Genomic DNA, 57,671 nt, shown 5'->3' with positions numbered 1-57,671 from the left:
CAATCTCATACTGGACCGTGAAAGAATCCGAGAAACGCCGTTTCTGGATATTGAGGTAACTTTGAATTTGGGTGAGTTCATCCCGAATTTTTAGTTGGTTAAGTCCGTTGTTGAGCGAATACCGTAGCATCTGCGACAGATCCGTAACCATCTGCTCAATATCATCCGCACCGTAACGAGCCGCCATCCAATGGATGGAATCCAGCGTATTGTACAGAAAATGGGGGTTGATCTGCGCCTGCAAAGCGCGCAGCTCAGCCTCTTTTTCCCGAACCTGTGCGCCATAGATTTCTTCGATCAGACTTTGACGCATTTGCAGCATACTGCGGAAGTTGTTGTACAGAATGGCCACCTCGCCCCGCCCACGCAGGGTGGGGATCTGCACGGCAAAATTGCCCCGCTCAACTTCCTTCATCTTCTCAGCCAGTTCCAGAATCGGGGTGGAAATGCGGTAGGTGATGGCTAGTGCCGCCAGCGCTGCCAGCGACAGTACACCGGCTGCAAACAGCAGGATCATCCGCCGCTGGGTCTCGATCTGCTGCAAGGCTTCCAGATTCCGCGCTGCTCCAATGATCTGAAAATCATTGGTCTGCAATGTACGGCTCAAGAAAACCGAGTCTTGTTGTACCCCACCCAGAATCATTCCCTCCTCGGGGAGTTCCTCCGGAAAAGAAGCTCCTTCCTCAAAGGGGAACAAAAGATTCCCGTTTTCGTCCAGCAGATAAACGATGCCTGAATTCCCCAGCCAGATAGAGTTTAGGGTATAGCGCAGATAGTCACTGTTGATACTTACGCTGACAACACCCAGCAACTGGTCCCAGTTTTCTTCATCCCGCACCACATGGGAAACACGGACGCTGGAGCCATAATCGGTATAATAGTAATCCCATACAAAGGAACCGTTTGCCGTTTCCAATCGTGCAAGCCAACCATCGGGGATCGGGGTATCCTCTGCGTTGCGCAGTTGTCCGTTTGCGTCCAACAACCAGACCGATGGGTTGAAAGCCGGGAACATCCGTCCCATCTCCGCCGCATAGTCCCGCAGCTCTTCCTGCACGGCATCTGCGGGCTGTTCCTCCAGATAAGCGCTGCGCAGCGCCTGCTGTACCGGCTGCGCCGCACACAGTTCCAACGTCAGGTCTCGGGCATTTTCAAAGATATTTTCCAGATCCGAAGCACCGCCATCCATAGCGGATTGAAAAGAGTCGTATACCTCTTCCTCTACAATCTTCTGGGTGCTTTTCAGATTGAAAAAGACGAACACGGCCGTCAACAAAAAGAGGATGGTCGTGTTCAGGATGACAAGACGTTTGAACAGCATGGGCAGGACCTGCTTTCGGTATCAGGATATTGGGCGGGCAGCCTCCCACTCAGCCCGAGCGCGGTGCAGCAGCTCCGGTTCGGTGTAAAGTTCACAGGCAAAGCAGCCCAGTGTACGTGCAGCGGCCATCATACCGCGCATGCCTAACGGCGCACCGGAACAGGCTGTAACCCCCCAATGATGGCCGGGCAATCCCCGTACCTGACAGACCGTATTCAAGGTGACCGTAGGCACCCTATGGCTAACCTCGGACACATCGGTGGAACCGGCCACATAGCACGGCTGCCCGGTCAAGGGCAAAATCTCAGTGTTCAATGCAGGTCCGGGCAATTCCATGGTCTGCCGCAGCTGATCGGCAAACGCCTGTTCCTCCGGCGAAAATACCGGAGCACCGGCTTCGACAAAGCAGCGGTACAGGGCTTCACTCAGCACATGGTTCAACAGGGTCTGTGGCGAAGCCGTCAATTCCTCTGTCTCCATGCGGGTTTCCGTAGCGTGGGCGGCGCCTTCGGCAGCCAGAATGACCCGCCGCTCCGCATCGCGCATGACAGACGCACGATAAGCACGAATATAATACCATATTTCTGCATAATCGGGAACCACATTCGGTTTTTCCCCCGAGCTGGTATAAACATAATGCATACGCACGTCATCCGGCACATGTTCCCGCAGATAGTTTACTGCCACATTGGTCAGTTCAGCGGCATCCAATGCACTGCGCCCCTGTTCCGGGCTGGCAGCCGCATGGGCGCTCCGACCGTAAAAGCGGAATTTACGGGAAACCATGGCCTGAAAGACCTCTTCACTGACCTGATTGCGGTCCGCAGGATGCCAGGAAAGCGCCGCATCTACTGCGTCAAAACAACCCGCCTGGGCCATCACAATCTTGCCACGGCAAATTTCTTCTTCTGGACAGCCGAATACCACAACCCTACCGGGCGTACCGCTTTGGCCCAGAGCCGCAGCGGCGGCACAAGCCGCCCCCACAATACCTGCCCCCAACAGGTTGTGGCCACAACCGTGGCCGTTGCCGGGCAGAGCATCCTGCCGGGGGACCGGGCGCTGCCCCAGTTGGGGCAGCGCATCGTACTCCGCCAAAAAAGCAATCACCGGACCCTCGCTGCCCCAGTGGGCGGTAAAGGCGGTTTCTAACCCAGCAGTCCCCCGCTCCACATAGAATCCCTGTGTTTCCAGATATTCGCTCAAGGTGCGGGCAGCGGTATATTCCTCGCCTGCCGTTTCGGGATGGGCAAACAGAGTCTGCGCCAAACCGCAAATTTCCGCTTCATGGCCGTCCAACCATTGATCGACAGCACGTTTCATGGCAGCCTCCGATCACACTTTCGTAAAGTCCGTGCCGCGCAGAGCCAAAATTGCATCGGTAAACTCGCTGCCGAACCGCCGGGTGAAGGCAAACAAAGCAGCGTCGGCCACATCAGCGCCCTCTTCCGCACCTAGCTGCTCCATCAGAACACGGCGGCAGGTAAACCACAGATGTGCACTGTGATAGTTGAAATCCTTTTGGGCGCTGGTGCCAAGGCGGGCACGGATAGCGGCCAGTTCTTCCCGCAGGGCAGGGGTCATGGCAAAGCCGTAATCAAAGGTACACACAGGATCCCCTGCGCTCATCAAGGACTCCACGCCCAAATCAAAGTCCGGGTCATATCCGTGGGCGATACATTTGTCTACATTCTGGCAATAAGCCTTGCCATAGTCCAGCAGACCATTTTTGCTCCAGCAGCGGCACCACTCACATTTTTTCACCTGCGTAACATGGGTCACCGTACCGGGTACATCTACCACTTCCATTTGACCGGGTTCCGGGCTCCATTCGCCATAGGCAAGGTAGGTAAACGCATTGGCTGCATCTCCATTGGCCAGCGCACGAGCCCGCATACGGCCGCCGCGCTCACTTCCGTAAGCAGCGGTAGCTTCCGTCATGGCTCTACGGCCTGCTTCACCGTACTGTTCCACCGCTTCCTTTTCCAGCAAAGCATACAGCACTGCGTGATGCTCAATGACGCACTGACCGGGTTGACGGCTTCGCGCCAGATTTCCCAGATGATCGTACACGTCTTGAGACATCTGCACAAAACCCTCTTCCAAAGCCTCGGCCCAAGGAGCATCGGGGGTTCGCTCCGGGAACTGCCCAAAAAGGGCGTTGACCGTACCCTGCCAGTGGCGGGTATAGGAAATGCACGCACATTCCAACACGCCGCCGCGGGTAGCATGCTGGCGGGTGGCCCGACGCAGTACCTGACGGGGCAGCAGTTGCACCTTGCGCAGGTTCAGGTCGTAGTTCATCCGTTGGATGCAGCCAGCTTTCTCGGCATCAAACCCTTTTTCCAGCATAAAGCGCAGCGTCCCCTGAAAAGCGTGGTAGGTCACTTTTTTGACAGCTTCCAACAACGCGGGCGATACCACATCACTCCGGCTTTCCACCGGCTGAAGCGGCTTGTAATCCAACTTTTCCAACAGGTACGCTCTGGCCGCTTGCGCCAGATCAGCGGCAGGAACCCGGTAAGGCTGCGGCAGCGCGGTTTCCATATCCAGCAAGATTTCCGAGAGCATCTGGTTAGAACAGGAAACAGCCAGTGCGACACGCACCTCGGCAGGGCTCAGAAAAACGACCTGCCCCAACGGTGCCCAAAACCGCCGCAAAAAGTCCAGCTCTTCCTCCTGCCAAGCATGCCGTTCCGGTAGGGTAACCATCGTAAATCCGGCTTCGGCACAGGGCAGTCCGCCAATTTCCCGAATCATGTTGGGCAGAATATTGGCTACACGCACATCCTCGCCCAATTCCTGCTGGTAAAAGGCGCCTTCCGGATTAGGCGGAAATGCAAACAGCAGCGGCAGCGTTCTGCCAGCCCCACGGCGCTGAGCGAAATAGGGTTTCAGCACACTGCGGGTCAAGTCAGCCGCCAGACTGGGCGGCGGCGCAAAAAGAATAACATCCGGATCATTGCGTTCCAATGCGCCGGCGTTGTCGTTCAACAGGACGGGCACACCGGTTGCCTGCTGCTTGCTCTGCACGGCATCGGCATCGGCCGTAACGCCTACCGCCTGTTCTGCCAGCCGGTCTCCCAGCAAGCGGCGGTAGCACGGGGCAATGTACTCCATCAGATACCCCATGCCAATGATGGAAAGATGCAATTCCTTGTCTGTTTTCATTGTAACATGCCCTCCTTACATACCCAGATAGACCCGTTTGACTTCTTCACTGTTCAGCAGTTCCTGCCCTGTTCCCGCAAGGCTAATCCGGCCCAATTCCATGGCGTAAGCATAGTCGGAAATCTGCAGCGCGATAGAAGCATTCTGCTCGATCAACAATACGGTGGTTCCCTGACTGCGCACCTGTTCAATCATCGTGAAGATTTCCTCCACAATAATGGGGGCCAAGCCCAGACTGGGCTCATCCAACATCAGCAATTTGGGGGCAGACATCAAGCCTCGAGAGATCGCCAGCATCTGCTGCTCACCGCCCGACATGGTGCCCGCCATCTGAGCGCGGCGCTCTTTCAGTCGGGGGAAGAGGTCGAATTGCTGGGCGATGCGGTCATTCAGCTCCCCTTTGGGCAGGCCTTTGCAAGAGATCGCCCCTGCCACTAAGTTTTCATATACCGAAAGGTCGGGGAATACATGGCGTCCTTCCGGCACATGGCAGATCCCCAGACCAACAATGGCGTCAGGCCGACAGTCGGTAATGTCCATATCATCCAGAACAATGCTGCCCGAAACCGGGTCCACCAAACCGGAAATGGTCATCAGCGTGGTGGTCTTACCCGCACCATTGGCGCCGATCAGCGCCACGATGCTTTTATCGGGCACTTCAAACGAGATGCCGTTCAGGGCGCGGATCTGCCCGTAGTGCACTACCAGATCGCTCACTTTCAGCATGACTTATTCCTCCTTGCCGCCCAGTCCGGCCCGCTTGCCAAAGTAGGCCTCCTGCACCTGTTTATTGTTTTGGATTTCTTGGGCGCTTCCTTCGCACAGTTTCTGGCCGTAGTTCAAAACCATGATATGGTCGCACACATTCATGATAAATTTCAGATCGTGCTCAATGACAACGACGGTCAGACCTTCTGCGTTAAGTTTTTTGACAAAGACCAGCAGCTCCTGCGTTTCCATAGGATTCATACCGGCCGCCGGCTCGTCCAACAGCAGAATCTTGGGGGAGATTGCCAATGCGCGGGCAATTTCAACTTTGCGCTGGATACCATACGGCAGGTTTTTGGCCAAGGTATCCTTGTACTGGCTCAATTCCAGACGTTCCAGCAACGCTTCTCCTTTTTCGTAGATCTCCCGCTCGGTCTTTTTTTGACGAGCCGAACCCAGCACAGCGTCCAGCATGTTGGTACTGGTATGGATGTGGAAACCTACCACTACATTTTCAAGTACGGTGGTGTTTTGGAACAACTGGATGTTCTGGAATGTCCGGGCAATTCCCGCCTGCGCCGCCATGTGCGGGCGACAGCCGGTAATGTTTTTTCCATCAAACCAGATTTCGCCCGCCGTGGGGGCAAAGGTACCGGCACACAGGTTGAAAAACGTGGTCTTTCCGGCACCGTTGGGACCGATAATGCCGAACACCTGTCCCTCCGGGACTTCCATATCCACCTGATTGACCGCCTTTAGGCCACCAAAGTATTTGCACAGGCCTACCGTTTTTAAAAGTGCCATAATTCACCCCTCCTTGGTGGACGCCGTAACCGGCGCAACCGGCTTGGGCCGGGCAGTGCGGCGGCGCTTTTTGTTGTGTCGGCCGCCGCCCGATACCAGCACGCTGTCGCTGCTACCTGCAATGCCCTGAGGACGCAGCCACATCATGCCGATAATCAGCAATGCGTAGATGACCATGCGATACTCGGACAGGAAGCGGAACGCCTCGGTGATGATGTTGATCACCACGGCCCCCACCAACGGTCCGGCAATGGTGCCCATGCCGCCCACAATAGCCATAGACAGGATGTTGAAGCTTTCATCGGTAACGAACATCGACGAATCCACAAAATGGTAGTAGGTAGCCATAAAGGCACCGGCGCACCCTTCCCAGAAGGTGGCGTACATGATATTCATGGTCTTGTACCGAGCGGTATTGATGCCGATGGAGGCTGCCGCTGCGCTGTTTTCTCGAATGGAGATCCACGCGCGGCCCGTGCGGGATTTCAGAATGCGGCTGGTACAGAACACCATGGCCACCAACAGCACCAAAATCACATAATAGTAGCCATTCGAGGACTGCAACGAAAATCCAAACAGGCTGGGGCCGGGAATGGCCTTAATTCCCATGGGGCCGCCCGTGACCGGCGTCCAGTTCAGGCAGATGATTCGCACGATTTCAGAGAATCCCAGAGTCACGAAGCCCAGATAAATGCCGGACAGTTTGCCGATGGGAAAGGACACCAGCATACCGAACAGGGCAGTGACGATCCCTGCCAGCGGCAGCGCACCAAAAAAAGGCATTCCTAAGCGGGACATCAGGATCGCAGCGGTATAAGAACCCACACACATGAAGCCCGCATGGCCGATTGCAAACTGACCGCTGTAACCATTGATAACGTTGACCGCACTTGCCAGCAGCATGTACATCAGGATCTTGGTGGCAATACCGATCAGATAGCTGTTGTTCAAAACAATCGGCAGCAGCACTGCCAGCAATACGACCGTCAGGGCTGTCAGTTTGCGATGCCGGCGCAGGACAGCGCGTACCGTATCAAGTTTTTTCATTTGGCTTTCCTCCTTATTTTCAAGCGCAGTCCTTTGGGGAAGAAAATCAGAATTACAATCAGGAAGACAAAGGCGATCATATCTCGCAGGCTAGACGAGAACAGTGCAATGCCGAAGTTTTCCAGCACGCCGATCAGCAGACCACCCACTGCCGAAGCAGGAGCATCCACCAAGCCGCCCAGCACCGAGGCACTGAATGCCTTCATCGTCGCCATACCGCCCATCGAAGCAGAAAGCGAACCGTAGTACAGCGCATACAACATGCCGGCCACACCACCAATGCCGCAGCCGATCACGTTGCCCAGCAGCGTGGCACGGCTGACATCGATGCCCACCATAGCCGCCGCCTTGCGGTCCTGACTGACTGCACGCAGGATGACGCCCTGCTTGGTCTTGTTCAGGAACAGCGACAGCGTAATGCACAGTACCACCACTACCAGAACGACTGCACACTGCACATAGGTGATCAGATAGCCACCAATATGAATACCACCGAGAGCGATAACCTCCGGCATAGCTTTGGTCTCACTGCCGCAGACGATTTGTACCATGTTCTTGATGAACATACTCATGCCAATGGTGCAAATCAGCGGAATATAACGGGCCGCGCCGAAGAATTTTTCATAACAGACTTTATGGATCACAATTCCCGTCAGACCTGCGACCGAAAAACTGCACACAATCGTCAGCAGGATGTTTCCTCCGGTCAATGTGGCCGTATACAAGGCAGCAAACGCGCCGATCATGATCACTTCGCCGAAGGTGAAAGAAACCAACCCCACCACGCCTACAATGATCGTATACCCGATGGCGAACAGCGCATAAATGGCACCCTGACAGAGGCCGTTGATTAATTGTTCTACCAAATAGGTCATAATGCACTTCCTCTCACTGAAAAATGGCAGAAAAAGGGCCCGCGCTTTCCAAAATCAGAGGGCGCGGGCAGGAAGATCCGCAGACGTTACTCGTCGTGGGCGAGCATGTAGTCAGATACGGAGGTCAACACGCCGTCCTGATACTGAACGACCTTGTAACCACGGTGTACGGCACCTTCTTCGGTAAATTCAATGGGGCCCATCAGGCCTTCAAACCCTTCATAGGCTTCCAGCGCATCGCGCAGGGTATCCCGGGTCAGGTTGTCGCCACAGGTGCGGGCAGCTTCACAAACCAGCATGACGGTGTCGTAGGTGCTGACGCTGTGGAAAGACGGCGGCATGGAGGCACGCTCGGTAAATTCCGCCGTAAATTCCTTCGTTGCTTCATCATCGTCGCTGGGCACAAACGCAATGTTGGAGTAGATGCCGTTCACATCATCGCCCAACAGCTCTACCAACTGGTCGGTCAGCGCAGAGCCGGAGATCACGATGGGAACATCCCAACCGACCTGACGGATCTGCTTGACACAGTTGGCCACTTCGTTGTAGTTGGCGACAATGACGACCACCTCAGGTTCGGTCTGACGCATCTTGGAAACGATGGCCGTGTAGTCCTTTTCTCCGGCCGCTACGGCCTCTGTATCCGTGACGGTAATGCCCAAAGATTCGGCTTCCTCATTCATATACTTCAACATGTTCAGGCCATAGTCGTTGTTGGTATATACCATCGCGTAGGAGGCTGCTCCCAGCTCTTCATGGATGACACGGTTGATCAGGAAGGGACCATCGTCCTCCTGCACGCCGGTGGTGGCAAAGTTGTAGGAGCCAACCCGGGGGAAGTCGATCAGACCCGCAGAGGGAGAAACCTGCACCAGCTTGTTTTCTTCATAAATCGGTGCCGTTGCCATACAGCAAGTGCTAGAGAAATCACCGATGGTCGCCAGAATCTGTTCATTCTGACCGATCAGGCGAGCCACCTCAGCTGCTTCCTTGGCATCGTTTTTAGAGTCATAGCTTTCCAACACTACCGTACGGCCATTGATGCCGCCTTCGGCGTTGATTTTTTCCACCGCCATCTCGGCACCTACATTGAAGTGAATGCCGTACTCTGCACTATCACCGGTAACCGGGCTGGCCACCGCCAGATGAACTTCATTGCTAGTCTCAGCAGCAGAGGCGCCGTCCGAACTGCTCGACGAAGCCGACGTGCCGCAGCCCGCCAGCAGACTCGACATCAACGCGGCGGCAAGCAGGACACCAATTTGCTTTTTCATAATCCTTTTCTCCTTTTTTACGTTTTCTTTTTTGTGCGTTGCGTCTGGCAAACGGCGCCTGTATGCCAAAACTCCTGTGCACATCTTCTAGTTTTATTATACAACCGCGCGATATTTTGTAAACATACACAATTCTCACATTAAGAGCACAAAACACATCTTTCCCCGCAAAAGCACTTCTTCGTCTATTTTTTCCCACACGCGCCAGACTGCCAATAAACGTCTGCGCTGCCACTGCTGCCAAACGGTGAATGGGACAGCCTTTTCCAAACACAAATCTCTCTCCCTGCAATCCACCTCTTTTGACAAAGGCCTTTATCCTACGGCGCAGAGCATTTCTTGACAAAAAGCCCTTTTGGGGGTAAACTATTATCAATTACTGGTAGTCGTCTGACAAGAAGCAGCGGACAAAAGGTTGTCCGCTGCTTCTTTATTTTTTTGCCCAGTAATGCGAGTTTTATAAAGGAGAAGAGAAAGTATGCCCCAAACCAAATTGCAAAATGTCGTGTATACCATCATCATGGCGCTGATCATGGTATATGGTATGATCTGCTACAACGTCGCCCTGAACACCGGCGGCGTGACCAACGCCACCTTTGGCATGGCCTTGCACGAACTGCCCATCATGGCCCCCATCGCGGCCCTGCTGGAATTCTTCCTTGTGGAAAAGCTGGCCACCAAGCTGGCTTTCACGGTGGTGCGGCCCACCGACCGTCCCCAGATCATCACCTATGCTATCTCGACGATGATCGTCTGCCTGATGTGCCCTACCATGAGCTTGATCGCCACGCTGCTCTTCAAAGAGCCCAGCTTCGGCACTTGGATCCAGACTTGGGGCCTTAACATGCCCATGGCGCTGATCTGGCAACTGTTGTTTGCCGGTCCGCTGACCCGCCTGATTTTCCGCAATTTGTTCCGCAGCCAGTTGGCCCAGAACACCGCCCAACACTGATCCCTAATGAAAAAAGGCTGTCTTTCGACAGCCTTTTTCTTTTTCGCATTCTTTCGCGATCCCCCTTGACAATCGCCGCAAGATTTGTACAATAGGAATGGCAAATAATAAGTAGGCTTACAATAAGGAGGCCTATTATGGAATCTCTCCATTACTTATTGATGAAATCTCATTCACTGTTTTCCAAACGGGTATTGACCGAGGTAAGCCGCATCGGATTGACGCCGGGACAGCCCAAGGTGTTGGAATGTCTTTTGCAACAAGGGGAAGTGGACCAAAAGACCATCGCCGCCCACTGCGAAATCGAGCCCGCCACCGTGGGCAGCATTCTGCTGCGGATGGAGGATGCCGGACTGATCCAACGTCGGCAGAAAGACGGCAACCGCCGTTCGCTCTATGTTTCGCTAACCGAAACCGGTCGGGACGCCGCCCAACAGTTGGAAGGAATCTTTGGGCAGGTAGAAAGCGATGCCACGCACTGCTTTACTCCCGAGGAGGTGGCGACGCTCCAGCATCTGCTGAGCAAACTGTACGATTCTTTGCAAACTCGTCTGCAAACAAACCCGAATACAAAGGAGTGATTCCAACGGAACCCGTACAAGCCAACCGTTTTTCTTTGGTAAAACGGATTGTATTTTTATGCTTGGGCCTTATTACCATGGCATTTGGCGTGGCCTTTTCCATCCAAGCGGATCTGGGGACCTCCCCTATTTCCAGTGTGCCCTATGTGACAAGCACCATCTCGGGGTTGAGCGTGGGCACCACCACCATCCTTATGAATACCTTGTTTGTGCTGATCCAGATTGCTATTCTGCGCCGCCAATATGAATGGTTCCAACTGCTGCAGCTTCCGGCGGCGGTGCTGTTCGGCACAACCATCGATGCCGCCTCTCTGCTTGTAGGCAACATCACCCCCACCGCTTACTGGCAGCAATGGCTGCTCTGCCTGCTGGGCATCTTTTTGGTCGCGCTGGGCGTCAGTATGGAAGTTGCCGCCCATTTGATCACCACCGCCGGGGAAGGCATCGTACTGGCCATCTGCAAAGTAACCCCCGTCAAGTTCGGCAACATGAAGATGACGTTCGACTTAACGCTGGTGGCCTTATCTGTGGTGTTGTCTTTTACCTTTTTGAGGCATTTGGACGGCGTGCGAGAGGGCACCGTAGCTGCGGCTATTTTGGTGGGACAGCTTACCAAACGGCTGCAGCACCCCATGCATAAGATGGAGCTGGCCCTTCTGGCCTGAATGTCCTGCCCCTTCTGAACAGGGCGAAAATGCCTTGTTTTTCTATTTTCTTCCTAGCTGGAAGGCTTTGCCGTATTGATTTTAAAACCAAAAAACAGTATGATGATACTGCGGCAGGGTTCCTCCCGCCAGTTTGGAAAAAGGAGTTTTTTGATGGAAGATTATGTTCTGTTTACCGAATCGACCTGCGACCTGACCCCTGAACTCGCGCAGGAAATGGATATACAGGTACTGCCCATGACCTTCACCCTTGATGGTCAGAGCTACCGCAACTACCCCGACAACCGTGAGATGAGCCCCAAGGCCTTCTACGACAAACTGCGCAACGGCAGCATGTCTACCACCAGTCAGGTCGCCATCTCTGACTATGAGAACGCATTCACCCCGTTCCTCGAACAGGGAAAAGATATCCTCTATCTGGCCTTTTCCAGCGGTCTTTCCGGCACCTATCAGGCCAGCAAAGTAGCCATTGAGGAATTGCAGCAGCGGTTCCCCGACCGGCGAATGATCAGCATTGACAGTCTGCAGGCCAGCATGGGCGAAGGTCTGTTTGCCTACACCTTGGCGGCAATGCGCAAAAGCGGCGCCTCCATGGACGAGGTAGCCGCCTTTGCCACCGAGAATACCCAGCGGTTCTGCGCTTGGTTCACCGTCAATGACTTGATGTTCCTCAAGCGGCGCTGCCGCAGTGGCCGGCACGCTGCTGGGCATCAAACCGGTACTGCATGTAGACCCCGAGGGGCATCTGATCGCCATGGAAAAGGTTCGCGGCCGCCGCGCCAGTCTGGATGCGCTGGTCAAACACTTTGAGGCCACCGCCGACAAAAATTACGACGAGATGACGGTCTTTGTCAGCCACGGCGACTGCTTGGAAGACTGCCAGTATGTGGTGGACAAGATCAAAGCCCACGGCGTAAAGCGGGTCTGCATCGGCGACATCGGCCCGGTCATCGGCGCCCACAGCGGCCCCGGCACCGTAGCCCTCTTCTTCCTCGGCGGCCCGCGCTGAGTTGTTTTTTCCCAATAAAACATACCGCTCCGCATTGCTGTTGCCAGCGATGCGGGGCGGTTTTTTTAGTTTTTCAGATCGGCAGGGCGGTCAATGTCCTGCAGCTCTTCCGGCAGGCAGGGCACCCGCAGCACTTTTTCCAGTGCGGTGTTGAGCACCTTCCGTCCGCCCTGATCCCCTTCTAAACGATAGAGGGCCGGAGCCAGCGCTGCGCAGAAAAGTCCCGGATTGCCTACCCGGTCGCCGCAGGCTGCCGTAGCGGCCCAGACGCCGGGCTTGGCTAGATCGAGAAAGCGGGTCAGTGTTTCGGTCCGCAGCCGGGGTTGGTCGGCCACCAGAAACAAGAGAAAATCTTCTGCCGCCAGCGGTTCCACCGCATCCAGTCCTGCCCGGATGCTGTAACTTTGCCCTTGGTCACTCTGGGGGCTGGGCACCACCGCTGCCCCCCATGCCCGGGCCATCTCTGCGATAGCGGGGGTGTTGGTGACCACTGTTACCGCAGCATCAGAACGTGTTTGACACACCGTAGCCACCGTAGTCAGTCCATGGGCAAAGAGCGGGCGCCCCTGATAGTTGGTGAGCAGCTTGTCCGCCCCAAAGCGGCGAGAGGCCCCCGCCGCCAGATAGAGGATATGGGTCATGCCTTTTGCGCCTGCATGCCCAGCAGAACTTTTTCCGGCGTGATGGGCAAATCACGCACCCAGACGCCCGAAGCGCGGAACACCGCGTGGGCAATGGCCGGGGACGGGGTGTTGATGACGATTTCGCCGATGGATTTGGCACCGAAGGGGCCGGTGGGCTCGTAGCTGGACTCAAACTCCACCTGCAGGTGGCCCATATCCAACCGGGTGGGGATCTTATACTGCATGAGGGAATTTTCCCGAATGCGGCCCTTGTCGGTGTAGGTCACATCCTCGTACAGGGCCATACCAATGCCCTGCACGATGCCGCCTTCGGTCTGAACGCGGGCCAGATTGGGGTTGATGGGGGTACCGCAGTCCACCACGGCCTTGTAATCCAGCACCGTGACGCTGCCCGTTTCCTTATCCAGCTCGATCTCCACCATGCCCACCATAAAGGGCGGCGGCGATACCGGCGAAGAGTGAGTGGCCGTAGCCTGCACCACCGTGTTGTTGGCACACTGGGACCGGATGGCCAGATCGGCCAGACTGATCTCGGCGCTGCCGTCGCAACGGCGGACCGCCTTGCCGGTAAATTCCACCGCTTCGGGTTCGCAGCCCATAGCGTCCGCCCCCAGCTTGCAGAGTTGTTCTTTAAGTTTTTCGCAGGCTTCCTCTACGGCCTTGCCGGTAACATAGGTGGTGGAGGAAGCATAGGAACCGGAGTCGTAGGGGGAGGCATCGGAATCGGCACCGAAAACCGCCACATTGTCCAGATCACAGTCCATGCACTCCGCTACCATCTGGGCCAAAATCGTATCGCAGCCGGTGCCCATATCGGCGGCACCGATCATCAGGTTATAGAAGCCATCATCGCTGAGCTTGACGGTGGCAGACCCCACGTCCACGCCGGAAATGCCCGACCCCTGCATGGCCATAGCCACGCCGGCGGTCCGCACCTTGCCGTTGCCCATATCCCGCACCGGGAACTTGGCATCCCAGTCAAACAGTTCCTTACACCGGGCCATGCAGCGGTCCAGCGCGCAGGCGTTGGCGGGTTCGTTGTAGTAGGAGGGCATGATCATGCCCTCCCGGACCATATTCTGCTCCCGCAGCTTCACCGGGTCGATGCCCAGCCGGTCGGCCAGCTCGTTGACGGCGCTTTCCACCGCAAAGATGCCCTGCGTGGCACCGTAACCACGGTAGGCACCGGCGGCCTGTATATTGGTATAGACCACATCGTAGGCAAAGCGGAATGCCTCCAACCCACCGGTGTAGAGCGGAATGGACTTATGGCCCGACAGACCTACCGTGGTGGGACCGTGTTCGCTGTACGCGCCGGTGTTGGACAACGTATAGACATCCAACGCCCGGATCTTGCCGTTCTTGTCGGCGCCCAGACGCACATGGAGTTCCATCTCGTGCCGGGGGCTGCCGGCGATCTGACATTCCTCTCGGGAATAGATCATCCGCGCCGCACGGCCGGTTTTCCAAGTGACAAAAGCCGGATACACTTCCGACACCGAGGTCTGCTTGGCGCCGAAACCACCGCCGATGCGAGGCTTTTCCACATGGATCTTGGACTTGGGAATGCCCAGCGCAATGGCTAAGATCCGCCGCACATGGAAAACGATCTGGGTCGAGCTGATGACATGCAGCCGCCCATAGGGGTCGATCTCGGTGTAGGTGCGGAAGGTTTCCATCATGGCCTGCTGGCAGGGCTTGGTGTGCCACACATGGTCGATGACCACATCACAGTCCGACAGCACGGCCTCTACATCCCCGTCGCCGCAGGTTTCGCTGGCGCAAAGGTTGCGCTTGTTGTCGGCCCCCACGGGGCAAAGCGCCTCCCAGTCCGCCTCGGGATGGACCAGAATGGGGTTATCCTTGGCGGTGTGGGGGTCCAGCACGGCGGGCAGGACCTCGTAGTCCACCTTGATGAGCTTCATGGCCTTGTCCACGGCTTGTTCGGTCTCACCGGCCACAATGGCCACCGCATCCCCCACAAAACGCACCCGCTGATCCAGAATCAGCCGGTCATGGGGCGAGGGTTCGGGATAGGTCTGCCCCGCGTTGGTGTAACGATTCTGGGACACATCCTGATAGGTAAAAACGGCCACCATCCCCGGCACCTTCATCGCAATGTCGGTTTTGATGGAACGGATCAGCGCATGGGCATGGGGGCTGCGCAGCACCTTGACCACCAGACAATCCCGAGGGGTCACGTCCTCCACAAAGGCGGGCTTGCCCAGCAGCAGGTTCATGGCGTCCTTTTTACGGGCAGGCTTGCCCACATTTTTCAGTTCAGCCACGGTCCGTTCCCTCCTTTGCCGAATTTCGGGCGTTCAAAAAAGCCCGAATGCCCCGAAACTGTCCTTCGTACCCCGAGCAGCGGCACAGATTGCCCGCCAGATAGGCGCGGATCTCGTCATCGGTAGGATCGGGGTTTTCCCGCAGCAGGGCGATGGTGTTCATCACATATCCGGGATTGCAGAATCCGCACTGTTCGGCGCCCTGATCTGCAATAAAGGTCACAAAGGCCTGCGCTTCCTCCTGCAAGCCTTCCAGCGTCTGCACCTCGTGTCCGTCCGCCCGGGCAGCCAGCACCGAGCAGGACAAAACCGGTTGTCCGTCCAGCAGCACGGTGCACAGCCCGCAGTTGGAGGTTTCGCAGCCCCGCTTTACGCTGGCACAGCCATGGGCACGGACAAAATCCAGAAGCAGCGTATCAGCGTCGATGCTGTCCCGCACCGGACGGCCGTTGAGTTTGAGTTGGATCTCCATTATGCATCCTCCTTACAGGCCAGCAGGGCCCGGCGTACCAGCACCTTGCAGATGGCGCGGCGATAGTCCGCCCCGGCCCGCAGGTTGCTGCCGAAGGAAACTTCGGACGTCACCTGCTCGGCAAAGGCGGCGGCGCTTTCGGGGGTGATGCCCCCTGCCAGCAGGGCTGCGTCCCCCTCATAGAGTTTTGCCTTCATGGGACGGGCGCCCACCGCACAGCGCACGCCGTCCTGCCGCACCGCCACGGCGCAGGTCAGCACCGGGAAGTCGGTGGAAACGTTGCGCTGGGCCAGATAGGCTACCCGGCCCGGCTGTTTGGGCACGACCACGTGGGTCAGGATGTCCCGCTCATAGGGACGGGCGGCATAGTCTGCCAGCGGCACGGCGCCGCCGTGATGCAGTTCTACCACCGCATCCAAGGCCAAAAAGAGGGTCAGCACATCCGAAAAGCCGAACCGGCCATAAAGGCTGCCCCCCACGGTGGCCAGATTGCGGAACTGCACGCCCACGATGGAACGCACACTTTCGGCCATAGCGCCCCCGGTCAGGGCTGCCAGTCCGGGATGCTGTTCCAGTTCCCGCAGGGTGACCATCGCCCCGATGCGGAAGGCATCGGGGGTTTCCTCAATGTTGGAAAGGCCCAGATCGCACAGGTCGATGGCCGTGTCTACGGTGCGGTTCTGGGTTTTGAGCCACAGCATACCGCCCAGCACCACGTTGGCCCGCTTCTGGCACAGGGTATAGGCTTCGTCCAAGCTTTGCGCACGGACGTATCGCTTGATCGTCAGCAAGGTGGGTACCTCCTCCCAAGATGGGACTTGTGTTTGCTCTCAGTATAGCATGAAATGGGACAAAGAGAAAGCCCCGCCGGCACGGCGGGGCGACAAATTTTTGCCGTTTTATTGGTTGGCCGGCTGCTCTTCCGGGGTATCTTTGGGCAGCAGCACGTTGAGCAGAATCGCCACAAGGGCCGCAGGCACGATGCCGGAACCACCGAAGATCAACTGGACCAACTGGGGCAGACCTGCCAGCACGGCGGTGTTGGAGCCCATGCCGTAGCCAAGGCCCAGCGCCACCGATACGATGGTCATGTTGCGGGGGGTGAGTTTATCGCGGGTGATGAGCTGGATACCGCTCATGACGATGGACGAGAACATGATGACCGCCGCACCGCCCAGCACGCTCTGGGGCATGATGGAAACCAGCGCCGCCAGCTTGGGCAGCAGGCCGCAGAGCACGAGGAAGACGGCACCGAAGGCCAGTGCAGTACGGTTAACGATCTTGGTCATGGTGACCAGACCCACGTTCTGGCTGAAGCTGGTGTTGGGCAGCACGCCGAAGAAGGCGGCGAAGGTGGAGCCCAAACCGTCACAGATGATGCCGCCGGACAGTTCCTTGTCGGTGGCTTCACGGCCCATACCGCCTTCGGTCACGCCGGAGATATCGCCCACGGTCTCCACCGCGGTAACGATGAACATAACGGCCACCGGCAGGATGGCACGCAGGTCAAACACCGGCTTGACGGGCATAAGCTGGGGCACCGCGAACCAGGAAGCCTCGGCCACCTTGTTCCAGTTGAGCACCCAGGCTTTGGTGTACTCCACCCCATCGGCGGTAACGCCGGTGGGCGAAAGGAAGAAGGGCAGGATCGCGCAGATGATGTAACCGCAGACGATGCCGATGAGGATGCAGGAGGAGCTGGCCAGCCCCTTGCAGCCATGCTTGAAGATCAGAATGATGATCATAACGGCCAGCGCGATGAGCAGGTTTTCCATCGAGCCGTAGTCTTTAGCGGAAGTACCGCCGCCGAAAGAGCCCACGCCTACGCTGATCAGCGAAAGACCGATGGACATAACCACGGTACCGGTGACCACCGCCGGGAAGAAGCGGCGCAGGGGTTTAAGGAAGGCACCCAGCACCGTTTCAAACAAACCGCCCACGATGGACGCACCCATCATGGCGCCGTAGCTCAGGATGCCGCCGCCCATGATCTGGTTGACGCTTTGGAATACGCCGATAAAACCGGAACTGGTACCCATGATAATGGGCACCTGACCGCCGATAGGACCTACCGAGAACAACTGGACCAGTGTGACGATGCCCGCCACCAGCATGGCATTTTGCAGCAATGCCACCTGAATCTGGGCGAACTCCTCGGCCCCGCCGCCTGCCGCACAGGCACTGGTGATGATCAAAATGGGGGTCAGGTTGCCCACAAACATGGCCAGCACGTGCTGCAGGCCCAGGGGGACTGCTTGCCGCCAAGGCAACTTGCCCTTGAAGTCGTAAGGAGTTACATACTCCTGCGCTTCCTTCTGTTGGATCTCCTCTTTCATACAGATGCCGCCTTTCTTCCGACACTTGGGTTCTGTTTTTCGGGCGCTTCTTTCCCCAAATCAGCGCCCTACAAGCCAAAAACATCCCTCTATTATAACAATAGAAGGATGTTTTCTGTCAATATCCGACGGGCCCTGCTGCAAAAATACGGCAAAACCGCAAAAAATGTTGCAAGAATCCCGAGGGTTTTTGCCTATTCTCCACCACAGCCATCCCGCAAGGTACAGAACAGCTCCCCCGGTTGGGTCCCTGCCACCACCCGCAACTGGGGATAGAGCGGTGCCAAGGCTGCTTCCACCGCCGGGGCACCGTCCCCGGGGTGAATCTCGCCGCAGAGCTGCCCCCTTTGCATCAGCAGCAATCGGTCACAGTAGCGCAGCGCCAATGCCGGGTCGTGCAGCACGACGAGTCCGGCCTTGCTCTGCCCCCGCACCCAGCGGCGCAGGGTGGCGAAGAGCCGATGGGTGTTGGTGAAATCCAGTGCACTGTTGGGTTCGTCCAGCAGCAGCACCGGCGTATCTTGTACCGCTACCCGGCACAGGTGGACCAACTGCCGTTGTCCCTCGCTGAGGGCGGCGCAGTCGGTGTCCAGCAAAGGTTCCACCCCAAAAGTCCGGGCGATCTGCTCCACCCGTTCAGCGTCACCGGGTTGGGGGCCGCCGAACAGTCCGCTGTGGACGTACCGTCCCATGGTGATGACCTCCCGCACCGTCAAGCCCGGCAATACACCCACCCGTTGGGGCAGCAGTGCCAGACAGCGGGCCCGGCGGCGGGCCGACAGGGCAAGGCAATCCTGCCCACAGACCCGCACCGTACCGGCAAACACTTTGCCGTTACCACTGATGCCCCGCAGCAGGGTGGATTTGCCGCAGCCGTTGGGCCCCAACAAAGCGGTCAGTTCCCCGGCTTGCAGGACCAGCGATGCCGAACGGACCACCGGCCGGCGATACCCCACCGTCAGGTTTTCCGCTTCAAGCAGCATCATCTTGCCCCCTTCCGCGGATGAGCAGTACCGCCAGCACCGGTGCGGCAAACAGCACCGTGAAGATGCTCAGCGGCAATTCCGCCCCCTGCCCGGCATTGCGGGCCAACAGGTCGGCCAGCAGCATCAGGTCGGCGGCTACCAGCGCACAGAGGGGCAGAAACGCCCCACCCCGCCGCCGCAGCAAGCCGTAGGCGATATGGGGCGCGATCAGCCCGACAAAGGAGATGACCCCCGCCACACTGACCACGGCGGCCACCATCAGGGTCGTCAGCGCCAGCAGCAGCGCCCGCCAGTGGCCGGGCTCCAATCCTGCCGACCGGGCGCTCTCCTCCCCCAGCGAGAGCAGCGCCGCCTGCCGCCGAAAAAGCAGTACCAACACCAGCCCCACCAACACCGGCGGTGCCATGGCGGTGAATTTCGCCAGCGTAATGGCCGAAAGGCTGCCCATCGTCCAATATTCGATGGCGGCCAGTTCCCCGTTGGGGTCGGCCATGGTTTTCAGCAGCATAACACCCGCCTCGGCCAAGGCACTGACCAAAATGCCGGCCAGCACATAGGTGGCTGTACGGTCCGCCCGGGCCGCCTGCACCAGTGCCAGCACTGCTGCCAGACTGAGCAGACCGCAGACAAAGGCACCGCCCATGATTTGTACGGCGCTGCCCGCCCCCCACACGATGGCGGCAGCCGCCCCGAAGGACGCGCCCCCCGCCACACCGGTGAGGTCCGGCGAAGCCAGCGGATTGCGGAACACCGTCTGATAGACCCCACCGGCGGTGCCCAACGCCAACCCGGCCAGCAGCGCCACCCCCGTGCGGGGCAGCCGCAGGGTAAAAAAGACCCGGGCTTCCATGGTATCCCGCAGACCGCCCCCCAGCAGGGTAAGGATCTGCCCCACGCTTAACGGAAATGTGCCCACGCAGACCGACGCCGCCGCCAGTACAACCAGCAGCAGGAGCACCCCTAGGGTGCAAATACGGGTGCGTGAGCGCATAGAAAAATTTCCTTTCAGTATATTTTTGAAAAAATATACAGTTTGTTATTTCGTGATCAGCGAAGCATCCGGAGTAAAGCCGTAGAAAGTCTGGTAGAAATTCTGGGCATCGGCGGTAAACTCCTCAAAGGAATAGGCATCGGGATGCAGCACGCTGGTGAGCCACAGCACGCCCAAAATGCCGGAAGGCGTGGGGGAATCCCACTCGTCCAGACCCTGCGGCATGGTGTAGACCGCACCGTTCTGGACCGCAGGCAGGTCCGCCAACTGGGCATCCGCCAGCAGGTCGTCGGCGGTGTACTCTGCGCCGGAGGGAATCATCAGCACTTCCGGTGCCAGCGAGAGCAGCGTTTCGTAGGAAACCTCGGCCCAGTAATCTTCCTCGATGCCGGCTGCCGCGTTAACGCCGCCCGCCTGCTCGATGAGGTCATTCTGGTACATAGCAGCAGGGGCCACGGTCAGGTAGCTGCTGTTGCCCAGCAGGCAGACGGTGGGTTTGTCCAGATCCTGCGTCATCTGGGCAGCCCGGTCCAACTGCTCGTGGTTGTAGTCCAACAGGGCCTGCGCCTCTTCCTCGGCGCCGCAAGCCTGCCCGATAAGGGTGAGCATCGTTTCCAGCCCTTCCTGCGTTTCGGGGTCCACCACCATCACGGTGATGCCCAGATCTTCCAGCGTCTGGGCATTGTCCGCCAATTTCTTGGGCATGATGACCAGCTCAGGATCCAGCGAGGCTACCGCCTCCACATTCAGTTCCTTCAGGGTGCCCACCTGCGTGAGTTCGGGCAGTTCGGGGGCGGCCAGCGCGTAGATGGCGCGGGTGTCGGCCTTATTCTCCAAACCGACGATCTTATCCTTCTGGCCCAGCGCGATCAGCGCATAGGTGGTGATGTAGTAGCAACTGACAACACTTTCGGCAGGCTGCTCCAGCGTGACGGTACGACCCGCCTGATCGGTCAGCGTAATGCCGGTGCTTTCCGGGGTGGCAGCGGCGGGCTGGGATGCCGCCTCCGACGTGGCGCTCTCTGCCGCAGACGAAACAGACGACGCCGCACCGCAGGCCGTCAGGTTGAACGCCAGCGCAGCCGCCAAGGCCAGCGCCGTGATTTTTTGTACAAAACGGGGTTTCATTCCATCTTCCTCCTTCATTGCAGCCCATTCCGGCCGCTACGTTATTCTAGCACAAGAATAACGCCCTGTCAAAGGAGGTATGACTTTTCTTAAAAATCTGCAAACCAGCGCCCAAAGGATCGGCGCACCGCCTGCTCGCTCTCCCATTGCAGGGCGCGGTAGCGGCGCAGCAGTTCCCACGCCCGGGGCGTCAGCAGCGAGCCGCCGCCTCCTGCCCCGCCGCCGTGGCGTTCCACCATGGCAAAGCCCCATTGGTGTTCCAGCTCTTTCAGCATCTTCCACGCTTTGGAGTAGGCCATCCCCATGACCGACGCCGCCTGATGCAGCGACCCGGTGCGCGCCACCAGTTCCAACAGTTCCAGCGGACCGGGGCCAAAGCATTTTTCCTCCCGGAAGAGCCGTACTCCCGCCGCCGCGTGGAGCGGGGCGGGCAGGTCCGGGGCCAACCGGGCCCGCACCGCGGCCGGGGCTTCCTCGTCCAGATCGATCTGCACCGCCGAAGTACGGGCCCGCAGGGCGTTCAGGTGGGGCAGATCCTCCCCCTTGACGGTCACCACCACGGTCTGGGGGCCATCTAGCAGGGCGTTCAAGGCCGCCAGATACCCGGTGCAGTCCCGCTCAAACCGCCCCACCTCATCCACCAACACGGTGGGGGCATCGCTCTGGGCGGCGGCGCGCAGTACCTCGGTGCCAAAGCCCGCAAAGGCTTCGGGGATGCCCCGCACCTGTCCGGCCTCCTCACGGCTGATGGGGACCATGGTACCGGTGGTGAGATCTTGCAGCGAGAACAGCGGTCCCCCCGCACAGCGTCCGGTGCATAGGGTGCGCAGCCCTGCCACCGGTTGGGGCAGCCGGTCACAAAGCCAATGGGCCAATCGGGTTTTGCCGCGGTAGGGGCGGCCTGTCACTATATACTGTGCCATGGATTTGCTCCTTTGTACGGGTTGGTTTGCCGCCATTGTACCACAAAGCCGCTGCCGGTGCAAAAGGCGCATACTTGACGGACTAACGCGAAAGGTTGTATCATAGAAATAGTAGCAAGGTATCGGCGTGTTCGCACAGGATGTACTGCGCGGACACGCCGCTTTTTTGCCGCCGAATCCGCCGCCCGCCGGGGCGCATAAGGGAGTGTATACACCATGATGGATGCGATCGTACAATTCATCAACGTGACCAACCAGTGGGTCTGGGCTTGGCCTACCATGCTGTTGCTGTTGGGCACCCACCTATTTATGACGGTGCGTACCCGGGGCATTCAGCGCAAGCTGCTCACTGCCATTCGGTTGTCGGTGACCAAGGACCCCGACGCCGAGGGAGAGGTTTCCCAGTTTGCCACCCTGACTACCGCACTGGCCTCCACCATTGGTACCGGCAACATCATCGGAGTAGGCACCTCCATCGCATTGGGCGGTCCCGGCGCGGTGTTCTGGTGCTGGATCACCGGTATTTTCGGCATCGCCACCAAATATGCCGAGTCGCTGATCGCCGTGAAATACCGGGTCAAAACCAAGGACGGCCGGATGCAGGGCGGCGCCATGTATGCGCTGGAACGGGGACTGCACTTGAAATGGCTGGGCGTATTGTTTGCCCTCTTCGGCACGCTGGCCTCTTTCGGCATCGGCTGCGCCACGCAGGTCAACGCCATCGCTACGGTGTGTCAGGCCAATCTGGGCATTCCGCCCTGGCTGGTGGGCTTGGTGGTGGCAGCCCTAACGGCGCTGGTCATCTTCGGCGGCATCCAGACCATCGCCAACGTCTGTGAAAAGCTGGTGCCCTTCATGGCGGCCTTCTATATTTTGGGTTGTCTGGGCATTTTGGTCTACAACCGCGACTTTCTGTGGGCGGCCATCACCACCATTCTGCGGCTGGCTTTCACCCCCGGTGCGGCGGCGGGCGGCCTGACCGGCGGCGGCATCATGCTGGCCATGCGGTACGGCATTGCCCGGGGGCTTTTTTCCAACGAATCCGGTATGGGTTCGGCCCCCATCGTGGCGGCCGCTGCCCAAACCCGCAACCCGGTGCGGCAGGCTTTGGTATCTGCCAGCGGCACCTTCTGGGACACCGTGGTGGTCTGCCTGATGACCGGTCTGGTACTGGTGTCCAGCATTATGAAAAACCCCGCCATTGATATGGGCTCCATCTCGGACGGCGGCATCCTGACCACACTGGCTTTCGACCAGATCCCCGTGCTGGGCCCCATCATTTTGGTGGTGGGCATCATCTCCTTCGCCTTCTCCACCGTGTTGGGCTGGTCCTACTACGGCGAGCGGTGTCTGGAATATCTGGTGGGCCGCAAGGGCCAGATTTTCTACCGGGTGGTGTATGTAGCGGTAGCCGCCATCGCCCCGGTAGTCGCCCTGAATCTGGTTTGGACGGTGGCCGACACCCTTAACGCTTTGATGGCCATTCCCAACTTGATTGCCGTTTTGCTCTTGTCCGGTGTGGTGGTGCGGGAAACCAACCTTTATATTCATGATCTTGACAAATGCTGCGAGGACACCGTCCCCGTGGTGGATCGATAACAACACCCTATGCGCCGGGTACCGTTTCGACGGTATCCGGCTTTTTTCTGTTCTTCGCGGCATCTTTATACCGTCTTAATATCACAGGCAGGATATTTATCCTTTCTTAACTACCACGGACCTATAATGAGAGGATGAAATCCATGTATAAACTGAGGCTTTTGTGTATGGCAGGCATTCGTCCGCCACGGCTGACCACCTTCCAGACCATCATTCTGCTCTTTGCAGCGGTCATTCTGGGTGGCAGCCTGCTGCTGATGCTGCCCTTCGCGGCGCAGGACGGCACGGTACCCCCCCTTTAAGCAAGCATTGTTCACCGCCACTTCGGCGGTCTGCGTTACCGGGCTGGTGGTGCAGGATACCGCCACCCACTGGTCCTGGTTCGGGCAGGCCGTGATTTTGACCCTGATCCAAATCGGCGGTATGGGCGTCATCACAGTGGCAGCCTTCTTCTCCCTGTTGTCGGGGCGCAAGATCTCGCTGATGCAGCGGGGCACCATGCAGGAAGCCATCGCCGCCCCCAAAGTGGGCGGCATCGTTCGGCTGACCGGCTTTATCATTAAGGCGACCCTCTGCATCGAGGCGTTGGGCGCCTTCTGCATGATGCCGGTCTTCTGCCGGGATTACGGCCTTCGCGGGATCTGGATGGCAGTTTTCCACTCGGTCTCGGCGTTCTGCAATGCCGGTTTCGATCTGCTGGGTACCCCCGATGCCCTCTACCCTTCCCTGACCTCCTACCGGGCCGAGCCCATCATCAACCTGACCATCATGGCCCTGATCGTGGTGGGCGGCATCGGCTTCTTAACCCGGGACGACATCCGGGCCAACAAGCTGCGCTTCCATCGCTACCGTATGCAGAGCAAGGTCATTCTGGCCACCACCACCTTCCTGATCATCGTACCGGCGCTCTGGTTCTTCTTTGGGGAGTTTTCCGCACTGCCCACCGGGGAACGACTGTTGGCGTCGCTGTTCCAGTCGGTAACGCCCCGCACGGCCGGTTTCAACACCGCCGATCTGACCGCCCTCACCGGTGTGGGACAGGGCGTCACCATCCTGCTGATGCTCATTGGCGGTTCGCCGGGGTCCACCGCCGGTGGTATGAAAACCACCACCGCGGCGGTGCTCTTTGCCAACGCGCTGGCGGTCTTTCGCCGGGAAGCGGAACCGCATTTCTTTGGCCGCCGCATCGACAGCAAAGCAGTGTCCAGCGCTTCCACCATCTGTTTTCTGTATATCACCCTGTTTTTGGGCGGCGGCTTCGTCATCAGCGCCGTAGAGGGACAGCCTCTCTCCGCCTGTCTGTTTGAAACCGCCTCCGCTGTGGGCACCGTAGGCCTTTCGCTGGGACTCACCCCCACCTTAGGTCTGCTGTCGCAGGGGATTCTGATCGCTTTGATGTTCATTGGCCGCGTGGGCGGCTTGACCTTGATCTACGCGGCCCTGTCCGGCTTCTCCAAAGCGGGCAGCCGTCTGCCGCAGGAACGCATCACCGTCGGCTGACGGGGAAAGGAACCATCCTATGAAATCCTTTTTGTTGATTGGCCTTGGCCGCTTTGGCCGGCACATCGCCATACAGCTCAACGCACAGGGCCATCAGATCATGGCCGTAGACTCTAACGAGGACCGGGTCAATGATGTACTGGACATCGTGACCAACGCCCAGATCGGCGACAGCACCAACGCCGAGTTTCTGAAAGCGCTGGGCGTACGCAACTTTGATGTCTGCATCGTTGCCATCAGCGGTGATTTCCAGAGTTCGCTGGAAACCACCTCTCTGTTAAAGGAACTGGGAGCCCAGTTGGTGGTATCCCGGGCCGAGCGGGACGTGCAGGCCAAATTCCTGCTGCGCAACGGCGCCGACGAGATCCTTTACCCCGAAAAGCAGCTAGCCAAATGGGCAGCGGTGCGGTACGGTTCCAGCCATCTGGTGGATTATGTGGAACTGGACGCCAACAACGCCATTATGGAAGTACCCGCCCCCGAAGGATGGGTGGGCAAGACGGTCGGTGACATCGATATCCGCAAAAAGTACGGCATCAACTTGCTGGGTATCAAGCGCAACGGCGCCATCGACGTGAACATCTCCTCCGGCACGGTGCTGCCTGTCGACAGTACCCTGCTGGTGTTGGGAGAATACCACTCCATCAAGCGCTGCTTCCATTTGTAAGCGAAAGAAGGCGGTTTCCGTGAAAGACATCGTGCTGGCGATCTGCATGCTGGCGGCGGGTGGATTCGGCTGGGGGGTTTGCTCCCGGCTGGATGCCTTTGTGCTGCGCAGCCGCCGTCAGCAGGAGGCGGTATATGCATGGCACGGCACCAACCATCCCATGATCTGCGGGCACAAATTGTGCCCCGGTGGCAAGATCTTTTGGTGACCTTACTGATCCTAACGGCAGCAACGGTCATCGGCAACGTTTTTTGGCAATTTGCCTTTACCAAAGCCAATATCATCTCGGTGTACATCTTGGGGGCGCTGCTCACCTCGCTGTTCACCAAGAGTTATTTCTGCGGGGTGCTCAGCTCGGTGGTCAGCGTCCTGCTCTTCAACTTTTTCTTCACCGAACCACGACTGACCCTGCACGCCTACGAAAAAGGGTACCCCATTACCATCGCCATCATGCTCATCGTTTCCATCGTTACGGTGACGCTGGCCATCCAGAACATCCGCAATATCGAGGAGAAGGAGCGCGCCGCCCTGCTGGCCAAGAATGAGCAACTGCGGGCCGATCTGCTGCGAGCCATCTCTCACGATCTGCGCACGCCGCTGACTTCCATCTCAGGTAATGCGGCCAATTTGCTGGCCAATGACGCCAAGCTGGACGACGAAGCCCGGCATCAGATTTTCCTGGACATCTACGATGATTCCTTTTGGCTGATCAATCTGGTGGAGAATCTGCTCTCCATCACCCGCATTGAGGATGGACGCATGAACCTGCGCCTTTCCACCGAACTGGTGGGAGAGGTCATCGAGGAGGCGCTGCGGCACGCCAATCGCAAGAGCAGCGAACACACCATTCAGGTGGACCTGCCCGACGAGCTGTTATTAATTAGCCCGCATGGACGCCCGCCTCATTGTACAGGTGCTCATCAATCTGGTGGACAACGCTGTGAAATACACCCCCGCCGGCTCTACCATCACAGTGGCGGCCCGGCAGCAGGATGGCTTTGCCGCCCTGTCGGTGACCGACAACGGTCCCGGTATTCCGCCGCAGCTTCAGTCCCATGTGTTTGATATGTTCTACACCGGCGAGCACACCGTGGCGGACAGCCGCCGCAGTCTGGGTCTGGGGTTGGCACTCTGCAAGACCATTGTGGATGCCCACGGCGGCACCATCACCCTGACCGACAACATACCGCACGGCTGTGTTTTCACCTTTACCGTGCCGCTGGGGGAGGTAACACTGCATGAATAAACCGTTGATCCTCATTGTGGAGGATGACGCACCCATCCGCAACCTGATGACCACCGCCCTGAAAGCCCACGACTACCGCTACACCGTGGCAGACTGCGGCGAAGCTGCGCTGCGGCAAGCCGCCACCAGCAACCCCGACATTATGCTGCTGGATCTGGGCCTGCCCGATTTAGACGGCGTGGAAGTCATTCGCCGGGTGCGCAGTTGGTCGGACCTGCCCATCATCGTCATCAGCGCCCGCAGCGAGGATTCCGACAAGATCGAAGCGCTGGATTCCGGCGCCGACGACTACCTGACCAAGCCTTTCTCGGTGGAGGAGCTGCTGGCCCGACTGCGGGTGACCCAGCGCCGGCTGGCTACTATGCACAGCGGCGGCAGTCCGGTATTCACCAACGGGCAACTGACCATCGACTTTGCCGCCGGATGTGCGTTTTTGAACGGGCAGGAACTGCACTTGACCCCCATCGAATACAAGCTGCTCTGCCTGATGGCCCACAACTGCGGCAAGGTGCTGACCCATACCTACATCACCCAAAAGGTGTGGGGCACTTCGTGGGAGAATGACGTGGCTTCGCTGCGGGTCTTTATGGCGACCCTGCGCAAAAAGCTGGAATCCGCCCCCGGTTCCCCCAAGTATATCCAAACGCACATCGGTGTGGGCTACCGCATGATGAAAATTGAATAAAGAAAGACGGCCGTTTCCCCTATTTCGGGATGCGGCTTTTTTCACACCACCTGTTCCGGCCAAAGCACCTCTTCGCTTTTTGCGAGGCAGCGTGCCTGTATGTACCAAGGAGCCTGACAGGCCGATATGCAGCGCCCAGCAAGCGCCCGCGCCGGGTGGTATTGCTTCTTTTGTTTAAAAGTGGTATGATAAAGTACTGTACAATTCTGGGAAAGGAGGGCGGCACCATTGCAGGAAAGGCAAGAGGCTACTCCGGTCTGCGACATTATGGGCGTGCAGATCGCGGTGACCGACATGGACAAAACCGTGCGCCAGATTGAGAAGAATCTGGACCTTTGGCGGGGCGAATACATCTGCGTGGCCAATGTACACACCACTGTCACCGCCCACGAGGATCCCGAATACCGTGCGATTCAGAACGGTGCCGTACTGGCTTTGCCCGACGGCGGTCCCTTGTCCCAATACAGCCGCCGCAAAGGCTATGCCGATGCAGCCCGCGTGACCGGTCCCGACTTGATGCAGCATCTGCTGCGGGAGCGCGCCCACACACCATACCGCCACTATTTTTACGGGTCCACCCCCGAAACGCTGACACTGCTGCGGGAAAAGATCTCCCAAAGCTATCCTGACGCCGTGGTCGTTGGGATGGAGTCGCCCCCCTTTCGCCCCCTGACACCGGAGGAAGATGCACAAGCGGTAGCCCGTATCAATGAAGCCCATCCCGATTTTGTCTGGGTCGGGTTGGGCGCCCCCAAACAGGAACGGTGGATGGCACAACACCGGGGCGCCGTGCATGCGTTGATGCTGGGCGTGGGCGCCGCCTTTGACTATGAGGCCGGCAACATTCGCCGCGCCCCCCAGTGGATGCAGCGCTGCAATTTGGAATGGCTGTATCGCCTGCAGCAGGATCCCAAGCGGCTTTTCAAACGCTATTTTGTCACCAACACCAAGTTCCTTTGGTGGGTTTTGCGCCATTAAAACGTAAAAAACCGGGGCACCCCAGTGGGGTGCCCCGGTTTGTATTCTGTTTTATTCCTCGGTGAAGGAATCCTTGCCCAGACCGCAGACCGGGCAGACCCAATCAGCGGGCACATCCTCCCAAGCGGTGCCGGGCGCAATGCCGTTATCGGGATCGCCCACCGCGGGATCATACTCATAGCCACAAGGGCAAACATACTTCTTCATAGTAAAACGCTCCTTTTATAATTTGGTAAACTGTGTAAACAAAGAGATCAGGCCTTCCACAGACCGTGCAGGTTGCAGTAAGCATACACCGCCACAACCTCGTCACCAGCCGTCAGGGCAAAATCGGCCTTGGGGGCCTCACCGGGCTTCAGATGCTTGATCTGACTGCCCTGCTTGGTCTGCACCGAGATCCACTGGATGTAGTGGGCATCCTGCATGGGATGCTCCACGCTGCCCACGGTCACATGGACTACGCCGTTTTCCACCGTGTAGACGGGAATATGCTTCTCGTGGGCGGCTTCCACCGTACCGGCCACCAGCGGGGTCATCTTCTGGCCGCAGCAGAAGACGGGCACGCCCTTGTCCTCTACCATGGTGATGATATTGCCGCAGTGTTCACAGATAAAATATTTCAATTCCATAGCTTGCCTCCTTGGGTTTGCTTTGTCAAAAGAATAAGATTGTTTCTCATCGGACCGTGCTCCCCGGTCCATGGCTTTATTTTTATTATATCATACTATTTTACTTTGTAAAGACCTTTTTAAGATTTATTATTATTTTTCTGAAATGTACAACCGCCCTGTACAATCGACTGTAAAAAAGGTACAATAATAGCACTATGCACAAAGGGGAATCGCTATGAAACGATTGGTGGTGGGGCTGCTGGCCCATGTGGACAGCGGCAAAACAACACTGGCCGAAGGATTGCTGTACCGCGCGGGGGTCCTGCGCAAGTTAGGACGGGTAGATCACCGGGACGCATTTCTGGACACCGACGCGCAGGAACGGGCCCGGGGCATCACGATCTTTGCCAAGCAGGCCGTGTTGGCACTGCCTGCCGCCGACGGCGCCGAGGAAACCGAGTTGACCCTGCTGGACACGCCGGGCCACGTGGATTTTTCTGCCGAAGCGGAGCGTGCCCTTCAGGTGCTGGACTATGCGGTTCTGGTCATCAGCGGCACCGACGGTGTGCAGGCCCATACCGAAACGCTGTGGAAACTGCTGGCCCGGTACCGGGTCCCCACCTTGGTCTTTGTCAATAAGATGGATCTGCCCGGCGCCGATGCCGCGGTACGTCTGCGGGAGCTGCGGGGCCGCTTCGGGGACGGGTGCGTGGATTTCACTACCACGCCGGACTCCGAAGCCTTGGCGCTGTGCAGCGAGCCGCTGATGGAAGAAGTGCTGGCCGAAGGCACGCCCCACCCCGACACAGTGGTAACCGCCATTGCCAGACGGCAGGTATTCCCCTGCTTTTTCGGTGCGGCGCTGCGGCTGGAAGGTCTGGACCGGCTGCTGCAAGCCTTGCAGACCTTGACCCGCATGCCGCCGGTTTGGCCGGAATTTGGCGCCCGGGTCTTCAAAATCAGTCAGGACGACGCCGGTACCCGGCTGAGCTGGCTGAAGGTAACAGGCGGCGAGCTGCCGGTGAAAGCCGTACTGCCCGGCGGCGAAAAAGCCGACGCTTTACGGTTGTACAACGGCAGTAAGTTTCGGTTGGTCAGCACGGCACTGCCCGGCATGGTCGTGGCGGTAGCCGGCCCGGCAGCCACCCGCCCCGGGCAAGGGCTGGGCGCCGAGGCTGACGCCGAGGCACCGCTGTTGGAGCCGGTGCTGAACTACCGGGCGGATTGCGCCGACGCCGACCCCCACACCTTACTGCGGGCGCTGCGCACCTTGGAGGATGAAGATCCCCAGCTGCATGTGGCATGGCGGGACGACTTGGCCGAGGTCCACGTCCAGCTGATGGGCGAAGTTCAACTAGAAATTTTGCAGACCTTGCTGCAAAGCCGGTTTGAGTTGAAGGTCACCTTCCAAGAGGGCGGCATTTTATACAAAGAAACCATCACGGCAGCGGTGGAGGGCATCGGACATTACGAGCCTTTGCGCCACTATGCCGAGGTACACCTGCTGCTGGAGTCGGGGCCTCGGGGCAGCGGTGTACAGTTGGCAGCGGACTGCCCACCCGACACGCTGGCAGAAAACTGGCAGCGGTTAGTGCTGACCCATCTGGCAGAGCGCACCCATCCCGGGGTGCTCATCGGCGCGCCCCTGACCGATGTACAGATCACCTTGGTGGCAGGCCGTGCGCACCTGAAGCACACCGAAGGCGGAGATTTCCGGCAAGCCACCTACCGGGCGGTGCGGCAGGGGCTGCGAATGGCCCAGCGGCAAAACGCCGTGCAGTTGCTGGAACCGTGGTATGCTTTCACCTTGGAAGTTCCCGCCGAAGCCATCGGCCGGGCCATGGCGGACATCCAGCGGATGTGCGGCAGCTTTGACCCGCCCGAAACACTGGGCGATACCGCCCGCTTGACCGGACGGCTGCCGGTGGCCACCGCCCGGGGCTACGCCCGAGAGATTGCCGCCTACACCCACGGGCTAGGCCGCTGGTCCGTACTGCCCGCCGGGTACGAAGCGTGCCACAACGCCGAGGAAGTCATGACCGCTGCGGCGTATGACGCCGACGGCGATCTGGAAAACCCCGCCGATTCGGTATTTTGTTCCCACGGAGCCGGGTATGTGGTCAAATGGGACGAGGTTCCCGCCAAAGCCCATGTGGACAGCGGGCTGGCCCGTCGGCTGGCACCGGCAGGACAGCCCACAGACGAAGAAGCGGATGCCGGCGCGCGGCGGCGCCGTGCCGACGCCTACCGCGGCACGCTGGAACAGGACAAGGAACTGCTGGCTATCTTTGAGCGCACCTACGGGAAGATCAAACACCGGGGCGAAAACGGCACCGACGCCAAAAAGGCAGCCCGGGCAGCGCTGCATACAACCCCTGCCAGTACGCAGGCCCCCGCCAAGCCCCAGCCCACCGGGCCGGACTACCTGCTGGTGGACGGCTACAACGTCATTTTTGCGTGGGACGATCTGCGCCGAATTGCCGAGAGCAATCTGGATGCAGCCCGACGCCGTCTGATGGATATTTTGTGCAACTATGCCGGCTATAAACGGTGCGTGCCCATTTTGGTCTTTGACGCCTACAAGGTGCGGGGCGGCGTACGTGAGGTGGAAAAATTCCACAACCTATACGTAGTCTACACCAAAGAAGCCGAAACCGCCGATATGTACATCGAGCGGGCCACCCACGAACTGGCCAAGGAACGCCGCACCCGGGTGGTGAGCAGCGACGGTGCCGAACAGGTCATCGTGCTGGGTCACGGTGCGCTGCGGGTGTCGGCCCGGGCCTTTGCCGAGGAAGTAGCCGCCGTGGAAAAAGAGATCCGAGAGTTTTTGCAAGAATAACCCAAAGAAAGCCGCCAAGGGGCCCACTGTGTATTGTGCATCCCTTGACGGCTTTTTTTGCTTGGTGGGCTTACGGCTTGTTCACAATCGCTTGGATCAATTTGGATTGCAAGCGTTGTTTCATCTCTTCATCCACCCCTAGGTAGGATCTCCCCTCCTTGTCGTATTGGACGCGGGTGCAGAGCTTGTTGATGTAGTGGTCGTAGTACCGCAAAACACGGTTCACCGCCAAGGGATCCCCGGCGCGGGCCGCCTCAATAACCGAGAGAGGCAGCAGTTTTTTCCCGTTAAAAGTCGCTTCTTCCATGGTGTTTTCCTCCGTCATAGGTCAAGATGTTTCGCAATTCCCGCAGGGTTTTTGCCCTGTGCCGCTGTACGGCGCTGCGGGACATCCCCATACGAGTGCCAATTTTCCCATCCTTCATCGTCAGGACGCAGTGCAAAATCAAAATTTGCCGTTCCCGCGGGGGCAATCCCGCAAAAGCTGTGGCCAGCCGTTCATCTTGAATGGGCAGGTCACAGCCAAAAGCGGAAAACACAACATGGTCACTGGGATATACGTCCCACAGGCCAAATTGCTCCATCTCGCCGGCGGCAAGGGCGCTGAAGGTGGTTTCCCGTTTTCTTCGACGGGCTTCATCCCGGTAATGGGTCCACATCTCACGGCGGAGTACCGTTTTGCAGAAAGCGTCGAACCGGTGGCAGGCTCCTGTATCGTGCATCGTCTTCTCACCTCCCTTCCGCGGGGGTGTGAGAAGAGTGGGACAGCCCAGCCGTCCCCAATGTTTCGGTTACCGCGGCCGTCCCGGCCCGCTCCGAAAGGCCGCGGCAACCAGCCGATGCCTTGACGCAGCGTTCCACCCTTTCGGGCGGAAAAAGAACAGGTCATCTGCGCCTGAGCGAGACTGTATACTACATCTTTTAGGGTAGAAAACGCCGCTGCCAGCCACAGGCTTTTTTTAACGCAATGCGCAAGATTGTGTTACAGCAACGGTTTCGCATGATACACTCCTGTACAAAAGCACCGCCTCTTTCGGCCCCGGTGCTCTATCGCTCTCTATTCTTTGCCGTCGGTCTGACAAAGGGCGGCCTTTCTTTGCTGCGGTCAGCATACCTGAATTATACAAAGGAAAACAAGGGTTTCCTCCCAAAATCGGCGGCCAGTTTCCGCCCCGTTCCTCCGCTGGGCTTCCGCTCCGCCAGCCGTCAAAGTCGAAAGACGGCCCACACACTTACAAAAAAGGCGCCTGCCTTACGGCAGACGCCTTTTCGTATACTTTTTGCAGACAGATACGCAAGGATCAGACAACGCCCTGGCTCATCATGGCGGAAGCGATCTTCAGGAAACCTGCGATGTTGGCGCCGGCCACCAGATTGCCCTTGCAGCCGTATTCCTCGGCAGCATCGGCAGCAGCCTTGTAGATGTTGACCATGATGCTGTGCAGACGCTCGTCAACTTCCTCGAAGGTCCAGCCCAGACGCAGGGAGTTCTGGCTCATCTCCAGACCGGAGGTAGCTACGCCGCCGGCGTTGGACGCCTTAGCGGGCGCAAACAGCACGTTGTTGGCCTGCAGGTAGGCGATGGCCTCCGGGGTAGAAGGCATGTTGGCACCTTCGGCTACCGCATAGCAGCCATTGGCAACCAGCGCCTTGGCGCCTTCCAGCGGCAGCTCGTTCTGGGTGGCGCAGGGCAGCGCGATGTCGCAAGGAACGGTCCAGATGCCCTGACTGCCCTCCACATACTTGGCGGTGGGCACGTAGTCCAGATAGGTCTTGATGCGGGCACGCTTGACTTCCTTGATCTCCTTCATGACCTTGTAGTCGATGCCGTTCTCGTCCACAATGTAGCCGTTGGAGTCGCTCATGGCGATAACCTTGCCGCCCAGCTGGGTAGCCTTCTGGTTGGCGTAGATGGCCACGTTGCCGGAACCGGAGATCACGACCTTGGCGCCCTCGAAGCTCTTGCCGTTGGCTTTGAGCATCTCGTCGGCGAAGTAGCACAGGCCGTAGCCGGTGGCTTCGGTACGGGCGAGAGAACCACCGAAGGGAATGCCCTTGCCGGTGAGCACGCCGGTAAATTCATTGCAGATGCGCTTGTACTGGCCAAACAGGTAGCCCACTTCGCGACCGCCCACGCCGATGTCGCCGGCGGGCACGTCGGTATCGGGGCCGATGTGACGGTACAGCTCGGTCATGAAGCTCTGGCAGAAACGCATGACTTCGGCATCAGACTTGCCGTGGGGGTCAAAGTCAGAACCGCCCTTGCCGCCGCCCATGGGCAGGCCGGTCAGGCTGTTCTTGAAGCACTGCTCAAAGCCCAAGAACTTGATGATGGACAGGTTGACGCTGGGGTGGAAGCGCAGACCGCCTTTGTAGGGGCCAATGGCAGAGTTGAACTGCACACGGTAACCGCGGTTGACCTGCACCTTGCCGTTGTCATCGACCCAGGGCACGCGGAACATCACAACGCGCTCCGGCTCGACCATACGCTCGATCAGACCGGCCTTCTCGTACTCGGGATGAGCGGCAATGACCGGCTCCAAGCTCTCGAGGACTTCCTCGGCCGCCTGCAGAAACTCTTTCTGCTCAGGGTTGCGCTGAACCAGACCGTCGTAGATGCTCTTCAGGTACTCATTTTTGATCGACATGGGGACACTCTCCTTTATATAAATTTCTAACACCGCTCCTATGGTAGCACCATATACGCAATTTTTCAAGTTTTTTGCATATATTTTCAGAAATTTTGTTTGTTGCAGGACGCCAGTTGTATGCACACAGCGCACGCCTCACTCTTCTTGTGTCGTCACCAGCGTGTAGTCGGTGCTGCCCTGCAAGAAAGCTTCGGCGTCGATCAGGGCGTATTTATAGTCATAAAATGCGCCGCTCTCCTGCTCCGCACAGAGCAGGAACCGCCCGTCATCGGTGAGGGGCAGGCGTCCCTTGCTCTGCTGGAACTGGACCTGCTGGGTTGTCAAAGGCGGGTCATACATCGTGCCGGAAGTGCGGTCCAGAATCTGCATATGCTGGGAACCGTTGGCGCCGCTGTATACAAACCACAGGTACCGCCCCTCCTGCTCGGCAATATCCGGCAATCCCACCACGGTGGGGTCATTCAGCCAGATACTTTCCCGGGGCAGGGGGCGCAGCAGGTCCTGCTGCTGTCCGGTAGCCGTGTCGAAGGCGAGAATCGCCGTGGGGACGGCGCCTTCGGACTGCATCTGCCGCTCGAAAAAGTAGAGCTGCTCGCCCGCGATGCCGCAGAAATTCCCGCCCTGGGTGATCAGACTGCCCGGCAGTTCCAGCAGTTTTTCCCGCTGGCCGGTGGCCGGGTCCAGCCAGACACATTCCTCGGTAGCATTTTGCAGGATGGCCTGACAGGCCTCCCACTCGGTCTGCTGGTCGGGGAAAGGCACTTCCGACACCATCCGGGCCGTCAGCAGCCGCCGCCCCCCGGCGGCCAGAATGGACTCCCCGGGCAGCAAATCAAAGGTCATCACCTGTCCGGTGGTCAGGTCCACCCGGTATCCCTGCATCGGGGCATCCCAAGCGGTGAGGGGCGGGCAGCCGTAGAGCGCCGCGCCGTCACACCAGGACAGCAAGGTGTTCCGTTCCAGATTTTCCGACAGGTCGATGCGCCGCCGGGCACTGCCGTCCCGCGCCACTGCATACAGGCAGGCGGGCTGGCGGAGCTGATCGAACCAGTTGCGATAGTAGGTTTCAAATTCCTGCGGCGTACGGCCCTGCAGCATATCTTCGTCGTTCAGGTAGGGCGCCACGTTCTGCTGATAGTAGCTGTCCCAGTCTGTGACCTCCTCCTCCGAGCGGGCTTTGTAGACATAGACAGTATCTTCTGTGGCAAAGGTGGTGTAATCCCAAATCTGCCCCGGCAGCCAGGCCGGGCAGCCAGCGGAATCGTGGGTACAGCCCGGCAGATTGCAGAGCACGCCCCGGGTGGCGGTGTCGCAGTCGATCCGGTACAGCAGACAGTATCCACTGCGGGGCCGCAGTTCATAGAACCGGTCACCGGCATTGAACAGCGTGTCCACACCGATCATCGAACTGATGGCGTAGAAGTCCCCGGCCACCGGGGTCGCCGCGTTCTCGGCGGTCCCGACCGGCTGGGGCGTCGCGACCGTTTCGGGGGTGCCGTCGGTCCGGGGCTGCCCGCCGCAGCCAGCCAAGCCCGCCGCCAGCACTGCCATCAGGACGAGAGAAAGAAGTCGTTTCATACCGTACACCTCCGTTTTCTGCATCAGGACGCCGCAACGGGCGTATAGTCGGTGCTGCCCTGCAAAAAGGCGTCAATGTCTATCAGGGCAAAGCGGGGGCCATCCTCCCCCTCGCCGGTTTCCAGCAAAAACCGCCCGTCATCGGTCTGGGCCATCAACTGTACGGCGTAGTTCGGCAGCATGAATTCTTCCATCGTCTGCTCCACCGCCGTCAGGGTCCCGGTCTGGGTATCCAGCACCCAGGCCCGATTTTCTCCGTTCACATTGTCGGAACCGGTGATCCAGAGATACCGCCCCTGCTGGGCCGCGATGTCCGGCAGCCCCGCCACGGTCACCCGGGGCATATGCATGGAGGGATCGGGGATGGGCCGCAGCAGGTCCTGCCACTCCCCGGTAGCGGCATCCAGCACACAGAGGGCGTCCCGCTGGCTGCCGCCCTCTTCCAGTGGCGTGGCATCATCAAAATAGAGTTTGCCGTTGCACAAGCCGTGAAAGGCCTCCGTGCCGAAGTTGGTGCGGTCGTGGGGCGTCTCCAGCACCTTGGTGCGGGCCCCGGTCGCCGGGTCCAGCCAGTCATACTCCACCGTGGCGGTCTGCAGCACGGCGTCATAGGCATCCCAGCCTTCGGCGTTGTAGTCGGGCAGCGGCGCCGTGGTGACGGTGCGGGAGGTCAGCAGGTTGTGCCCCTGCGCCCCGAGAATCTGTTCCTGCTGCTGTAGGGCAAAGGTCGTGACCGCCCCATCCGCCAGCGAGATGCGGTAACCGGTGGAGTTGCTCACCGCAGGTTCCGACAGGGCGTAGCCGTACAGAGCCGTTCCGTCGCACCACCCCACCGTCACATTGGTCAGGTCCTGCGACGCCTGAATATTGCGCCGGGAAGCCCCGTCCCCCTCGATGACATAGAGTCCCGCCGGGGCGGAGGCCTCCGCATACCGGTTCCGGTAGAAGGTCAGGATTTCCTCTTCGGTCATGCCGGCCAGCGCCTCGGACGGCTGGGCCAGATGGGGCGCCACGATCTCGGCATAGTAATCCTCCCAGCTGCCCTGATAGCGCATCGTCGGCACGCCGTGGTAGGCATAGACGGTATCCCCCACCGCAAAGAGCTGCACAGATTGGCCACGCCCCGGCAACCAGGCCGGGCAGGCTTCCGAATCATGGGGGCAGCCCGTCACGCTGCAAAGCACCTGCCGGGTAGCGGTGGCATAGTCGGTTTTCATGATCAGCACATACCCCAGATAAGCCTGCAGGGAATAGCAGGCATCCCCCGTGTTGAAATCCGCTGTGTCGCCGCTGCCCAGCGAAAAAAACGCTGCCGATGCCGGCGCCGCTTCGGCGGGAGCAGTCTCGGGGGTTTGGGTGGCTTGCGGCACCGAAGGCGCCGCGGCAGATTCGCCGCAGGCCGTTAAGCCCAGTGCCAACAGGCCGGTCAGGCCCAAAGAGAGCAAACGCTTCATCACAATTCTCCTTCTGTTCGGGGTTATCAGGGCAGCAGCACCGGCAACTCCTCTTCCGTGCAGGGCTGTAAACTCAAACTCAAAAACCAGCGGGGCTGGGTCACCGTGGTGTTTTCCACCCAACTGGTGTAATCGTAGGCATTCACTGCGGCGGAGATCAGTGCCTCGCCGTTTTGGCTGTAAAGGGCACAGCCATAGGGGGAGTTTTCCGGCACCTCCCAGTCCCCCAGTGCGTCCAGCCCTGTCAGCGTGGCAAAGGCGCGCAGACCATTCTCGTCAGGGGCAGCAGGGGCGGTATCTCCCTCCCGGGGGACCGACATCCACAGCTGGGTCACCACACCAGTGCGGGTATCCATCGTCAGGCTGAACGCCGTATACAGCGCCCCTTGCTCCAAACCGAACCGCTTGATCGTCGCAAAGCCCAGACTGTCGGTGGCGCAGTAGGGAATGCTTAGGTCATAATAGCCACCGTTGTAGCTCTCGTACCAGCTACCGGCATCCCGCTCCCAGTCGGTGGCCCAAGCCACCCACATCTGGTCCAGCACGCCGCTATTCGCCAGATTTTGCAGGGCAGTGGCCACCGTTTCCCGGTACTCGTACCCATTGCTCATGGGCTCCAGACCGCTTTGGGCCCCAATGTACATTTTTAGGTCGGGGGCCGACTGGTCCGGCGGCAGCTCCACCGAGGCAAAGCTCTGCTGTTGCTGGGCCTGTGCCTTGAGTTGGCGCAGAATGTAATAGTCCTCTCCGCTGGGGACCGGCGCGGTGTAGGCGTCCTGCACGACCTCGCTGTGGCCGATGGAACTCATGTCCACCGCCGTGAGGAAGATGGCCGGAGCCGCCGCACAGGTCATAACGGCAGCGGCGCACAGCGCCGCCATGGCTTTGGGATGCTGCCACAGACTCATACCCCATCCCCTCCTTTTTGCAAGATCACCCGCACCGTGGTCCCCTGCCCCGGTGCGCTTTGGATGTCCAGCGCGCTGCCGTGGGCCGCTGCGATCCGTTTGCAGAGCGCCAGCCCCAGCCCGCTGCCGCCCTGTTTGCGGGCACGGGATTTATCCACCATGTAAAACGGCTCGGTCACCCGGGCAATTTCTTCCGCCGGGATGCCGCAGCCGTGGTCCTCCACCGCCAAATACACCTGCGCGCCGTCTTCCCAGCAATGCACCGCGATGGGTGACCCCGGCGCACCGGCTTTGACCGCATTCTGGACCAGATTGCACAAAAGATCCAGCAGCAGGTCGGCATCCCCTCGCACGATCCAGCTCCCCTCAGGGATTTGCAAGGTAGCCTGCGGGCAGGCTTCCCGCAGGCGGGGCCACAGCGAAGCCAAATCCACGTCGGTAAGTTCCAGTGTTTCTTCCCCCAGCGCCAGCAGCGCCAATAGCTTTTGGCTCAGCGCTTCCAGACGGCGGCTCTCGTGATAGATTGCTCCCGCCGCTTCCCGCTGTTCGTCGGGGTCGGTCTGCAGGCTGCGCAGCACATCGGCATAGCCGATGATGCTCGTCATGGGGGTTTTCAGTTCATGGGTGAAAGCCCCCATGAAATCCTCCCGCTTCTGCACGTCCTCTTCCAGCGCGGCGATCTTTTCCTGCACCGCGTCGGCCATCTTATCAAAGCTGGCACTGACCTGTTCCAGTTCGTCGCCGGTGTGCAATCCGGTGCGGCGGGCATAGTCCCCGCCGGCGATCTGGGCACTGGTAGCGGTGAGTACCCGCAGCGGCCGGGTCATCTGCCGGGCCAGCGCAGCCAACACCGCAGCCCCCGCCGCCAACACCACCGCTTCCAGCGCAAGGAATCGCCGGAGGCTGGCATCCCGGTCCCGGTAGATCTGGGTCAGATCAAAGGCGCTGACCAGATGCAGGTCCCCCTGCAGGTCGCTGCCGTACAAAGAGAACACTGCCCCGTCCGCCGACACCGTGCGCATCGTGCCGTTGTCCAGCGGGACATCCAGCGGCACAGCCAGCGTGCTTTCCAGCAGGTCGCCGCCCTTCCACAGCGCAGCGGATACCTGCTGCTTTTCCAACAGACTGCCCAGCGTCGCTGCGTCCAAGGTTTCGCCCCGACGCTGGCGGTCGATGATTTCGGTCTGAAGCAGTGTGCAGGTCTGGGAATGGGCCACGGCGTTGGCCGTGTTGATCCGGGCGAGCTGTACGCCGAAGTCACTGTACAGCAAGTAGCACCCGCCCACACCGAAGGACGCACTGAGTACCAGCAGCAGCAGGCAGATCATTTTTTGTGCGTAGCGCATGGGGTTACTCCTTTTTCAAACGGTAGCCGATGCGGTAGACGGTTTCGATATGGTCATACCAATGCAGCTTGCGCCGCAATCGCATAATGTGCAGGTCCAGCGTGCGGGTGTCGGTTTCGGCCATATCGCCGCCCCAGACCCGCTCATACAAGGTATCCCGGTAGAGGGCTGCGCCCCGGTTGCGCATAAGCTGTTCCAGCAGCAAAAACTCGTTGGGCGTCAGGTCCACCGGCTCGCCGTTCTGGGTCACGGTGTGTTCCCCGGCGTCCAGCACCACGTCAAAGGCCTGCATCACGTTGCCGCGCCCGGCCCGCCGCAGCACCGATTCTACCCGGGCCAGCAGTTCCTCGATGACGAAGGGTTTCACGATATAGTCGTCGGCGCCCCGGCGCAGCCCTTCGACCCGTTCCTTCACGGTGCCCTTGGCGGTAATGAAGATCACCGGCACCCCCTGCGGGCGCAGGTATTCCAACAGTTCGTAACCATCCAGCCCGGGCAGCATGATGTCCAGCAAGGCCAAATCGTAGTCCGTCTTTTCGATCAGGTCGGCGGCGGTGCGGCCATCCCCCGCCACCGTGCAGTCATACCCCGCCCGGGTCAGGCTCATCTCGATGAGCCGGGCGATCAAATGTTCATCCTCAACGATCAAAACATGGGTCATGCCATAGCTTCCTTTCTATCTCAGCTCTAGGATATACCCGGATTGTATCCTACTTGTAACAAATCCCACGGTAAATTTACACAATTTCCTTTATTTTAGCACAGCAAGCGTGGTATAATATACCAAAATCGGACAAAATGTCAAAAAGGAGTCAACGAGCTATGACCGCCACCGTAGAAGAACTGGTGCGTTCCCTCACTTTGGAAGAAAAAGCCGGGCTGTGCTCCGGTGCGGACTTCTGGCACACCAAAGCGGTGGAGCGTCTGGGCATCCCGGCCCTGATGCTCTCCGACGGGCCCCACGGTCTGCGTACCCAAAAGCCCGGCAGCCAAAACCCCAACGACAGCATCGAGGCGGTGTGTTTTCCCGCTGGATGCGCAGCGGCTGCCAGCTTTGACCCCACCCTGACCCGCCGGATGGGCGCGGCACTGGGCCGGGAAGCCCGGGCCTCCGGGGTGGGCGTTGTGCTGGGACCTGCCATCAACATCAAGCGCAGCCCCTTGTGCGGCCGAAATTTTGAATATTACAGCGAGGATCCCTTCTTGGCCGGGGAACTGGCCGCCGGGTTGATCGAGGGGATCCAGAGCGAAGGCGTGGGGGCTTGCCCCAAGCATTTTGCCGCCAACAGTCAGGAAACCCGCCGCATGACGGCAGACAGCCGTCTGGATGAGCGCACTCTCCATGAAATTTACCTGCCTGCCTTTGAGGCAGCGGTTCGGGAAGCCCAGCCTTGGAGCGTGATGTGCAGCTACAACCGGGTCAACGGCGTCTATGCCAGTGAGAACGCCCTGCTGCTGAACGAAATTTTGCGGGAGCAATGGGGCTTTCACGGCTTTACCATGTCGGACTGGGGCGCCGTGAACGACCGGGTCCGGGGCGTGGCCGCCGGATTGGATCTGGAAATGCCGGGTTCGGGCGGGGTCAACGACGCCAAACTGGTGGAGGCCGTGCGCAGCGGCGCTTTGGACGAAGCGGTGTTGGACAAAGCGGTGACCCGCATTTTGAACATCGTGCTGCGGGCCGCCGATTTGGCCCAGCAGCCGGCCGTATTTGACCGTACCGCCGACCATGCGCTGGCGGTGGAACTGGCGCAGGAAAGCGCCGTGCTGCTGCAAAATCTGGGGGCACTGCCCCTGCATACGGGGCAAAAGGTCGCTTACATCGGTGCCTTTGCCGACACGCCCCGGTATCAGGGCGGCGGCTCCAGCCATGTGAACACCCACGCCGCCATCGGTGCCCGGGAGGCCGCCCGCCGCAACGGGCGGGACATCGTCTATGTGGAAGGCTTCCCCGCCGACCGGGATCAGCGGGACGAGCACGCCTTCCTGCAGGCGGTGACCGCCGCCGAAGAAGCCGACGTGGCGGTGATCTTTGCCGGATTGCCGGAAATTTTTGAGAGCGAGGGCGCCGACCGCCGCCACATGCGGCTGCCGGACTGCCAGAACAATCTGATCGCCCGGGTGGCCGCCGTACAGAAAAACACCGTGGTCGTGCTGCATACCGGCGCGCCGGTGGAATGCCCCTGGGCGGGGGATGTATCGGCGGTGCTTTGCCTGTATCTGGCCGGAGAAGGCATCGGAGAAGCCACCGATGCCCTGCTGTGGGGTGAAGCCAATCCCTCTGGGCATCTGCCCGAGACCTGGCCCCTGCGGCTGGAAGATACCCCCTGTTATCTGGACTATCCCGGGGACGGTTTGACCGCCGACTACCGGGAGGGGGTCTATGTGGGGTACCGCTGGTATGACGGACGCCGCATGCCGGTGCGCTGGCCTTTCGGTCATGGCCTGAGCTACACCGGGTTTGTCTACCGGGACGCGGTGCTGGACAGCGACACCCTCACCGAGGACGGCAGCGTGACCCTGCGGCTGCGTATCCGCAACAGCGGCGCCCTGCGGGGTGCCGAGGTGGTACAGCTCTATGTCAGTGATGCCACCGGCACACCGGTACCCGGCGGCCGCGTGCCGCAGGCGCTGCGGGGCTTCCAGAAAGTACTGCTGGACCCGGGGCAGGAATGCGAGGTGCGATTCACCCTCACCGCCCGGGACCTGAGCCGGTACAGCGCCGAGCTTCACGATTGGTATGCTGCCCCCGGCCGGTATGAGCTGCGGCTGGGACGTTCCAGCCGGGACATTCGCATGACGGTGCCGCTGCACTACCAGAGCGACCGTCATCTGCCCCTGACCGTGGATGAAAACACCCCGTTAGGGGTGCTGCTGGCGGATGCCCGCACCGCCGCCCCCGTACAGCAGATGCTGGCCCAGCACCAGCAGGCATTGGCCAACGGCGGCGGGGACGGTCTGATGCCCCCCGAGGCGATGGCCCAAATGCTGGATGCCATGCCGCTGCGGGCGCTGGTCAACTTCGGCGGTCCCGAAGCCGTGGCTGCCCTGCCCGCCCTTTTGGAAACCCTGCGGCAGGCCGCTCAATCCTGATTTGAACAACAAAGCCCCCGGCGGGAAAATCCGCCGGGGGCTTTTTGCAGGACTGCTTATCACAGATTGCGGTCCTCTTGATTTTTTTGGACGGTACGCCGGTATTCGATAGGGCTCATCCCCTCCAGACGCCGAAAGCTCTGGGAGAAATAGCTGGGGGAACTGAATCCCACCAGCTCGCTGATTTGGGTCAGGCTGTGATCGGTGCTGGCCAGCAGGGCCTTGCTCTCGGTAATGCGGCGGCGCAGCAGATAGTTGATGGGCGAAATGTTGTATTCTTTCTGGAAGGCATGGGCCAGATAGTATTTGTTGATATGGGTGACGGCAGCCAACTGATCCAGCGAGATGCTTTCCCGGAAATTTTCATCCAAATACCGCTTGGCCGCCGCGCACTCCTTATTTTTCGAGGGCGCTTTGGTGATGCGCAGCGACACCGACGCCCGACGCACCAATTTAACGAGCAGCACTTCCAAGATGTCCTGACAGATCATCTCGCAGCCGTCCTCTTTGTTGTCCATCTCCCGCAGCAGCAGCCGGATCATATAGAGCAGGTCTTCCCGCATGTCGTGACATTTGAGCATGGTATAGCCCAGATTTTTCTGGTCAAAGAGGAACTCCACCCCTTCGATGCCCAGCACCACATACTCCAGCGGGCTGGCTTGATAGCTCAGCTCGGTATGCTGCACCCGGGGATTGACGATGATCAGGTCATCCGGCTCCACGCTGTGCAGCGTGCCCTCAATGTTAAACTGTCCCCGGCCGCTGATGCAATAGAACATCTCGCTGCAGGCGTGGGTGTGGGGCACCGAATGCCAGTCCCCGCCAAACCGGCTCTTACTGATATACAAAAGGCGTACAGCCTCCCGCGGCGGAACTTCCATGTCAAGATCGTACCGAGTGTTCATTGCGGTGCCTCCCTGCCGGTTCAAGATCCATAAAAAGAGGAGCAAAAAGAATAAATGTCGCACAGATTTTTTTGCATTTCTTGTTCTTGCCCCTATTATACCGACCCCTTGTCCATTTGGCAAGCACTCCTTCGCCTTTTTTCGACGGTTTTTAGAAAAATCGAAAAATCGTAAAAAATCCGATTTTTCCGCCTTTTCGTCAAACTAGCTAAGAAAACCGCGGCTGGTTTGGTCAGTATTTTCTAAATCTTGTCATTCATGCGATTTTGCGCGGCGCAAAGAGCAAGATGTATAAATTTCTACTCAACAACTCCCTTGTGAAGGGCGGGTCCAAACAAGTATCATAAAGATGTCAACAGGAGGTCCCGCCCCTTGCGGGACGGCTCCGATCCGCTTCATGAGAAGGAGGAACAACCGTATGAAGAAAGTCATTTCTCTGGCCTTGGCAGCCAGCATGGCGTTGTCGCTCGCCGCTTGTGGCGGGGCAAGCTCCAGCTCTGCCGCCGCCGACAGCTCTGCGGCAACAAGCGAGGGCGCTGCCGCCGAGTCCACCACCATCAAAGTCGCCGCTATCGAAACCGCTTACGGTACCGAAATGTGGCAGAAAGTTGCCGATGCTTTCACCGAGCAGACCGGCATTCAAGTGGAACTGACCACCGACAAGAATCTGGAAGATGTGATCGGCCCCTCGATGCAGGGCGGCGATTACCCCGACGTGGTACATTTGGCCACCGGCCGTGAGGCAGGCCTGACCGAGCAGTTCATCAAAGGCAACCTGATCGCCGACATCACCGACGTGCTGAGCATGACGGTTCCCGGCGAGGATGTGAAGGTCAGCGACAAGATCGCCGGCGGCTTCACCGAGACTTCCCTGACCAATCCCTACAACGACGGCAAGACCTATCTGGCGCCCATGTTCTACAGCCCCTGCGGCCTGTTCTACAACGCCGGTCTGCTGAAGGAAAAGGGCTGGGAAGTGCCCACCACTTGGGACGAAATGTGGGAACTGGGCGACAAGGCTCTGGCTGAGGGCATCTACCTCTTCACCTACCCCACCACCGGTTACTTTGACGCGTTCTTCTACGCGCTGATGTACTCCGCAGGCGGCCCCGAGTTCTTCGAGAAGGCCACCCACTACGAGGAAGGCATCTGGGATACCCCCGAGGCACAGACCTGCTTTGACATCGTTGCCAAGCTGGCCAAGTACACCAACCCCATTACCCCCGCGCAGGCCAACGATCAGGACTTCACCCAGAACCAGCAGCTGGTGCTGGACAACAAGGCGATCTTCATGCCCAACGGCACCTGGATCGTGGGCGAAATGGCCGAAGCGCCCCGCGCCGACGGCTTTGAGTGGGGCATGACCGCCCTGCCCGCCGTGACCGCTGACGGCGACCGTTACAGCTACACCTGGTTCGAGCAGTGCTGGATTCCTGCCGGCGCCGAGCATCAGGATGCTGCTAAGCAGTTCATCGCGTTCCTGTACAGCGACACCGCCTGCCAGATCTTTGCCGAGTCCGGCGCCATCCAGCCTGTGCTGGGCATCGCCGACACGCTGGAAGGCGACAACAAGCTCTTCTACTCCATCTACGACAACGGCGCCAAAGCCGCTATGGGCAACTTTGCCGCCTTCACCGCCATCCCCGGCGTGGAAGTCCGCACTGCCTTCTTTGATCCCGTCAACTCTCTGGTTTCCGGTTCTATGACCGAACAGCAGTGGATCGACGGCGTCAAGTCCGCCAGCGATCAGATGCGTGCCAACATCATCGAGTAATTTCCGCAAGCAGCGAGGGCGCGTTCGCGCCCTCGCCTTTTTCGTACTGTGAAAGGAGCGGTTGTTCTTATGAACAAAAACAAAGGCCGCAGCCGGTTTTTGGTGCTCTGTCTGGCACCGGCCACCATTCTGTTCTTTATCTTTATGATCGTGCCCACCCTCAACGTCTTCCGCATGTCGCTGTTTGAGCGTGGCGCCTACTCTCCCAACGAGACCTTCGTGGGACTGGCCAACTTCCAGCAGCTCTTCAAGGACACCCAGTTCATCCGGTCCATGCAGAATATGATCCTGCTGGTGGTGGTCGTCACCATCATCACCTTCGGTTTCGCACTGGTCTTTGCGGCCATCCTCACGCGGGAAAAGGTCAAGGGCCAGAACTTCTTCCGGGTGGTGTTCTACATCCCCAACATCCTGTCTGTTGTCGTTATCGCCGGTATCTTCTCGGCCATCTATAAGCCGGAAAACGGTATGCTCAACAGCATCATCGGACTGTTCACCACCATGACCGATCCCATTCTGTGGAAGGGCGAAACGCTGGTTATCCCCTCGCTGATCATCGCCATGGTCTGGCAGGCTATCGGCTACTACATGGTCATGTACATGGCGTCTATGTCCGCCGTACCGGAAAGCCTTTATGAGAGCGCCAATCTGGACGGCGCCGGCCGGGTGACCCAGTTCTTCCAGATCACCATTCCGCTGATCTGGACCAACATCCGCACCACCCTGACCTTCTTCATCATCTCCACCATCAACATGGCGTTCCTGTTCGTCAAGGCCATGACCAGCGGCGGCCCCAACGGTGCTTCCGACGTGGCGCTGAACTACATGTACAGCCAGAAAGACGCCGGTCTGTACGGTTACAGCATGGCCATCGGCGTCGTGATCTTCCTGTTCTCCTTCGCGCTGTCCGCTGTGGTCAACAAGGCCACCGACCGCGAACCGCTGGAATTTTAAGGAGGGGCATCCATGCAAGAAAAAACTTCCTCCCGTTCGGGCGAACGGCTGTATATGGCCTTCATCTATCTGGTGTTGGCCCTGCTGGCCATCAGCATTTTGGTGCCGGTGGCATGGGTCTTTATGGCCTCTATCAAACAAAACTCGGAATTTTACGGCAACCCCTGGGCGCTGCCCGCCGGCTTCTACTGGCAAAACTTTGTGGAAGCATGGAACGGCGCCAAGATGGGTTCCTACATGCTCAACTCGGTGATCGTCACGGCGCTGGCGCTGGCCTTGCTGCTGGTGATTGCCCTGCCCGCCGCCTACTGTCTAGCTCGCTTTAAATTCATGGGCCAGAAACTGCTGCACACCCTCTTCATGGCGGGCCTGTTCATCAACGTGAACTACATCGTCGTGCCCATCTTCCTGATGCTGCGGGACGGTGACAACTGGCTGAAGAACCTGACCGGCACGAGCTTTTTGCTCAACAACCTCTTTGTGCTGGCCGTGGTTTACGCCGCCACCGCACTGCCCTTCACCATCTATCTGCTGTCGGGCTACTTTGCCACGCTGGCCCACGACTATGAGGAAGCCGCCTACATCGACGGCGCCGGGTACGGCACCACCATGGTGCGGATCATCTTCCCCATGGCGAAGCCCAGCATCATCACCATCATCCTCTTCAACTTCCTCTCCTTCTGGAACGAGTACATCATCTCGATGACCTTGATGAGCTCCACCAGCGCCCCCCGCACCCTGCCGGTCGGTCTGCTGAACTTGATGCAGGCCCAGCAGAGCGCCGCCCAGTACGGCACCATGTATGCCGGTCTGGTGCTGGTCATGCTGCCCACCCTCATCCTGTATATCTGCGTCCAGAAACAGCTGACCCAAGGCATGACCGTGGGCGGCCTGAAAGGCTAAGGTGATCCTATGGCATTTTGGAAAGAGCATCCTACCCTGCGCATCCTGCTGATCGCAGTGTGCTTTGTGCTGGCGCTGGTTATGATCATCGCCGGCTGGACCATGACCGGCGAGCTGGCCGGGCTGGGCATCATGGTAGTGGGCGTCGCCCTGCTGCTGGTTGCACTGGCCATCTATAATAAGCCGTTTGAGGACGGTAAAAAGGGAAAGAAATAAGAAAGGGGGAATCATTGTATGCATGATTCCAAACCCCGCGGTCGCGTCACCATTCCCACCGATATTGACGTGATCCCCCAGACCAAAGAACTGCTGGCGCGCTGGGGCGCCGACGCCATCCGTGACTGTGACGGCACCGACTTTCCGCAGGAGCTGAAAGACACCGGCGCCAAGGTCTACGCCACCTACTACACCACCCGCAAGGACAACGCTTGGGCCAAGGCCAACCCCGATGAAGTACAGCAGTGCTACATCATGACGGCTTTCTACACCGCCTCCGAGGGTCCCTTGTCCATCCCCCTGATGAAGGGCATCAGCCCCGAGCTGATGCAGCCCAACACCCGGGACGACATCACCCGCTGGTGGGAAGTGGTGGACCGCACCACCGGCCAGCCCCTCGCCCCCGCTGCTTGGCGCTATGAGGAAGCCTCCGGCTGTGTGGTCATTGACGAGCCGGCCCCCTACCACGAGTACACCGTCAGCTTCTTGGCGTACCTGATCTGGGACCCGGTACATATGTACAATGCCGTGGTCAACGACTGGAAGGACTTCGAGCATCAGATCACCTTCGACGTGCGTCAGCCCAAGACCCACAAGTATTCGATGGAACGGCTGCGCAAATTCATCGAGACCCACCCCTATGTGAACGTCATCCGCTACACCACCTTCTTCCATCAGTTCACCCTCATGTTCGATGAGCTGAAGCGGGAAAAGTATGTGGACTGGTATGGCTACTCCGCCAGCGTGTCCCCCTACATCCTCCAGCAGTTTGAGGAAGAGGTGGGCTACAAGTTCCGCCCCGAGTTCATCATCGACCAAGGCTACTACAACAACCAGTACCGGGTGCCCAGCAAGGAGTACAAGGATTTTCAGGCCTTCCAGCGCCGGGAAGTGGCCAAGCTGGTGCGGGAGATGACCGACATCACCCACGAGTACGGCAAGGAAGCCATGATGTTCCTGGGCGACCACTGGATCGGCACCGAGCCTTTCATGCCGGAGTTCCAGAACGCTGGTGTGGACGCCGTGGTGGGCAGCGTGGGCAATGGTTCCACCCTGCGGTTAATCTCTGACATCAAGGGCGTCAAATACACCGAGGGCCGCTTCTTGCCCTATTTCTTCCCCGACACCTTCCACGAGGGCGGCGATCCCGTCCGGGAAGCCAAGGAGAACTGGGTCACCGCCCGTCGTGCCATTCTGCGCAGCCCCATCGACCGCATCGGTTACGGCGGCTACCTGAAACTGGCCTGCGAGTTCCCCGAGTTCCTCGACTATGTGGAGAGCGTCTGCAACGAGTTCCGGGAACTGTACGGCAATATCAAAGGCACCACCCCCTACTGCGTCAAGACCGTGGCTGTGCTGAACAGTTGGGGCAAGATGCGGGCTTGGGGCTGCCATATGGTCCACCATGCGCTGTACCAGAAGCAGAATTACAGCTATGCCGGCGTTATCGAGGCGTTGTCCGGCGCCCCCTTTGATGTGAAATTCCTCAGCTTTGACGACATCAAGGCGGATCCCCATGTGCTGGATTCCATCGACGTGCTCATCAACGTGGGCGACGGCGACACCGCCCACACCGGCGGCAAAGTCTGGGAAGATCCCGAGATCGCCGCTGCCGTCAAGGGCTTTGTCTACCGGGGCGGCGGCCTGATCGGCGTAGGCGAGCCGGGCGGCCACCAGTATCAGGGACGGTATCTGCAGTTGGCGGCGCCGCTGGGCGTGGAGAAAGAAACCGGCTTTACCCTGAACTACGACAAGTACAACTGGGAAGAGCATCGGGACCACTTTATTCTGGCCGACTGCCCCAACCACGACGTGGACTTCGGCGAAGGCAAGAAGAGCATCTACGCCTTCGAGGGCACCGACATCCTGATCCAGCGGGATAAGGAAGTACAGATGGCCGCCCACGACTACGGCGAAGGCCGCGGCGTCTACCTCAGCGGTCTGCCTTACAGCTTTGTGAACAACCGGGTACTCTACCGTGCCATCCTGTGGGCGGCCCATGCCGAGGATGAACTGCACACTTGGTTCAGCGACAACTACAATGTGGAAGTACATGCCTACGTGAAGAACGGCAAATACTGTGTGGTCAACAACACCTATGAGCCGCAGGATACCACGGTCTACCGGGGCGATGGGTCCAGCTTCACGCTGCATCTGGACGCCAACGAGATCCGCTGGTACGAGATTTAAGGGGGATTTACCATGGAGAACCGTTTTGAACACCCCGATGTGCTGGCTGCCTGGGACTGGGGCGGCACGGTGGCCGGTGCCCTGCCCTACGGAGAGGGACACATCAACGCCACCCACTGCATCTACGTGCAGTTGCCCGACGGGGACAGCCGCCGGTATATCCTGCAAAAGATTAACACTGCCACCTTCACCGACCCGGATGGCTTGATGGAGAATATCTGCGGCGTTACCGAGTATCTGCGCCGGCAGGCCATGGAACGAGGCGCCGACCCCAGCCGGGTGACCCTGCAGGTCATCCCGACGAAGGAGGGCAAGCCCTACTACCGGGATGCACAGGACGGCTGCTGGCGCGTCTATGCCTTTGTGGAGGACACCGTCTGCCTGCAGCAGGTCCAGACCCCGGAAGATTTTTACCAGAGCGCGGTGGCTTTCGGCAACTTCCAGAAACAGTTGGCCAACTACCCTGCCGCCACCCTGCACGAAACCATCCCCCACTTCCACGACACGCCCCGCCGTTTCGAGAACTTTGAAAAGGCGCTGGCCGCTGATGCGCTGGGCCGTGCCAAGGACGTAGCCGACGAGATCGCCTTTGTGCGGGCCCGCAAAGCGGATTGCGCCTACATGACCGATCTGCTGGCCGCCGGCAAGCTGCCGTTGCGGGTAACCCACAACGACACCAAGCTGAACAACATTTTGTTTGACAAGGCAACCGGTGAAGGGCTCTGCGTCATCGATCTGGACACCGTCATGCCGGGACTGGCCGCCAACGACTTTGGCGATTCCATCCGGTTCGGCGCCAACCACAGCGCCGAGGACGAGCCCGATCTGTCCAAGGTGAACTTTGCCATCGATCTGTTCGAGATCTACACCAAAGGCTACCTGCAAGCTGCCGGGGATGCCTTTACCCCGCTGGAAAAGGCCACCCTGCCCTGGGGCGCCAAGCTGATGACGCTGGAATGCGGCATCCGCTTCCTGACCGACTATCTGGAGGGCGACCACTACTTCCACACCACCCGGCCGGGGCAGAACTTGGACCGTGCCCGCACCCAGTTCAAGCTGGTGCAGGACATGGAAAACTGCTGGGCCGACATGGAGGCCATTGTACAGCAATATAGTTGAGCATTCCTCCTTCTATAAAAAACAGGAGCTTCTTCCCCAAGGGAAGAAGCTCCTGTTTTGTCTTTGGTTGTCTGCCCGGCTTTAGGTGGTGCCGCGTTCCACAATGGTCATGCGCAGCGTCACATGGTGGCTGGGTTCCCGGCCGTCCAATACATCCAACAGCGTCCGAGCGCCCATAATACTGGACATGGTGATCATGGCATCCAGCGAAGTCAGCCGCGGGCGGCAGGTTTCGCAAAAAGCCGAGTTGTGCTCGCCGATCAGTGCGATCTGCTGGGGCACCGCGACGCCCTTCTCCTTCAGGATGTTCAGCAGGCCGATGGCGATTAGGTCGGTGGCACAGATGATGCCGTCCACCTCGGGATGCTCCCGTAGCAGATGGTAGGCAAGATGCTCCCCTTCTTCCACCCGGTCGGGGATGCCGGTATACACCGTGCCCCGCAGCCGCGGTTCCCCCTTTTTGATGGCCCCCTCGAAGCTGGACCGAATCAGCGGCCCGCTGATTCGCCCCTTATTGATCACCAAAATCAGGTTCCGGCGGCCGCGTTGGGCCAGATAATCCACACAACTTTCGATGCCTTCCTTCTCGTCGGCACCAACGGAATAGATGTTGGGCAGCGAAAAGGTCATCGTGTTGTGGACCATGACCACCGGCGTTTCGGGCAGATGACGCTTTACCGCCTGCGTGACAGCCTCCACATCGCGGAAAGCATCCCCCATACAGACTACGCCCTCCACCCGGTGGCGGGCCATATCCATCATACCGTTTTCCACCGCGTCGGAACCCCGGCCGATGTATTTGCTGAAACAATAGTACCCGTTGCGCATCAGCTCGTATTCCACGCGATGGGCGCCTTCCACCTGATGCAGTGTATCAATGTCATCGGTCAAAATGCCGATGGTCTTGGTGGATTGCATCACCAGATTGCGCGCGTTGGTATCGGGAACATAGTTGTGTTCCTGCAACAGTTTTTGAATTTTTTCTCGGGTCACCCGGTTTACCCCGGGCTTTCCGTTGACCACACGGGAGACCGAACTAGCAGATACGCCAGCCAATTTTGCAATGTCGTAAATCGTCATAACTTTGTTCTCACGGCCCCTTGTTGCACCCTATTGCCATAAAATCGCACTTTTCCGTATTGTATATACCACTTTTTGGAAAAGTTTGCAACAAAACCTCTTTCGTGTTTTTAATATTTCGACACTTCCGCTAAAAACGTTTACCGTTTCAAACACAAACATCCCGGTCGGGCAAAATTTTTCACCCGGCCGGGCTTTATAAGGAGAATCAAACCGAATGTCGTTTAGGTGGGCGTCTTTTCCCGCAGCTCGGATTCATAGGCGCGATATTTTTTGTCCAGTGCGATGTAATCCTCGAATTTGAACAGGTGGAATTCATGTCCAATGCCATATTCGCCAGAGGGATCGATCTCATGATTTTCGCTGTAAACGGTGTTTTTGTTGCGGAAGTTCTCACGGAAAAACTCCAGCATGCCCCGGGCAGCGCCTTTCATGGCCACATGGTTGCTGACCAAATGGAAGCCCCATTCCTGCATTTGTTCCAGCGTAGCGTCCGGTTTGCCGTCGGTGGCATGTACGTCCGGATAGAACAGATACCGGCCCGGCGCCGAAAGGCGGCGGCTGATCTCGCGGCATTCCGCTTCACAGTCCGCATGGCAGATGTTCTGGATCATCGTGATCTCTGCCCCGGCCTGATAGCCCATCTCGGCCCGGCGAATCGCTTCCTCCAACCCCATGCCGCCAAAATTGGCAATGGCACCGGTTTGGGGGGCTCCCCCGCCCTTACAGTCGGTACGGGCAATGATCATGCAGTCAGTGCCCTTCACGGCCTCCACCGCCGCATGGACGTTGGCAGCCCACCGCTCAGCGTCCATATAGCCGTAGCCGCTGGCGTAGGTGTATCCGGTGGCAAAGGCGCCGCTCATGGTATCTTCGATGGAGATGGCCATGGCACCCACCTCGGCCAGCCGTTTGCAGTTGCGGTAGACCTGCATCGGTGTACCGCCGCCGTTTTCGCCGTCCACGATTACCGGCAATTTGGTGGAATTGCAGATGCGCTCGGTGGCGTAGATGTATTCCTCCCAGTTGTACATACCGGCAGGGATACCGTTCATGGCGTATTCCAATTCGCAGCTGCTGATAAGTACCGCGTTGTGACCTACCAGTTCGGCACAGCGGGCCGAAAGGCAGTCATAGATGCAGGGAGCCCATACAAACTCCCCTTTTTCCAACAGTTCGCGGATGGTATGTTGTGCGGACACAGTCCGTCACCTCCTTCATTGGTTAACCCCTTCAAATGGTTTGGTTCACGTCCCGGATCCAGTGGCTGCACACCATCCGCCACAGACACAGGAAGGTCTTGCAGATGGTATCCAGCTTGAGGCAGATAAACACCCAAAAAGGTGCCCATCCCCAGTGCAGGCCCGCCAGATACCCCAACGGGATGTTGAGCCCCCACATGAAGATCAGGTCGGCTGCCATCAGGAAGCGGGTATCACCGCCGCCCCGCAGCACGCCCTTGCTCATGACGGACTGGGCCGCCTGAAACACCATGAGCAGACTCATGGCATGCATCATTTGCATGGTGGCGTCCATCGCCTCGGGGGAAAGGTCATACAGCCCAACCACAAAGGGGCTGGCCAGTTCGATCAGCACACCGCCCGCCAAACCACCGACGACCGAGAGCAGAAAGAAGGTCCGGCTTTGCCGTTGGACGGCGGCCTGCTCGCCGCGGCCCACCGCCTGCCCGATCATCACCGAGGAGGCGTTGCTCAGCCCCATCAAAAAGGCGGTACAAAACCGCATGGTAGCCAAGGTGATGGCCTGACCGCTGACCACAGCGGCCCCCATATGGCCCAAAATAACGCTGAGGATGTTGTCCCCCACCGTGTACATACCGTCGCTGATGATGGGCGGCATACCGGTGGTAAGAAAGCTGCGCATCATGGCGGGGTCCAGCTTTCCCGCAAAATCCTTGGGACGGAACGCGATATACTTTTGGACCCCCAACAGATACCCGAAGGTGATGGCAAATTCCAACCCGCGGCTGATCAGGGTCCCTACGGCCGCGCCGGCAATGCCCAACCGGGGCGCGCCGAACTTGCCGAAGATGAAAACGTAGTTGAAAAAGATATTGGTAAAAAAGGACAGGCTGGAAACGATCAGCCCCAGATAGAGGACCCCCACGGTGCGCAGCAGATTGACCATGATCAGGCTGGTGCCGTGGAAGAAGAAGATCCACGCCGTTACCCGCAGGTACTGGCTGCCCAGCTCGATCATTTCCGGTTGGGTGGTGTAGACCCCCATGATGGCATGGGGCAAGGTTCCGGTAACCACCGCAAACAGGATGGCGGAACCGCCCGCAATGTACATGGAAAGCCGCCACACCTGCCGGACCATAGCCTTGTTGCCCGCGCCACAATACTGGGCGCTGAGCACACAGGCCCCGCCAGAGATCCCCAGACAGAGGATGTAGTACAGATAATAGTACTGGTTGGCCAACGAGGAAGCCGAGAGTGCGTTTTCCCCCAGCGCACCGACCATAACGGTGTCCATCAGGTTGACGCCGATGTTGATGGCCTGTTGAAAGGCCACCGGCAGCCCCACCAGTACCACTTGGCGATAAAAGCTCGGATTTTTCTCTATCCAGCGTTCCTGCCAAGCGCCCAGCCGCGCCCGCAGTGCAAAGGTCACAGGCCGAGATACTTCTTTCGGGTTTCTTCCGAGAGTTCCTGCGTGGCCTGATGATGCACGACCGTGCCGCGCTCCAGAATATAGCAGTCGCTGCTGACTTTGGTGGCAAACTTCACGTTCTGCTCAGCAATCAGGATGGTCACGCCCTCTGCCAGCAGATTGGTCACCATGTCGGCCAACTGATCCACGATGATGGGGGCCAGACCTTCGGTGATTTCGTCCAACAGCATCATCTTGGGGTTCTGCATCAGGCCGCGGGCTACGGCCAGCATCTGCTTTTCACCGCCGGACAGCTTGTCGCCTTTGGAATCCTTGCGTTCCTGCAGACGGGGGAAGAACTTATAGACACTGTCCAGATTCCATTTTTCGCTGCCGTCCACGCCCTTGCGCGCCGCCACGCGAAGATTTTCCTCGGTGGTCAGTGTGGGGAAGATGTGACGGCCCTGCGGCACGTAGGCAATGCCCAGCCGAGCAATGGCATGGCTCTGCATACCCACCAACTGCTTGCCGTTGAAGGTGATGGAACCTTCGGTCTTGCAGTGCTCTTTCGGGTTGAGCATGCCCATGATGGTCTTCATCGTGGTGGATTTGCCTACGCCGTTGCGGCCCAGCAAACACACCGAGGTACCTTCCTCGACGCCGAGATCCACGCCATTCAGAATATGGCTTTTGTCATAATAGGCTTGTACGCCTTTCAGTTCCAGAATCACGACACGTCACCTCCCAGATACGCCTGCTGCACGTAGGTATTTTGCTTGATCTCGTCCGGCGTACCGGTGGCGATCATCTCGCCGTCCCGCAGTACCGAGATCACATCGGCGTAGTTAAAGACGATCTCCATGTCGTGTTCAATGAAGATGATCGTCATGTTGCGTTCATGGGCTAGATCCCGGATCAACTGCATCAGGGTGTAGGCTTCCTCACGGGCCACACCGGCGGCGGGCTCGTCCAGAATCAGCAGTTTGGGGTCCATGGCCAGTGCAATGGCAATGTCCAGACGACGCTGGTCACCGTAGGAAAGATAGGCGGCCACATCGTTCATCTTATCCTCCAAGCCTACCAAGCTCAGGTAGGTCTGGACTTCCTTTTTCAGGTAGGAATCCCGCACCGGCAGAATGTTGAAGGTCTTTTTGTTCATCTCGATGCGGGCGATCTGCACATTCTCGTACACGGTCAGATTGTTGAACAGCTTGGAGATCTGGAAGCATTTCGTCATGCCTTTGTGTACGATCTTGTTGGGCGCCAGACCGGCAATGTCCTCGCCGCGGAAGATGACCTTGCCGCTGGAGGGGGTGGTACGGTTGGTGATCAAGTCCATCAGGGTGGATTTGCCGGCACCGTTGGGGCCGATGATGGCGCGGACCTGACCTTCCGGCACCTCGAAGGAGACGTCCTTCGTGGCGTGCAGCGCGCCGAAATAACGGTTGAGGTGCTCAACCTTCAGAATCGGTTCACTCATTTGTTGGCACTCTCCTTTTTGGTGGGGATCTCGCCCAGATCACGGGTGGTATCGTCACGCAGCAAGCCATTCTGCAGGAACAGCACACAGAAGACGATGAGCGCGCCCAGAATGAACTGGTAGTAGTTGGTCAGGATGGAAACCTGCGTGGAGATAAAGGTCACGATGACCGCACCCAGAATGGGACCGAAGAAGCTCTGCATGCCGCCGATCAGGCACATGACCAGACCTTCGGTGGAGGTGTTGGTGGAGAACATGACCGGGAACGCACCCATGTTGCGCATGGCGTAGAGGATACCGGCAACGGTAACAAAGAAGCTGGACACCATGCAGGCAAACAGACGAACGTTCTGGGTGTTCATGCCAACGAAGGTCAGACGTTCCAGATTGTCGCGGCTGCCCTTGAGGACGGTTGCAAAGGGGCTGTGGTAGAACAGGTAGATGAGCACGATGCAAATCACACTGACCACAAAGCTCAGATAGAAGTTGCCGCTGGCGCTGCCGGCAAAGTCCAGACGGACGTTACCGGTCAGACCGGTATCGGAACCCACATAGGGGATCTTGTACACCATGGTGAACAGCAGGGTGTTGATGCCCATGCTCATGAAGGCGAAGGCCAAGTCATCGTTGGCCCGCAGGCACAATACATTAACGCCCAGCGAGATGACCATGGACAGGACCATGGCGCCCACAATGGCCAGCGGTTTGGCCCAGCCGAGGCGGACCACCAAAATGACGTAGGAGTAGGAACCCATGCCGAAGTAGGTAGCCATACCGAGGGGACGCAGACCGCCGAAACCGAGGATGATGTTCAGCGCCGAGGCGAAGAGCATCATAATCACGGTACGGCTCATGAAGTCCAGCACGGAGTCCGCTGCGAAGAACGAGTAGACCAACATAATCAGGCAGATTGCCACACCAACGATCAGGTGGCGCTTGACCTGCGGGATCTTTTTCCAGCTTTTCAGCATCTCAGCGCGCCTCCTTCTTGGTGAACAGGCCCTGCGGGTTGATCGCCATGGCAATGACCATCAGCGCAGCGGGCAGAACGTTGTAATACTGGGGCAGGTAGATGGCACCGAAGGCATTGACCAGACCGACCAG

General features: G+C 58.9%; 51 protein-coding genes and 3 pseudogenes (1 of these 54 running past the window's edge). 20 read left to right on the top strand and 34 right to left on the bottom strand.

Annotated elements, in window-relative coordinates; genetic code table 11:
* The 8 genes from Q0526_RS15395 to Q0526_RS15360 all read right to left on the bottom strand — a co-directional run.
* Positions 1 to 1,321, bottom strand: the 5' portion of a protein-coding gene (locus Q0526_RS15395) for a sensor histidine kinase (protein WP_298735464.1). Its footprint begins 347 nt before the window's first position; only the first 1,321 of its 1,668 coding nucleotides appear in the window; its start codon is at positions 1,319 to 1,321; its stop codon lies off the left edge, out of view.
* Between the two features lie 21 nt (positions 1,322 to 1,342).
* Positions 1,343 to 2,644, bottom strand: coding sequence for an amidohydrolase (locus Q0526_RS15390; RefSeq protein ID WP_298735462.1), 1,302 nt, complete (start codon positions 2,642 to 2,644; stop codon positions 1,343 to 1,345).
* A gap of 12 nt (positions 2,645 to 2,656) precedes the next feature.
* The gene (locus Q0526_RS15385) at positions 2,657 to 4,492 is read right to left on the bottom strand and encodes an L-2-amino-thiazoline-4-carboxylic acid hydrolase (protein ID WP_298735460.1); all 1,836 of its coding nucleotides are present in this window, start codon (positions 4,490 to 4,492) and stop codon (positions 2,657 to 2,659) included.
* Positions 4,493 to 4,507: 15 nt separating this feature from the next.
* Positions 4,508 to 5,218 carry an ABC transporter ATP-binding protein gene (locus tag Q0526_RS15380; protein WP_298735458.1) on the bottom strand — a complete coding sequence of 237 codons (711 nt, stop codon included), beginning with the start codon at positions 5,216 to 5,218 and terminating at the stop codon, positions 4,508 to 4,510.
* 3 nt (positions 5,219 to 5,221) lie between these two features.
* Positions 5,222 to 6,004, bottom strand: coding sequence for an ABC transporter ATP-binding protein (locus Q0526_RS15375; protein ID WP_298735456.1), 783 nt, complete (start codon positions 6,002 to 6,004; stop codon positions 5,222 to 5,224).
* A 3-nt stretch (positions 6,005 to 6,007) separates the two neighbouring features.
* Positions 6,008 to 7,051 (bottom strand): branched-chain amino acid ABC transporter permease, encoded by a 1,044-nt coding sequence (locus Q0526_RS15370; RefSeq protein ID WP_298735454.1) that lies wholly within the window; start codon positions 7,049 to 7,051, stop codon positions 6,008 to 6,010.
* A complete protein-coding gene (locus Q0526_RS15365) occupies positions 7,048 to 7,926 on the bottom strand; it encodes a branched-chain amino acid ABC transporter permease (protein ID WP_298735452.1) in 879 nt (292 codons plus the stop codon). The genes Q0526_RS15370 and Q0526_RS15365 overlap by 4 nt, the downstream gene beginning before the upstream one ends.
* Before the next feature lie 86 nt (positions 7,927 to 8,012).
* On the bottom strand, positions 8,013 to 9,200 hold the full coding sequence (locus Q0526_RS15360) for an ABC transporter substrate-binding protein (RefSeq protein WP_298735450.1): 1,188 nt from the start codon (positions 9,198 to 9,200) through the stop codon (positions 8,013 to 8,015).
* A gap of 478 nt (positions 9,201 to 9,678) precedes the next feature.
* On the opposite strand from Q0526_RS15360, the gene Q0526_RS15355 reads away from it, so the two are divergent.
* The 4 genes and pseudogenes from Q0526_RS15355 (at position 9,679) to Q0526_RS15340 (ending at position 12,407) form a co-directional block, all read left to right on the top strand.
* Complete coding sequence (locus Q0526_RS15355) at positions 9,679 to 10,152, top strand: DUF2798 domain-containing protein (protein WP_298735449.1); 474 nt, start codon at positions 9,679 to 9,681, stop codon at positions 10,150 to 10,152.
* Between the two features lie 137 nt (positions 10,153 to 10,289).
* A complete protein-coding gene (locus Q0526_RS15350) occupies positions 10,290 to 10,733 on the top strand; it encodes a MarR family transcriptional regulator (RefSeq protein ID WP_298735446.1) in 444 nt (147 codons plus the stop codon).
* A complete protein-coding gene (locus Q0526_RS15345) occupies positions 10,730 to 11,398 on the top strand; it encodes a DUF6198 family protein (protein WP_298735444.1) in 669 nt (222 codons plus the stop codon). The genes Q0526_RS15350 and Q0526_RS15345 overlap by 4 nt, the downstream gene beginning before the upstream one ends.
* Positions 11,399 to 11,497: 99 nt before the next feature.
* Positions 11,498 to 12,407: pseudogene (locus Q0526_RS15340) on the top strand (DegV family protein).
* A gap of 65 nt (positions 12,408 to 12,472) precedes the next feature.
* On the opposite strand, the gene Q0526_RS15330 reads toward Q0526_RS15340, so the two are convergent.
* From Q0526_RS15330 to Q0526_RS15290, 9 genes are all read right to left on the bottom strand, one after another.
* A complete protein-coding gene (locus tag Q0526_RS15330) occupies positions 12,473 to 13,048 on the bottom strand; it encodes a nucleotidyltransferase family protein (RefSeq protein ID WP_298735439.1) in 576 nt (191 codons plus the stop codon).
* Positions 13,045 to 15,330 carry a molybdopterin cofactor-binding domain-containing protein gene (locus Q0526_RS15325; protein ID WP_366522125.1) on the bottom strand — a complete coding sequence of 762 codons (2,286 nt, stop codon included), beginning with the start codon at positions 15,328 to 15,330 and terminating at the stop codon, positions 13,045 to 13,047. The genes Q0526_RS15330 and Q0526_RS15325 overlap by 4 nt, the downstream gene beginning before the upstream one ends.
* 1 nt (position 15,331) lies before the next feature.
* Positions 15,332 to 15,811 (bottom strand): (2Fe-2S)-binding protein, encoded by a 480-nt coding sequence (locus Q0526_RS15320; protein ID WP_298735436.1) that lies wholly within the window; start codon positions 15,809 to 15,811, stop codon positions 15,332 to 15,334.
* On the bottom strand, positions 15,811 to 16,602 hold the full coding sequence (locus Q0526_RS15315; RefSeq protein WP_298735434.1) for an FAD binding domain-containing protein: 792 nt from the start codon (positions 16,600 to 16,602) through the stop codon (positions 15,811 to 15,813). The genes Q0526_RS15320 and Q0526_RS15315 overlap by 1 nt, the downstream gene beginning before the upstream one ends.
* Positions 16,603 to 16,710: 108 nt before the next feature.
* Positions 16,711 to 18,147 (bottom strand): nucleobase:cation symporter-2 family protein, encoded by a 1,437-nt coding sequence (locus Q0526_RS15310; protein WP_298735431.1) that lies wholly within the window; start codon positions 18,145 to 18,147, stop codon positions 16,711 to 16,713.
* A 194-nt stretch (positions 18,148 to 18,341) separates the two neighbouring features.
* Complete coding sequence (locus Q0526_RS15305) at positions 18,342 to 19,133, bottom strand: ABC transporter ATP-binding protein (RefSeq protein WP_298735430.1); 792 nt, start codon at positions 19,131 to 19,133, stop codon at positions 18,342 to 18,344.
* Positions 19,120 to 20,124: an iron ABC transporter permease gene (locus tag Q0526_RS15300; protein ID WP_298735428.1), complete on the bottom strand. Its 1,005-nt coding sequence runs from the start codon at positions 20,122 to 20,124 to the stop codon at positions 19,120 to 19,122. The genes Q0526_RS15305 and Q0526_RS15300 overlap by 14 nt, the downstream gene beginning before the upstream one ends.
* 45 nt (positions 20,125 to 20,169) lie before the next feature.
* Positions 20,170 to 21,252 (bottom strand): ABC transporter substrate-binding protein, encoded by a 1,083-nt coding sequence (locus Q0526_RS15295; RefSeq protein WP_298735423.1) that lies wholly within the window; start codon positions 21,250 to 21,252, stop codon positions 20,170 to 20,172.
* Positions 21,253 to 21,341: 89 nt separating this feature from the next.
* Positions 21,342 to 22,175 carry a nucleoside-triphosphatase gene (locus tag Q0526_RS15290; protein ID WP_298735421.1) on the bottom strand — a complete coding sequence of 278 codons (834 nt, stop codon included), beginning with the start codon at positions 22,173 to 22,175 and terminating at the stop codon, positions 21,342 to 21,344.
* A 219-nt stretch (positions 22,176 to 22,394) separates the two neighbouring features.
* Here Q0526_RS15290 and Q0526_RS15285 point away from each other — a divergent pair, with 219 nt between their 5' ends.
* The 8 genes and pseudogenes from Q0526_RS15285 (at position 22,395) to Q0526_RS15255 (ending at position 28,850) form a co-directional block, all read left to right on the top strand.
* A complete protein-coding gene (locus Q0526_RS15285; RefSeq protein ID WP_298735472.1) occupies positions 22,395 to 23,774 on the top strand; it encodes an alanine/glycine:cation symporter family protein in 1,380 nt (459 codons plus the stop codon).
* A 167-nt stretch (positions 23,775 to 23,941) separates the two neighbouring features.
* Positions 23,942 to 25,274, top strand: a pseudogene (locus Q0526_RS15280) (potassium transporter TrkG).
* Between the two features lie 19 nt (positions 25,275 to 25,293).
* Positions 25,294 to 25,941, top strand: a complete 648-nt coding sequence (locus Q0526_RS15275; protein WP_298735419.1) for a TrkA family potassium uptake protein — start codon at positions 25,294 to 25,296, stop codon at positions 25,939 to 25,941.
* Between the two features lie 19 nt (positions 25,942 to 25,960).
* A complete protein-coding gene (locus tag Q0526_RS15270; RefSeq protein WP_298735416.1) occupies positions 25,961 to 26,149 on the top strand; it encodes a hypothetical protein in 189 nt (62 codons plus the stop codon).
* Positions 26,080 to 26,637 (top strand): annotated as a pseudogene (locus Q0526_RS18860) (DUF4118 domain-containing protein); the annotation flags it as partial. The gene Q0526_RS15270 and the pseudogene Q0526_RS18860, both read left to right, overlap by 70 nt.
* A gap of 232 nt (positions 26,638 to 26,869) precedes the next feature.
* Entirely contained in the window at positions 26,870 to 27,187 is a 318-nt protein-coding gene (locus Q0526_RS18855; RefSeq protein ID WP_366522123.1) for an ATP-binding protein, read from the top strand.
* Positions 27,180 to 27,872, top strand: coding sequence for a response regulator transcription factor (locus Q0526_RS15260; RefSeq protein WP_298735414.1), 693 nt, complete (start codon positions 27,180 to 27,182; stop codon positions 27,870 to 27,872). Before Q0526_RS18855 ends, Q0526_RS15260 begins: the two co-directional genes overlap by 8 nt.
* Before the next feature lie 228 nt (positions 27,873 to 28,100).
* A complete protein-coding gene (locus tag Q0526_RS15255) occupies positions 28,101 to 28,850 on the top strand; it encodes a WecB/TagA/CpsF family glycosyltransferase (protein ID WP_366522122.1) in 750 nt (249 codons plus the stop codon).
* 51 nt (positions 28,851 to 28,901) lie between these two features.
* On the opposite strand, the gene rd is transcribed toward Q0526_RS15255, so the two are convergent.
* Both rd and Q0526_RS15245 read right to left on the bottom strand, forming a co-directional pair.
* Complete coding sequence (rd, locus tag Q0526_RS15250; RefSeq protein WP_204649529.1) at positions 28,902 to 29,057, bottom strand: rubredoxin; 156 nt, start codon at positions 29,055 to 29,057, stop codon at positions 28,902 to 28,904.
* A 47-nt stretch (positions 29,058 to 29,104) separates the two neighbouring features.
* Positions 29,105 to 29,479: a desulfoferrodoxin family protein gene (locus Q0526_RS15245; RefSeq protein ID WP_298735411.1), complete on the bottom strand. Its 375-nt coding sequence runs from the start codon at positions 29,477 to 29,479 to the stop codon at positions 29,105 to 29,107.
* Between the two features lie 217 nt (positions 29,480 to 29,696).
* Here Q0526_RS15245 and Q0526_RS15240 point away from each other — a divergent pair, with 217 nt between their 5' ends.
* Entirely contained in the window at positions 29,697 to 32,303 is a 2,607-nt protein-coding gene (locus tag Q0526_RS15240) for a TetM/TetW/TetO/TetS family tetracycline resistance ribosomal protection protein (RefSeq protein WP_298735409.1), read from the top strand.
* 70 nt (positions 32,304 to 32,373) lie between these two features.
* Here the strand turns inward: Q0526_RS15240 and Q0526_RS15235 are convergent, their stop codons facing one another.
* From Q0526_RS15235 to Q0526_RS15200, 8 genes are all read right to left on the bottom strand, one after another.
* Positions 32,374 to 32,610, bottom strand: a complete 237-nt coding sequence (locus tag Q0526_RS15235) for a helix-turn-helix domain-containing protein (RefSeq protein WP_298735406.1) — start codon at positions 32,608 to 32,610, stop codon at positions 32,374 to 32,376.
* The gene (locus Q0526_RS15230) at positions 32,591 to 33,025 is read right to left on the bottom strand and encodes a sigma-70 family RNA polymerase sigma factor (protein WP_298735405.1); all 435 of its coding nucleotides are present in this window, start codon (positions 33,023 to 33,025) and stop codon (positions 32,591 to 32,593) included. The genes Q0526_RS15235 and Q0526_RS15230 overlap by 20 nt, the downstream gene beginning before the upstream one ends.
* Positions 33,026 to 33,604: 579 nt before the next feature.
* The gene (gene gdhA / locus Q0526_RS15225) at positions 33,605 to 34,951 is read right to left on the bottom strand and encodes an NADP-specific glutamate dehydrogenase (protein ID WP_298735401.1); all 1,347 of its coding nucleotides are present in this window, start codon (positions 34,949 to 34,951) and stop codon (positions 33,605 to 33,607) included.
* A gap of 138 nt (positions 34,952 to 35,089) precedes the next feature.
* On the bottom strand, positions 35,090 to 36,532 hold the full coding sequence (locus Q0526_RS15220) for a hypothetical protein (protein ID WP_298735399.1): 1,443 nt from the start codon (positions 36,530 to 36,532) through the stop codon (positions 35,090 to 35,092).
* 23 nt (positions 36,533 to 36,555) lie between these two features.
* Positions 36,556 to 37,986, bottom strand: coding sequence for a hypothetical protein (locus Q0526_RS15215; protein WP_298735397.1), 1,431 nt, complete (start codon positions 37,984 to 37,986; stop codon positions 36,556 to 36,558).
* 26 nt (positions 37,987 to 38,012) lie between these two features.
* On the bottom strand, positions 38,013 to 38,894 hold the full coding sequence (locus tag Q0526_RS15210; RefSeq protein WP_298735395.1) for a hypothetical protein: 882 nt from the start codon (positions 38,892 to 38,894) through the stop codon (positions 38,013 to 38,015).
* Complete coding sequence (locus tag Q0526_RS15205) at positions 38,891 to 40,240, bottom strand: HAMP domain-containing sensor histidine kinase (protein ID WP_298735392.1); 1,350 nt, start codon at positions 40,238 to 40,240, stop codon at positions 38,891 to 38,893. Before Q0526_RS15205 ends, Q0526_RS15210 begins: the two co-directional genes overlap by 4 nt.
* 4 nt (positions 40,241 to 40,244) lie before the next feature.
* Positions 40,245 to 40,901 carry a response regulator transcription factor gene (locus Q0526_RS15200; protein WP_298735390.1) on the bottom strand — a complete coding sequence of 219 codons (657 nt, stop codon included), beginning with the start codon at positions 40,899 to 40,901 and terminating at the stop codon, positions 40,245 to 40,247.
* Between the two features lie 161 nt (positions 40,902 to 41,062).
* Here Q0526_RS15200 and Q0526_RS15195 point away from each other — a divergent pair, with 161 nt between their 5' ends.
* On the top strand, positions 41,063 to 43,333 hold the full coding sequence (locus Q0526_RS15195; RefSeq protein WP_298735387.1) for a glycoside hydrolase family 3 C-terminal domain-containing protein: 2,271 nt from the start codon (positions 41,063 to 41,065) through the stop codon (positions 43,331 to 43,333).
* A gap of 59 nt (positions 43,334 to 43,392) precedes the next feature.
* Here Q0526_RS15195 and Q0526_RS15190 read toward each other — a convergent pair whose 3' ends face one another.
* Positions 43,393 to 44,238, bottom strand: a complete 846-nt coding sequence (locus Q0526_RS15190; RefSeq protein WP_298735384.1) for an AraC family transcriptional regulator — start codon at positions 44,236 to 44,238, stop codon at positions 43,393 to 43,395.
* 418 nt (positions 44,239 to 44,656) lie between these two features.
* Here Q0526_RS15190 and Q0526_RS15185 point away from each other — a divergent pair, with 418 nt between their 5' ends.
* The 6 genes from Q0526_RS15185 (at position 44,657) to Q0526_RS15160 (ending at position 51,394) form a co-directional block, all read left to right on the top strand.
* Positions 44,657 to 46,012 carry a carbohydrate ABC transporter substrate-binding protein gene (locus tag Q0526_RS15185; protein ID WP_298735381.1) on the top strand — a complete coding sequence of 452 codons (1,356 nt, stop codon included), beginning with the start codon at positions 44,657 to 44,659 and terminating at the stop codon, positions 46,010 to 46,012.
* A gap of 69 nt (positions 46,013 to 46,081) precedes the next feature.
* Entirely contained in the window at positions 46,082 to 46,966 is an 885-nt protein-coding gene (locus Q0526_RS15180; RefSeq protein WP_298735378.1) for a sugar ABC transporter permease, read from the top strand.
* A gap of 12 nt (positions 46,967 to 46,978) precedes the next feature.
* Entirely contained in the window at positions 46,979 to 47,869 is an 891-nt protein-coding gene (locus Q0526_RS15175) for a carbohydrate ABC transporter permease (protein WP_298735377.1), read from the top strand.
* A 9-nt stretch (positions 47,870 to 47,878) separates the two neighbouring features.
* On the top strand, positions 47,879 to 48,085 hold the full coding sequence (locus Q0526_RS15170; RefSeq protein ID WP_298735375.1) for a hypothetical protein: 207 nt from the start codon (positions 47,879 to 47,881) through the stop codon (positions 48,083 to 48,085).
* A gap of 18 nt (positions 48,086 to 48,103) precedes the next feature.
* Positions 48,104 to 50,275, top strand: coding sequence for a 1,3-beta-galactosyl-N-acetylhexosamine phosphorylase (gene gnpA, locus Q0526_RS15165; protein WP_298735372.1), 2,172 nt, complete (start codon positions 48,104 to 48,106; stop codon positions 50,273 to 50,275).
* A gap of 12 nt (positions 50,276 to 50,287) precedes the next feature.
* The gene (locus Q0526_RS15160; protein ID WP_298735371.1) at positions 50,288 to 51,394 is read left to right on the top strand and encodes an aminoglycoside phosphotransferase family protein; all 1,107 of its coding nucleotides are present in this window, start codon (positions 50,288 to 50,290) and stop codon (positions 51,392 to 51,394) included.
* 81 nt (positions 51,395 to 51,475) lie between these two features.
* Here the strand turns inward: Q0526_RS15160 and Q0526_RS15155 are convergent, their stop codons facing one another.
* From Q0526_RS15155 to Q0526_RS15130, 6 genes are all read right to left on the bottom strand, one after another.
* Positions 51,476 to 52,474: a LacI family DNA-binding transcriptional regulator gene (locus tag Q0526_RS15155; protein ID WP_298735369.1), complete on the bottom strand. Its 999-nt coding sequence runs from the start codon at positions 52,472 to 52,474 to the stop codon at positions 51,476 to 51,478.
* Positions 52,475 to 52,698: 224 nt separating this feature from the next.
* On the bottom strand, positions 52,699 to 53,676 hold the full coding sequence (locus tag Q0526_RS15150) for an isocitrate lyase/PEP mutase family protein (RefSeq protein ID WP_298735367.1): 978 nt from the start codon (positions 53,674 to 53,676) through the stop codon (positions 52,699 to 52,701).
* 31 nt (positions 53,677 to 53,707) lie between these two features.
* Positions 53,708 to 55,108 carry an MATE family efflux transporter gene (locus Q0526_RS15145; protein WP_298735364.1) on the bottom strand — a complete coding sequence of 467 codons (1,401 nt, stop codon included), beginning with the start codon at positions 55,106 to 55,108 and terminating at the stop codon, positions 53,708 to 53,710.
* Positions 55,105 to 55,818: an ABC transporter ATP-binding protein gene (locus Q0526_RS15140; protein ID WP_298735361.1), complete on the bottom strand. Its 714-nt coding sequence runs from the start codon at positions 55,816 to 55,818 to the stop codon at positions 55,105 to 55,107. The genes Q0526_RS15145 and Q0526_RS15140 overlap by 4 nt, the downstream gene beginning before the upstream one ends.
* Positions 55,815 to 56,567 carry an ABC transporter ATP-binding protein gene (locus tag Q0526_RS15135; protein WP_298735358.1) on the bottom strand — a complete coding sequence of 251 codons (753 nt, stop codon included), beginning with the start codon at positions 56,565 to 56,567 and terminating at the stop codon, positions 55,815 to 55,817. Before Q0526_RS15135 ends, Q0526_RS15140 begins: the two co-directional genes overlap by 4 nt.
* The gene (locus Q0526_RS15130) at positions 56,564 to 57,538 is read right to left on the bottom strand and encodes a branched-chain amino acid ABC transporter permease (protein ID WP_298735355.1); all 975 of its coding nucleotides are present in this window, start codon (positions 57,536 to 57,538) and stop codon (positions 56,564 to 56,566) included. The genes Q0526_RS15135 and Q0526_RS15130 overlap by 4 nt, the downstream gene beginning before the upstream one ends.
* Positions 57,539 to 57,671: the final 133 nt, after the last annotated feature.

It is taken from the genome of uncultured Subdoligranulum sp. (assembly GCF_937890665.1).
The sequence above is the reverse complement of the archived record's forward strand: the minus strand, read 5'-3'. Positions and strand labels throughout refer to the sequence as shown.

What these genes read in the sequence shown, in the direction of transcription:
- Q0526_RS15390 (WP_298735462.1), bottom strand. Translation starts at nt 2,644, where the DNA reads ATGAAACGTGCTGTCGATCAATGGTTGGACGGCCATGAAGCGGAAATT.
- Q0526_RS15385 (WP_298735460.1), bottom strand. Translation starts at nt 4,492, where the DNA reads ATGAAAACAGACAAGGAATTGCATCTTTCCATCATTGGCATGGGGTAT.
- Q0526_RS15380 (WP_298735458.1), bottom strand. Translation starts at nt 5,218, where the DNA reads ATGCTGAAAGTGAGCGATCTGGTAGTGCACTACGGGCAGATCCGCGCC.
- Q0526_RS15375 (WP_298735456.1), bottom strand. Translation starts at nt 6,004, where the DNA reads ATGGCACTTTTAAAAACGGTAGGCCTGTGCAAATACTTTGGTGGCCTA.
- Q0526_RS15370 (WP_298735454.1), bottom strand. Translation starts at nt 7,051, where the DNA reads ATGAAAAAACTTGATACGGTACGCGCTGTCCTGCGCCGGCATCGCAAA.
- Q0526_RS15365 (WP_298735452.1), bottom strand. Translation starts at nt 7,926, where the DNA reads ATGACCTATTTGGTAGAACAATTAATCAACGGCCTCTGTCAGGGTGCC.
- Q0526_RS15360 (WP_298735450.1), bottom strand. Translation starts at nt 9,200, where the DNA reads ATGAAAAAGCAAATTGGTGTCCTGCTTGCCGCCGCGTTGATGTCGAGT.
- Q0526_RS15355 (WP_298735449.1), top strand. Translation starts at nt 9,679, where the DNA reads ATGCCCCAAACCAAATTGCAAAATGTCGTGTATACCATCATCATGGCG.
- Q0526_RS15350 (WP_298735446.1), top strand. Translation starts at nt 10,290, where the DNA reads ATGGAATCTCTCCATTACTTATTGATGAAATCTCATTCACTGTTTTCC.
- Q0526_RS15330 (WP_298735439.1), bottom strand. Translation starts at nt 13,048, where the DNA reads ATGACCCATATCCTCTATCTGGCGGCGGGGGCCTCTCGCCGCTTTGGG.
- Q0526_RS15320 (WP_298735436.1), bottom strand. Translation starts at nt 15,811, where the DNA reads ATGGAGATCCAACTCAAACTCAACGGCCGTCCGGTGCGGGACAGCATC.
- Q0526_RS15310 (WP_298735431.1), bottom strand. Translation starts at nt 18,147, where the DNA reads ATGAAAGAGGAGATCCAACAGAAGGAAGCGCAGGAGTATGTAACTCCT.
- Q0526_RS15305 (WP_298735430.1), bottom strand. Translation starts at nt 19,133, where the DNA reads ATGATGCTGCTTGAAGCGGAAAACCTGACGGTGGGGTATCGCCGGCCG.
- Q0526_RS15300 (WP_298735428.1), bottom strand. Translation starts at nt 20,124, where the DNA reads ATGCGCTCACGCACCCGTATTTGCACCCTAGGGGTGCTCCTGCTGCTG.
- Q0526_RS15295 (WP_298735423.1), bottom strand. Translation starts at nt 21,252, where the DNA reads ATGAAACCCCGTTTTGTACAAAAAATCACGGCGCTGGCCTTGGCGGCT.
- Q0526_RS15290 (WP_298735421.1), bottom strand. Translation starts at nt 22,175, where the DNA reads ATGGCACAGTATATAGTGACAGGCCGCCCCTACCGCGGCAAAACCCGA.
- Q0526_RS15285 (WP_298735472.1), top strand. Translation starts at nt 22,395, where the DNA reads ATGGATGCGATCGTACAATTCATCAACGTGACCAACCAGTGGGTCTGG.
- Q0526_RS15275 (WP_298735419.1), top strand. Translation starts at nt 25,294, where the DNA reads ATGAAATCCTTTTTGTTGATTGGCCTTGGCCGCTTTGGCCGGCACATC.
- Q0526_RS15260 (WP_298735414.1), top strand. Translation starts at nt 27,180, where the DNA reads ATGAATAAACCGTTGATCCTCATTGTGGAGGATGACGCACCCATCCGC.
- rd (WP_204649529.1), bottom strand. Translation starts at nt 29,057, where the DNA reads ATGAAGAAGTATGTTTGCCCTTGTGGCTATGAGTATGATCCCGCGGTG.
- Q0526_RS15245 (WP_298735411.1), bottom strand. Translation starts at nt 29,479, where the DNA reads ATGGAATTGAAATATTTTATCTGTGAACACTGCGGCAATATCATCACC.
- Q0526_RS15240 (WP_298735409.1), top strand. Translation starts at nt 29,697, where the DNA reads ATGAAACGATTGGTGGTGGGGCTGCTGGCCCATGTGGACAGCGGCAAA.
- Q0526_RS15235 (WP_298735406.1), bottom strand. Translation starts at nt 32,610, where the DNA reads ATGGAAGAAGCGACTTTTAACGGGAAAAAACTGCTGCCTCTCTCGGTT.
- Q0526_RS15230 (WP_298735405.1), bottom strand. Translation starts at nt 33,025, where the DNA reads ATGCACGATACAGGAGCCTGCCACCGGTTCGACGCTTTCTGCAAAACG.
- gdhA (WP_298735401.1), bottom strand. Translation starts at nt 34,951, where the DNA reads ATGTCGATCAAAAATGAGTACCTGAAGAGCATCTACGACGGTCTGGTT.
- Q0526_RS15220 (WP_298735399.1), bottom strand. Translation starts at nt 36,532, where the DNA reads ATGAAACGACTTCTTTCTCTCGTCCTGATGGCAGTGCTGGCGGCGGGC.
- Q0526_RS15215 (WP_298735397.1), bottom strand. Translation starts at nt 37,986, where the DNA reads ATGAAGCGTTTGCTCTCTTTGGGCCTGACCGGCCTGTTGGCACTGGGC.
- Q0526_RS15210 (WP_298735395.1), bottom strand. Translation starts at nt 38,894, where the DNA reads ATGAGTCTGTGGCAGCATCCCAAAGCCATGGCGGCGCTGTGCGCCGCT.
- Q0526_RS15205 (WP_298735392.1), bottom strand. Translation starts at nt 40,240, where the DNA reads ATGCGCTACGCACAAAAAATGATCTGCCTGCTGCTGCTGGTACTCAGT.
- Q0526_RS15200 (WP_298735390.1), bottom strand. Translation starts at nt 40,901, where the DNA reads ATGACCCATGTTTTGATCGTTGAGGATGAACATTTGATCGCCCGGCTC.
- Q0526_RS15195 (WP_298735387.1), top strand. Translation starts at nt 41,063, where the DNA reads ATGACCGCCACCGTAGAAGAACTGGTGCGTTCCCTCACTTTGGAAGAA.
- Q0526_RS15190 (WP_298735384.1), bottom strand. Translation starts at nt 44,238, where the DNA reads ATGAACACTCGGTACGATCTTGACATGGAAGTTCCGCCGCGGGAGGCT.
- Q0526_RS15185 (WP_298735381.1), top strand. Translation starts at nt 44,657, where the DNA reads ATGAAGAAAGTCATTTCTCTGGCCTTGGCAGCCAGCATGGCGTTGTCG.
- Q0526_RS15180 (WP_298735378.1), top strand. Translation starts at nt 46,082, where the DNA reads ATGAACAAAAACAAAGGCCGCAGCCGGTTTTTGGTGCTCTGTCTGGCA.
- Q0526_RS15175 (WP_298735377.1), top strand. Translation starts at nt 46,979, where the DNA reads ATGCAAGAAAAAACTTCCTCCCGTTCGGGCGAACGGCTGTATATGGCC.
- Q0526_RS15170 (WP_298735375.1), top strand. Translation starts at nt 47,879, where the DNA reads ATGGCATTTTGGAAAGAGCATCCTACCCTGCGCATCCTGCTGATCGCA.
- gnpA (WP_298735372.1), top strand. Translation starts at nt 48,104, where the DNA reads ATGCATGATTCCAAACCCCGCGGTCGCGTCACCATTCCCACCGATATT.
- Q0526_RS15160 (WP_298735371.1), top strand. Translation starts at nt 50,288, where the DNA reads ATGGAGAACCGTTTTGAACACCCCGATGTGCTGGCTGCCTGGGACTGG.
- Q0526_RS15155 (WP_298735369.1), bottom strand. Translation starts at nt 52,474, where the DNA reads ATGACGATTTACGACATTGCAAAATTGGCTGGCGTATCTGCTAGTTCG.
- Q0526_RS15135 (WP_298735358.1), bottom strand. Translation starts at nt 56,567, where the DNA reads ATGAGTGAACCGATTCTGAAGGTTGAGCACCTCAACCGTTATTTCGGC.
- Q0526_RS15130 (WP_298735355.1), bottom strand. Translation starts at nt 57,538, where the DNA reads ATGCTGAAAAGCTGGAAAAAGATCCCGCAGGTCAAGCGCCACCTGATC.